Here is a 57671-nt window from a genome sequence, read left to right as displayed (position 1 = left end):
CGTCCAGCCCGCGCAGCCGTACGCCCGCCTTGACCAGGGCGACGGCGTATCCGCGGCCCTGGGCGCGCAGTTCGACGAACGGCCGGTAGAAGCCGTCCAGCAGGCGGTGCGCGGTGGCCTCGTCGCCCGTGCGGAGCGCCCGGTGGAAGGCGAGGGCGATCTCGGGCGCGAAGCAGAACACGGCGGACGAGTAGAGGGTGATGCCGAGGGCGCGGTAGGCGAGCTGGGTCTGCTCGGCGGTCGGCAGCCCGTTGAAGTAGAGGAAGTCGCCGCCGGGGACCTCCGTGCGGACGGCGCTGACGATGCGCTGCATCAGGTCGAGGTCGCCGAGCCCGTCCTTGAGGCCGATGACGCCGTCCGTGCGGGCCAGTCCGGCCACGCTGTCCGGGGTGAACACGGCGTTGTCCCGCTGGTAGACGATCACGGGCAGGGAGGTCGCGGCCGCCACCTCCCGGTAGTGCCGCAGCAGCCCCTCCTGCCCGGCGACGACCAGGTACGGCGGCATGGCGAGCAGTCCGTCGGCCCCGGCCTCCTCGGCGAGGCGGGCGTAGCGCACGGCGAGCGCGGTGCCGTAGCCCGCGCCGGCGACGACGGGCACCCGCCCGGCGCTCTCCTCCACGGCCGCCCGCACGCAGTCCTGGAACTCCTCGGGCGTGAGCGCGTGGAACTCCCCGGTGCCGCAGCAGGCGAACACGGCGGCGGCTCCGGCCCCGATGCCGCGGCGCACATGGGCGCGGTAGACGTCGAGGTCGACCTCGCCGCCGGGACCGTACGCCGTGACGGGGAAGAACAGCGGTCCGCTGGGGACGGTGAGCCGGGCGGCGAGAGGTGCTGAGGTCACGAACGCTCCCCATTCCATATCTATGATCGGCGTCTACATTTCTGAACACACCCACGCTAAGCCGCCGTCCGGAGGCCGGTCAAGCACACCCACGGGCGACGCACCAGCGGAGTCTTCCGTTCCACACCGCCCCGCCCCCATACTTGACGGGCCACACCTCCCCTCCTTAGCGTGTCCGCGTATATGAACGCCGTGCGCCCATGCGTACGGCGGCCGATTCGAGGAGACTCCAGGAGACCCCGAGGATGCCCGCTCCCCGCACCGTTCTGCTCACCGGCGCCGCCGGCGGCCTCGGCACCCTGATGCGGGACCTGCTCCCCGGCTACGGCTACGAGCTGCGCCTGCTCGACCTGCGCCCCGTCGAGGGCGAACCGGACGCGATCGTCGCCGACCTCGCCGACCGGGACGCCGTCCGCGAGGCGGTCCGGGGCGTCGACGCGATCATCCACCTCGCGGGCATCTCCCTGGAAGCCCCGTTCGAGAAGATCCTCAAGGCCAACATCGAGGGCACGTACCACCTGTACGAGGCCGCCCGCGAGGAGGGCGTCGGGCGCATCGTGTTCGCCTCCTCCAACCACGCCGTCGGCTACACCCCGCGCCCGCGGGGCGACGACCCCCTCATCCCGGTCGACACCCCGCGCCGCCCGGACACCTTCTACGGCCTGTCCAAGTGCTTCGGCGAGGACCTCGCCCAGCTCTACTGGGACAAGCACGGCCTGGAGACCGTCTCCGTCCGCATCGGCTCCTGCTTCCCCGAGCCGACCAGCGTGCGCATGCTCTCGGTGTGGATGAGCCCCGCCGACGGCGCCCGCCTCTTCCACGCCGCCCTCACCGCCGAGAACGTGGGCCACACCGTCGTCCACGGCTCCTCCGCCAACACCCGGCTGTGGTGGGACCTCACCTCCGCCCGGGCGCTCGGCTACGCACCGCAGGACGACTCCGAGCCGTACGCCGCCAAGCTCGTCGCCGAACAGGGAGACCTCGACCCGGAGAACCCCGCGCACGCGTGCCTCGGCGGCCACTTCGTGACCGATCCCCCGATCTGGCCGTACTGACCGGAACACGACGCCACGACGGGCGGGCGGGCACCGAACGGGCCCGCCCGCCCCCGTATGCGGGCGTCCGCGCTGCCCGTTCCCACCCCGTACACCACTGCCCCCCAGGTCCGCGACGGGCACCGGGTGCCCGAAGCGGGCACAAGCGGGCAGCATCGGGCCCGCAACAAGCCTGGTCAGTGCCGCGGAGCCGCTGTACAACTTCACCCAGGGCCACAGCGGGCCCGAACGGGCAAGGACGCGGCGACGAGGCGGCGAGGCGGGTGTTCGGCATGGGCGCGAGGACGGCGGAGGAACGGCAGCGCGAGATCGTGCGGGTCGCCCGCGCCACCGGCTCGGTCGACGTCGCCGCGCTCGCGGCCGAACTGGGCGTGGCCAAGGAGACCGTACGGCGTGACCTGCGCGCCCTGGAGGACCACGGCCTGGTGCGCCGCACCCACGGCGGCGCCTATCCCGTGGAGAGCGCCGGCTTCGAGACCACGCTCGCCTTCCGCGCCACCAGCCACGTCCCCGAGAAGCGCAGGATCGCCTCCGCCGCCGCCGACCTCCTCGGCGACGCCGAGACGGTCTTCGTCGACGAGGGCTTCACCCCGCAGCTCATCGCCGAGGCCCTCCCCCGGGACCGGCCGCTGACCGTCGTCACCGCGTCCCTGCCCGTCGCGGGCGCCCTGGCCGAGGCCGGCGACACCTCCGTCCTGCTGCTCGGCGGCCGGGTCCGCCCCGGCACGCTCGCCACCGTCGACCACTGGACGACGAAGATGCTCGCCGGCTTCGTCATCGACCTCGCCTACATCGGCGCCAACGGCATCTCCCGCGAGCACGGCCTGACCACGCCCGACCCGGCGGTCAGCGAGGTCAAGGCGCAGGCCGTCCGCGCCGCCCGCCGCACCGTGTTCGCCGGCACGCACACCAAGTTCGGCGCCGTCAGCTTCTGCCGCTTCGCGGAGATCGGCACGCTGGAGGCCATCGTCACCAGCACCCTCCTGCCCACGGCCGAGGCCCACCGCTACTCGCTGCTCGGACCGCAGGTCATCCGCGTCTGAGGACCCGGCCCGCGTCCCCCCGAGGGCACCCCCATGCCCGCCATCGCCCCATATGTCACCTATGTTCAGGAGCGATCCATGCGAACCCAGAGCCGACGGAGGCCGCGGGCCCTGCTCGCCACGGCCGCCGCAGGGACGCTGCTCGCCCCGCTGCTCTCCGGCTGCTGGGTCGGAGCGGGCGGAGCCGGGTCGGGCGGCGACTCCATCAACGTCCTGATGGTCAACAACCCGCAGATGACCGAGCTGCAGAAACTCACCGCCGCCCACTTCACGAAAGAGACCGGCGTCAAGGTGAACTTCACCGTCCTGCCGGAGAACGACGTCCGCGACAAGATCAGCCAGGACTTCGCCAACCAGGCCGGCCAGTACGACGTCGCCACCCTCTCCAACTACGAGATCCCCATCTACGCCCGCAACGAGTGGCTGCAGCCGATGGACTCCTACGTCGCGAAGGACCCGGCGTACGACGAGAAGGACATCCTCGGCCCGATGCGCGAGTCCCTCACCGGCGACGACCACAAGCTCTACGGCCAGCCCTTCTACGGCGAGTCGTCCTTCCTCATGTACCGCAAGGACCTCTTCGCCGCCAAGGGCCTGACGATGCCCGCCCACCCCACCTGGACCCAGGTGGCGGACCTCGCCGCCGAACTGGACGGCGCCGAGCCCGGCATGAAGGGCATCTGCCTGCGCGGACTGCCCGGCTGGGGCGAGCTGATGGCCCCGCTGACCACGGTCGTCAACACCTTCGGCGGCACCTGGTTCGACAAGGACTGGCGGGCCCGGCTCGACTCCCCCGAGTGGAAGAAGGCGACGAAGTTCTACGTCGGCCTGGTCCGCGAGCACGGCGAGTCCGGCGCCGCCCAGTCCGGCTTCGCCGAGTGCCTCAACAACCTCACCCAGGGCAAGGTCGCCATGTGGTACGACGCCACCTCGGCGGCGGGCTCCCTGGAATCGGCCAAGTCCCCGGTCAAGGGGAAGATCGGCTACGCGCCGGCGCCCGTCGAGAAGACCGGCTCCTCCGGCTGGCTCTACACCTGGGCCTGGGGCATCCAGAAGGCGTCCCGCAATCACGACAAGGCCTGGGAGTTCATCTCCTGGGCGTCGGGCAAGGAGTACGAGCGGCTCGTCGGCGAGGAGATCGGCTGGTCGAACGTCCCGGCCGGCAAGCGCGCCTCGACGTACGAGAACCCGGACTACGTCCAGGAGGCCGCCGCCTTCCAGGAGATGACCCGGGAGGCCATCGAGGGCGCGAAGCCGAACGACCCGGGCGTGCAGCCGCGCCCCGCGCCCGGCATCCAGTTCGTCGGCATCCCCGAGTTCACCGACCTCGGCACCAAGGTCTCCCAGGAGATCAGCGCGGCCATCGCCGGCCGCCAGTCCGTCGAGTCGGCCCTGAGGAAGTCCCAACAGCTCGCCGAGGAGATCGCAGAGGAGTACGAGGGCCGATGACCACCACCGCCTCGGCCCCCGCGGCCGCACCCGACCACGTCCGCACCACCGTCCGCCCGCCGTCCTCCCGGCTGAAGGCCTGGGCCACCCGGGCCCCGCTGCTCCCCGCCCTGATCTTCATGATCGCGGTCACCCAGCTGCCCTTCGTGGCCACCCTGGTGATCTCCCTCTTCGACTGGAACTCCCTCTACCCGGACGCCCGCCGCTTCACCGGTCTCGCCAACTACGGCGACGTCCTCACCGACCCGGACCTGCGCAAGTCGGTGTGGACGACGATCCTGCTCACCGTGGCGGTGGTCCTCGCCAGCCTGGTCCTCGGCCTGGCCCTCGCCCTGCTCCTCGACCGCCGCTTCAAGGGCCGGGGCGTGGTCCGCACCCTGCTGATCGCACCGTTCCTGGTCGTCCCCGTGGCGGCGGCCCTGCTGTGGAAACACGTCCTGTACAACCCCGAATACGGCCTGCTCAACGGTCTGTTGCACTACGTCGGCGGCCCGCAGCCGGACTGGATCTCGAACACCCCGCTGCTCGCCGTCGAGGCCTCGCTGGTGTGGCAGTGGACGCCGTTCATGATGCTCATCCTGCTGGCCGGACTGCAGAGCCGGGACCAGCAGCAGATCGAGGCCGCCCGGGTGGACGGCGCGGGCGACTGGCAGATCTTCGTCCACCTCACCCTCCCCCACCTGCGCCGCTACCTCGAACTGGGCGCCCTGCTCGGCTCGATCTACATCGTCCAGAACTTCGACGCGGTCTTCACCCTCACGTCCGGCGGCCTGGGCACGGCCAACCTGCCCTACACCGTCTACCAGAGCTTCTACCAGGCCCACGAGAACGGCCTCGCCTCGGCCGCGGGCGTCCTGGTCGTCATCGGCTCGATCGTCATCGCCACCTTCGCGCTGCGCGTGGTGTCGTCCCTGTTCCGCGAGGAGGTGTCCCGCGCATGAGCACCACCGCCGTACGACCCGCCGCCGTACGCACCCGGAAAGCGCCCGTCCGCCGCAGGGGCGGCGCCGGCCTGGGCCTGGCCGCCTGGCTGGCCGGGATCGTGTTCTTCCTGCCCCTCGCGTGGATGGCCCTGACCTCCTTCCACTCGGAGGAGGACGCGGCCACCAACCCGCCGTCCTTCGCCGCCTCGCTGACCTTGGACGGCTACCGCGAGTTCTTCGGCGCGGGCGGCGGCGCGAGTCCCTGGCCCGCCCTGATCAACTCGGCGGTGGCGTCGGTCGCGTCGACCCTGTTCGTCCTGGTCCTGGCCCTCCCCGCCGCCTACGCCCTCTCCATCCGCCCGGTGAGGAAGTGGACGGACGTCCTGTTCTTCTTCCTGTCCACCAAGATGCTGCCGGTCGTCGCGGGCCTGCTCCCTATCTACCTGTTCGCCAAGAACACCGGCATGCTGGACAACATCTGGCTGCTCGTCATCCTCCACACCTCCATGAACCTGCCGATCGCGGTGTGGATGATGCAGTCCTTCCTGGCCGAGGTCCCGGTCGCGATCATCGAGGCGGCCCGGGTGGACGGCGCGCGCCTGCCGACGATCCTGGCGCGCGTCGTCGCCCCCATCGCCCTGCCGGGCATCGCCGCGACGTCCCTCATCTGCTTCATCTTCAGCTGGAACGAACTGCTCTTCGCCCGGGTGCTGACGGGCGTGGTCGCCGAGACCGCCCCCGTCTTCCTGACCGGCTTCATCACCAGCCAGGGCCTGTTCCTGGCGAAGGTGTGCGCCGCGTCGCTCGTCATCTCCCTGCCGGTGCTCGCCGCGGGGTTCGCCGCCCAGGACAAACTGGTCCAGGGCCTGTCGTTGGGAGCCGTGAAATGAAGGCCGCCGTCATCGAGTCCGTGGGCCGCGCCGTCGTCAGCGAGGTCCCGGATCCTACGCCAGGGCCGCGCGAGGTCGTCGTCGAGGTCGCGGCCTGCGGCCTGTGCGGCACCGACCTGCACATCCTTCAGGGCGAGTTCGCGCCGAAGCTGCCGATCACTCCGGGCCACGAGTTCGCCGGCGCGGTGGTCGGCGTCGGCACCCGGGTCACCGAGGTGTCGGTCGGCGACCGGGTCGCGGTCGATCCGTCCCTGTACTGCTACGAGTGCCGCTACTGCCGCACCGGCCACAACAACCTCTGCGAACGCTGGGCGGCCATCGGCGTGACGACGGCGGGCGGGGCCGCCCGGTACGCGGTGGCACCCGTGGCGAACTGCGTGAAGCTCCCCGAGCACGTCCGCACCGAGGACGCGGCCCTGATCGAGCCCCTGTCCTGCGCGGTCCGCGGCTACGACGTCCTGCGGTCCCGCCTCGGCGCCCACGTCCTGATCTACGGCTCGGGCACGATGGGCCTGATGATGCTGGAGCTGGCCAAGCGGACCGGCGCGGCGAGCGTGGACGTGGTGGACCTCAACCCGGCCCGTCTGGAAACGGCCCGCGGCCTCGGCGTCTCGGCGTCGGCCGCGACGCCGGACGAGCTGGACCGCCCCCAGGGCTGGGACCTCGTCATCGACGCGACGGGCAACGCGGCCGCCATCCAGGACGGTCTGGAACGGGTCGCCAAGGCCGGCACGTTCCTCCAGTTCGGCGTGGCGGACTACGCGACGCGGGTGCAGATCGACCCGTACCGCATCTACAACCAGGAGATCACCATCACCGGCTCGATGGCCGTCCTGCACAGCTACGAGCGCGCGGCGGAGCTGTTCGCGAACGGCGTCCTCGATCCGGACGTCTTCATCAGCGACCGCATCCCGCTGGAGCGCTACCCGCAGGCACTGGAGCAGTTCGCGGCGGGGGTGGGGAGGAAGATCGTGGTGGTGCCCTGAGCCGCACGCCAGGTGTGTGCGGGCCGGGAGGCATTAATCACAGCGCGCATTGACCTGGTTGAGACGCCTTCCCCCTTTATGGCCGCCCTTCACGTTCTGGACAAGCCACTCACCTGATCTTTACCTTGCGGGCGCTGATCTTGTTCGCACCAGGTAGGGGTTGCCCATCATGAACACGAGGGCCGGTAGACGCCGCAGGCGCCCGGCATCACGCATACTCGGCGTCGCTCTGGCGGCCGCGGCGATGGGCGGCCTGCTGCCGCCGCTCGCGGGGACTCCCGCGCTCGCCGCGGACGGTGGAGGTGCCGAGAGGACCCGGCCGGCCGGTGGCGCGGCGGCCGACGGGGCGGCGAGGGGGCTGGACTTCTGGTCGGACGACCGGCAGCCGGCGAAGACCGCGGAGCAGACGGCGTCCGAGGAGGCCGCGAGGACGGGCCGGCGCGTCGAGGTCCCGCCACTCACCACGGAGACCAGTCAGGTCTTCGCCAACACCGACGGGACGTTCACGGCCGAGCTGTCCGCGGTGCCCCAGCGCGTCCTGCGGGACAAGCGCTGGACGGCGGTCGACACGACGCTGGAGCGGCGGCCCGACGGGCAGGTGAGGCCGAAGGCCGCACAGGACCTGACCCTCTCGGGCGGAGGCCGCGGCCGGCCGCTCGTCCGGTTCCTGCGGGACGGCCACACCTACGAGGTGTTCGCCCCGTGGGACCTGCCGGCGCCCGTGCTCGACGGCTCCCACGCGGTCTACAAGGACGTCCTGCCCGACGTCGACCTCGTCGTACAGGCACAACCGGACGGTTTCACCCAGAACCTCGTCGTGCACACGCCCAAGGCGGCGGCGAACCCGGCCCTGCGGTCCATCCGCTATCCCGTGCGAGCGCGTGGCCTGGGCGTGCGGACGGCCGGTCGCAGCGTGTCCTACGTCGACGGCGGCGGGCACGCGGTCTTCACGGGGAGCGCGCCGCTCATGTGGGACGCCGGCCCCGCCGCCGACGCCGCCCGCTCGAAGCCGTCGGCCACAGCCGCCCTCTCGCGTACCACCACGGCGGCCGAGGCCGCGGCCCCCGGCGCGGCCGGAGGGACGGATCCCGTCGACGCGGTCAGCCCGGAGGCGGGGTCGCGTACCGCGGTGGCCGAGGTGACGGCGACCGACGACGCGGTCACGGTGGTGCCGGACCGGTCCTTCCTGGACAACGGCAGGACCTCCTACCCGGTGGTCATCGACCCGCCGACGGTCCGGGGCTCCCTCGTGGGCTGGACGTCGCTGTGGTCGAACTCGCCGAGCACCTCGTTCTGGAACACCAGCCACGCCCTGGGCGTGGGGTACGACGCGTACGTCGACAACAAGAAGGTCCGGTCGCTCTTCCAGTTCGACACCCGTTCGGTGGCCGGCAAGAAGATCCTGCACGCGCAGTTCTCGGCCTACGAGATCTGGTCCGCGAACTGCACGAAGAAGAACGTCGAGCTGTGGCGTACCGGCAAGATCTACTCGTCGACCGACTGGGGTTCCCCGCCCGACTGGAAGGCGAAGGTCGACACGGTGTCCGCGGCCAACGGGTACTCCGACGCGTGCCGGGACGCCAACGTCGAGTTCGACGCCACCGCTGCGGTGGCCTACACGGCCAAGGCGAAGGACACCCACACGACACTCGGCCTGCGCGCGGACGAGGGCGACCCCATCGCCTGGAAGCAGTTCATGTCGCCCAAGGACGACGCCAGCACCAGCACGCGCAAGCCCACGCTGTCCATCACCTACGTGACGCCGCCCGGCACGAAACCGTCCACGGTGAAGATGTCGGACCCCAACGTGGCCTGCTCCTCCTCGTCGAGTCCTGCGTACATCCGCGACACCACGCCGACCCTGACGGCCACTCCGGTCTCGGCCGACGGCGGCAACGCCGTCCTGCGCCCCAACTTCGACCTCTACGCCGGCAGCAGCACCACCCCGACGACACTGAAGCCGTCCGCCTGGACCGCCAGCGGCACCGCGGGCACGGTGACGCCGACCCTGGTCAACGGGCAGACGTACCGCTTCTACGCCCGCACCGAGTACCGGTACACCTACGGCGGCAGCACCGGTTACCTGTACGGGCCCTGGTCGAGCGGCTGCTACTTCAAGGTGGACTCCTCGGGACCGCCCCAGCCGGGCGTGACGTCGGTGAACGGCGTGTATCCCGAGTGCGCCGCCACCACCTGCTCCGGCTCCCCGGAGAACGGCGGCGTGGGCCGTACCGGACAGTTCACGATCACGGCGAACGCCTCCGACGTCCGCCGCTACGTCACCTGGCTGAACGGCGTCCGGATCCAGGACAAGACCTACGCGGCGAACACGGCCACCCACACGGTCTCCGTCACCCCGGACAAGCGGGGTTCGAACACGCTGCGGGTGCAGACGTACGACGCCGCCGGCAACCCCGGAACCTCACGGGACTACCTCTTCAACGTCGCCAGGCCCGCGCCACCGGTCGCGGTGTGGAAGTTCGACGAGGCCGACGGCACCACGGCGGCCAACGCCCAGGGGCCCGCGCACCCGCTGGCGCTGAGTCCGGCGTCGTGGGACGCGGACGGCCGCAGCGGTGCCGCGTTCCGCAGCACCAGCTCCTCCGCCTCGGCCACGACCGGCGGCAAGGTCGTGGACACCACGGGGAGTTTCGCGGTCACGGCCTGGGTCCGGCTGTCCAGCAGGACCCAGGCCACGGTGGCGACGCAACGGGGCACCACCGTCGGGGGCTTCCAGCTGTACTACTCGTCGGGTTATGACCGCTGGATCTTCAACCGGTACGCCGCGGACGCGCTGGAGGCCGACACCACCATCGTGCGGGCGGTCGGCAGCCGGCCACCGGTCCTCGGCGCCTGGACCCATCTGACGGGCGTGTACGACCAGCAGGCGCAGAAGATCCGGCTCTACGTCAACGGCAAGCTGGAGGCGGAGACCGCCTTCACCACCCCGTGGGCCGCGAACGGCGCCTTCGAGATCGGCCGCTGGGGGCGCAACCAGTTCGACGGGGCCATCGACCAGGTGCAGGTCTACAACCGGGTGGTCTTCCCGGACGAACTGGCGCCGCTGACCAACATGGAGAACCCGGAGACGGGACAGCCGGAGGCGGAACTGCTGGCCCACTGGTCGATGGACGAGACCTCCGGCACGGTCGCCGCGGACGCCACGGGCCGGGGCAACCATCTCAGCCTCCAGCCCGGCGCCGCCCTCACCGCGACCGACGACCCCGCGCACGGCAACGTACTGCAGCTGGACGCGGAGCTGAACGGCCACGCGACGGCGCCGGCGATGCTGGACGCCTCCGGCAGCTACACGGTCGCCGGCTGGGTGAACCTGGCCACCGGCTCGAAGCTGGAGGACACGAGCATCGCCCACTCCCCCACCGTGTTCTCCTTCCCCGGCACCCAGGTCGACTCGCTGCGCCTGTGGTACCGGCAGGAGGCGGGCCAGGACATCGGTGACTGGAACTTCGGGGTGTTCGGCCAGGACGCGCTGACCACGGGCAAGAGCATCACGACGTCGGACGAGATGAACCCGCCCGGTGGCTGGATCCACGTCGTGGGCGTGTTCGACTCGGCGAACCAGTCGGCCCGCCTGTACGTCACCGGCCAGCGCGAGGGGGCCGAGGAGGGCGTGTTCGTGCCGAACACCTTCCAGCCGGCGGGTCCGATGATGGTCGGCCGCGGCCGCCGCCACGACAACGCCCAGTGGGGCAACCAGTTCCCCGGCCAGCTCGACGACCTGCGGGTCTACGCCGGCGTCCTGTCCGAACAGGAGATCACCCGCCTGGCCACCGTCGACGAGCCGCCGGTCGACATCGGCTGAGTGTCCGCGCAGGCGCTCCGTCCATGACGTCGAAGGGCGGTACCGTGCGGAGCGCGAAGTGAGCGACGGCCCCTGTCGCCCGGACCGAGTCCGGGCGACAGGGGCCGTCGTACGCCTCCGGGCAGAACTGCCAACACGTCGTGACTGCCACGCGCCGGGGGCTTTCCCGAAGCGGGCTAGGCCGTGGTCAGCTTCCGCACCTCGGCCACTGTCTCCGCCAGGTCCCTCTCGTCGTCGGGTCCCACGTCGTCCGGCGTGTTCCACGGTGAGGTCCGAAGGTCGTGGTGCCTTTCGAGCTCCGCCGCCAGTTCACAGGCCACCTCATAGGTCGCGCCCCTGCCGGATGTCGCGTCGGACACGAGGGCCAAGAGGGTCTCGGCCAGACGGTCCAGCCCGAGCCTCCCCTCTTCGTATTGCTCGACCGCTCCTTTCAGACGCATCTGCCAGTTGTCGTTCTCGTCTACCACGTGCTCTTCTCCGGTTCGCCTTCGGTGGGCAGCGCAGCCTACGGCTTGTTCGGGATACCGTTGATGGTTCCGTTCTTGACGAATCGCTGATGACTCACCACGAGGTGACCACTGCGCTCCTCGATGATCCATTCGAAGCGACCAGTCTTGCCGTTCATGCCGCCGGGAACCTGAACGATCGTGAAGGGGCGCTTGTCCCCGCCCACACGCTCGAACACGGTGCCCTTGGAGGCAACATCGTCGATCGCGAAGTCGGCTGCCCTGTGCACCGCGTCGCGCTTGTGTCCGGAACCCCATCTCGGGAGGTCCCTGAGCATGTCTGCAGCCTCGTCGGGACTCGTCGGCCTGACCGGCTTTCTGGGTGCCTCCGGCTTGCTGTCGGGCATGTCCGGGGCCTTCGTGCCGCCCTTGAGCGCCCGCTTGACGAGTGCTCTCAGGGCGCCGAAGCCACCGGCCAGGAAGGACACCGTCTCGGCCGCCTCGGCCGTGTCCTTGTACTCCTTGGAACCGACCTCGACACCGGCTTCCTTCGCCTTCTCGCGGTACGTCTCCTGCACTCCGCAGTCCGCGCCGAACCAGCACCACGGCTCGGTCGCGTACTCCAAGGCGTCGGCGCTGCCCGTGAGGAAGTCACCGATCCCTCCGGCCATGTCCTTGAGCGACTGACCGAGCGACTTGGGGTTCTCGGGTTCCTTGTTGTTGCAGATCCCGTAGTTGCGCTGGATCGCCGGGCAGTTGTCCCCACCGCCGGACGCGGAGGCGAAGCTCGCGCTTCCGGAGGCCGAGAGCCCGGTGCGTGACCCGCCCCGGGAGGCGCGGTGGCTCGAGCTCTGCCGGTACGTCGTGTGCACGGCCGCGGCGACGTACCTGATGATCGCCTTGATCAGCCGGATGAGCGCGAAGACGTACGACAGGAAGAACTTGCCGTCCGGGTCGGCGAAGGCGACCGGATTGTTGTTGCTGTAGGCGTATCCGTTGATCTGCTGCGGATCCTTCAGGTCCGCGACCGGGTCGGCGCTGATGAACCGGCCCGTCACCGGGTCGTAGTCGCGCGCGCCGAGATGGGTGAGGCCCGTGGGGTCCTGCGTGCCGCCGACGAAGCCCTTGTCACCGGCCCAACGCGCCGGCTGAGTACCGCGCGTCTCGCCGAAGGGCTCCGAGTACCGCCGGGTGACCACCTGGGTCGTCGCGTCGACCTGCACGTTCGACGTGCCGTTGTGGTCGGCGCTCGTCCAGGTCAGCGACTGGGGCGTGCGGACGGCGACCACTTGCCCGCCGTGCGAGTAGTACCGGGTGGCCTGGACCTTGTCGGTCGCCCTGTCGTACCGCAGCTCCGTCTCGCCGAGGTACAGCGTGGTGCCCGTGGCGTCCCTGCGGATGAGCCTGTTGCCGTTGGCGTCGTTGAGGAACGTCGTCTCCGCGCTGCCCGCCTCGGTCACCTTGACGAGGTTGTTCTCCGGCCCCCACTCGAAACTCTGGGTCCTGTCCCCGATCGCCCGTGTCGTGGTGTTGCCGGACTCGTCGTAGGTGTAGCTCGTCCGGGGGGCCCGCGGATCGGCGGGACTGGTCGTGGTGGATCCCAGCAGGTGCGGGCGGGGCGTCCCCTCGGCCGTGTTCTGGTCGTAGGCGTACGTCGTGGTCGCGGGACCGCCGGCGGCCAGGTGATCGGTGACGGTCTTGCGGTTGCCCGCGCTGTCGTAGGTGTACGACTTCCAGTACGGTGCGACGCCTGTGACGCCCGAGGCGGTGGGCGCGGTGGCGCAGTCGGTCCCGGCGGTCCACGCGCTCTTCAGACGCCGGTGCCCGTCGTAGGAGAAGCACTGCTTGTCGCCGGCGGCCGTGGAGCGGTCGTCGATCTCGACCGGGTTGCCGGCGAGGTCGTAGCGGTAGTACGTGTCCGCGTCCGTGCCGCTGTGGGACTCCGAGACGACGGTCTGCCGTGCCAGTCGCTTGGTGCCGTCCTCGTAGGAGCTGTTGATCTCCGTCCACCTGGCGGTGGAGGAGACCCCGAGGGTGACGCGGATGCGCTCTCCGGCCGGCAGGTAGTCCGTGCCCCGGACGATGCCGGTCAGGCCGTCCAGCGTGGTGGGCAGACGCTGCTCGTTGTAGCCGTAGGTGAGCACCTCCTGCCCGAGCCCGCCCATGGCGGGGATGGTCCGCTTCTGGAGCGTGCCGTCCAGGTTGTACGCGTTGGTGATCGAGTACGTCCCGGTTCCCGCCACCGCACCCTCACCGGTGCTGATGGTGTACTGCTCCTTCAGCACCCGGTAGAGCGGGTCGTAGGCGGCGTTGGTCGTCGCGTAGACCTTGCCGTTCTTACCGCCCTCGTACCGGATCGAGGACGTCGGCTGCCCGGCCGCGACGGTGTCGTACGACCAGCGCGCCAGGTACTTGGAGTCGTCGATCTGCGGTACGCCGCCCACCACCGGGATGCGGCCCGAGAGCCGGCCGGTCGGCCGCCCCAGCACGTCGTAGGTGTGGCTGAGGATGCTGCCCCGGGCGTCCTCGGTGACGCTGACCTGGTCGTACTGGTCGTACTCCCTGCGTGACGCCCCGGCGTCGGGGTCCTTGGCGCTCGTCTGACGACCGAGGAAGTCGTAGCCGTACTCCCACGCGTTGCCGTCGTCGTCCTGCACCTTGGTGAGCTGGTCGGCGCGGCCGTAGGAGTAGGTGAGGCGGGTGTAGGCGCCGGTGGCCCTGCTGCCCTCGTACTCCCGCTTCTCGGCGAGACGGCCCCGGCTGTCGACCGTCTCGCGCACCGCGGACGCGCCGGCCGGCGGTTCGACGGTGGTCGCGTTGCCGTCGTACGTCGTGGTGGTGCGGGAGTGCTCCTTGCCCAGCGCCAGGTTGATCTGGACCGTGGGCCGTCCGGCACCGTCGTACACGGTGCGGGTGCCGGCGGGCGAGGCCGTCAGCAGGTCGGCCAGCCGGCCGGAGGGGGCCGTGGTGTCGATGTAGTCGGCCGAGGACTCGACGGCCAGACCGCGCGTGTCGTACTTGGTCTCGGCGACGACGCGACCGCCGCCCACCGCCGCCGGCGTCTGCGTCTGGCGGGGCCGGAGCAGAGCGTCGTAGATCGCGTACGCCGTCTGGTAGGTGGTGCCGTCGTTGTTGAGCGTCTTGGTGGCCACCCAGGACGCGGAGCCCTTCTGGATCTTGTACTCGTACTTCCGGCTGGGCGACTGTCCCCCGGAGCGGTCCCGGTCGGCGAGCCAGACGTCGGTGAGCCGTCCGAGCCCGTCGTAGGCGCTCTCGGTGCGCCTGCCGTTCGGGTCCACGCTCACCGTGTTCGAACCCCAGTCGGGGGCGATCCGTGTCGTCACCGTGTGTCCGAGGGCGTTCACCTCCTTCTTCTCGGTGAGCGGCCCGCCGCCGGCCGGCGTGTACTCGATGTGGTCGGTGCGGTTCCCGCCGGTGTCCCACTGGTCGGTGAGCCGTCCCAGCGCGTCGTACTTCGCGGTCAGGACGGTCTGCGTCTGGGCGGTGGTGCCGCTGTAGCCGGTGACGCGCTGCTGGGCGGTGACGTCGCCCTTCGTGGGGGCCGTGCCGTAGGGCTGGCCGTCGTAGGACGTACGGACGTCGGAGACGACCTGGGTGGTCTTCGGGTCACCGGTGCGGCTGGGGGTGACCGCACAGCCGACGGAGACCTTCTCCGTGCGCTTGACGTAGGTGAGCAGCCAGTCGGTGGTGTTCTTGGCGTACTCGGTGCGGGTGCAGTCCTTCACCCCGCCGCCCTCGGTCTCCACCGTCAGCGGCTGGCCGCTCTGCGGGTCGTAGGTCGTGGTGACGGTCGAGGTGACGGCGCCGCCGCCGGACAGGGGCGTGCGCTTGACCTCCTTGCCCGTGCGCGTCATGTGGGCGCGGACGGTTCCGTAGGAGTGCGTGGCGGTGGCGGTGTTCTGCGACCACGGTGTGGTGATCGTGCCGGAGACCTCGCCTCCGGTCGTGCCGTCGTACGTGATCGCCTCGCGCACCTGCCCGGCGTACTGCTCCTCGTCGTCGACCGAGGTGCCCGTGGAGTCCGTGACCGTCTCGGTGCGCGTGCCGCCGTCGAGCTGCTTGTCGCCGTGCATGCCCCGGTAGAACAGGGAGGTCGTTCTGGAGCGGACGCCCGCCGCCTCGCCCGTGGTGGTGGTGACCTTCTGGTAGCCGCGCCAGGTGCCCCAGGTCCGGTACTTGGCCGGGGTGATGGGCGACTGGTCGTCGTACGCCCAGGCTCCGCCGCCGTGGTAGGTGTAGTCGGTCTGCTTCAGCGGTGCGCCGCCGGTCGGATCGGACTCGGTGACCTGGGTGACGACGTACTTGTGGAACCAGTCGGTGCGCGGCTGGGGGTCGGTCCCGGGGGTGGGGTTGGACGGCGGGATCCACTTCACCGGGTAGCAGCGCTTGGTGTTCTTGTCGAGGGCGGCCGGGATGCCGGTGTCGGCGACGCACTCCGGGTCGGAGTAGTTGACCGTGAGGACCGACCCGGTCTCCGAGGTGACCGTGCGGACACGCCACTTGATGAAGGGCGGGACGCTGTCACCGGTCTTGTCGACGCGGTTGTGGAGCTGGATGCCGGAGAAGGTGACGGCCGGCAGCGCGACCGGGGTGCCCGACTTGCCCGTGTGCTGGATGGACTTCAGCCACAGCCCGGCGTTCGAACCGTCGCCCGGGTCCGGGAAGGAGTGGTCCAGGGCCCAGTGGTTCACGTCCCGGTAGTCGGTGTCCGCGCCGGTGCCGGTGCCCTTGTACACCTGCGTGGTGACGCCGGTGAGGCGCTTGCGGGAGAAGAAGGACGGAGCCGCCTGGTCGGTGCAGACGGTGTCCTTCTTGCAGATCTGGTCGTAGGGAACGTCGGGCCAGGCGTTGCGGTTCCCCTCGGTCAGCGAGCCGCAGGTCTCCCCGCCGGTGACCGGGATGCACCGCTCGGCGACCGTGAACTTCACGCGGGCCGCGGCGGGCTGCGTGGTGGAGAAGACGGTGTCGGTGCGCTGGCCGTAGTCGATGCGCTCGAGGTGGCCGCCGCGGACGTACTCGGTGCCCTTGCCGGTGGTGCCGTTCTGGGCGTAGGAGTTCAGTTCCTTGTCGTACCAGTAGGTCATGACGTTGCCGTGCGGGTCCACGACGTAGTCGAGGTTCCAGCGCCACGCCTGGGTCTTGGCCCTCGCCGAGAAGCTGGTGCCGGCGTCGTAGCCGGGCTCGCCCGAGTCGTCGCCGAACACCGGGACGGTCCACACCGAGTTGGTCTCGGGCTTGCCGCTCGTCCAGCCCGGCAGGCGGTTCCTGCCGAAGACGTACTGGGTGCCGTCGGTGGTGGTGACGGTCCACTGCTCACCGTCGTCGTCGCCGTTGGACGCCCCGGTGGTGCGCACCACGCGCTCGCCGTCGTCGCCCTGGAGGCGCCAGGTGCCCTTGGCCTTGTCGAGCAGGACCAGGGTGCTGGACTTGCCGTTCAGGACGATGGAGGCGTTGTCCTCCTTCCAGCACTGGTCGTACTTCTTGTCCTGGCCGTCGTCGTCGCACGAGCCGTACGACCGCTCGATGTACGAGGTCGGCAGGTCGAAACCCTCGCCGACCCAGGACGGCTGGGCGCTGGTGGAGGAGGTACGGCCGTCGACGCTCTGGGCCGAGTAGCCGATGGACACCGACGGCACGGGCCCGGCGGGAGCCGGCACGACGTCCATGGGGTACGACCAGGTGAAGTCGCCGTTGGACCCGCCCCCCGTCCACGTCGCCGACGGCGACAGCGGGGTCGCCTCGTACGTGCCCTGGTCCGACGAGGTGCCGGCCGACGCCGCGAGGACCGTGAAGGCGCCGGCGCCGCGGGCCTGCGCGGTGGTCGCCTTCGGCGTGGTCACCTGGGCGGTGACGGTCTTCTCCGCCGTGTCGTTCGTGGACGGCACGGGAGTCGTGGTGCGGCAGGCCGGTTTCTCGGGCGTGGTCAGGGCGCACGAGGGGAGCTGGACGATCCGCAGCCGGGACGCCCAGTTGCCGCTGTAGGCGTGGGCGAAGCCGCTGTAGTCGAGGTCGACGGAGAGGCCCGCCGGGTCGGTCCCGCCGTCCGCGCGGCGCACGGTGAGGACCACGCCCTCGATGCCGAGCTTCGCCGTCCCGGCCCGGTCGAGGATGCGGACCTCCGCCTTCTCCGGAGCCGGTTCCGCCGCGGGCGCGGCGGCCCTGCCCGCCGCCGGGGACTTGGCCGACGGGGCGGTCGGCGGCCGGCCGAGGGCGACGGGCAGGTGGCCGGCCCTGGTCTCCGTGTCCGCCCGCGGCGGCACGACGACGCTCGCGGTGGCGGCCGAGGGCCACACGACCGGGCGGGTGCTCCGCTCTCTGGTCTTCTCCGCGGCCTGGCGGGTCGGGTCGGCGACGGTCCGGTGCTCGGCCCGGAACGACGTGGCTCTGCCGAAGTCGGGCTTCTCCAGGCGACCGGGGTCGCGTTCGAACGCCTGGACCGGGGCCGCCCCCAGCAGGGTGGTGACGATGGCCGTGGTCACGGGCAGAGCGACGGTCGCCAGACGACGACGGCCCGCTCGGCTCCATGACCACGACGGCACGCGATGTGTGCCGGACAAGGTGAGGTCTCGCATTCTGGGCAGCGGTGGGGGCCCGGGGTCGCCGGGCCCCCACCGCGAGTGGATGGAAAAAGGGAGGAAGAAGGAAGGAGGGAAAGGCCGTCAGCCGATGTCGACGGGCGGCTCGTACACGGTCGCCAGTTCGGTGATCTCCGCCTCGGGGAGGACACCGGCGTAGACCCGCAGGGCATCGTCCTGCCGGAACGCCTTGCCGCGCGCCGCTTCGTCGGCGGAAACGCCCGACGCCGTCTCCCGCGCCTCGGCGGCACCACCCGGCACGGTGGCTGCCCAGGTGTCGGAGAGGGCCGCGCCCCACACCCCGCCGGCTGCCGGCAGGGCGACCGCTGTCACCGCTGTCCCCCGCACCGCTCCCCCGCGGTGCCCGCGTCTCACCACTCCTGTGTACCTACAATCTGAGAATTTCGTGAAGATCCAGTAAGCGGAGTGACCCTACGCAGGGGTCGCCGGGCGGTCCAGACCCACATCTTCGAGCAAGTCGCCCATTCGCTCTCCGAGCGGGCAAAAAACGAAGTGATAGACGCCACTTCGCCTTTCGGCCGGGCGGAGGCACGGCCGGCGGGCGGCACGTCGTGACGGCCGCCGGGGCCGGCCCCGCCTTCCGGGCCCCGACCCGATCGGCCCCGGGTAAGGGAACGGTAAAACGGCCTCGCTCGTTCACCCGGCATGACAGCTATGACCCCCGGCTCGAACATCCCCCTCTCCGCCGCCCGCGTGACGGTGGACGTCGCCGCGCCCGTGCGGCTCGACGTATCGGGCCTGCTGCTCACCGCCGACGGCAAGGTGCGCTCAGACGACGACTTCATCTTCTACAACCAGCCCACCGGACCGGGCGTGACCTACCGCTCCGGCGGCGGCACCGCCCCGGACGCGATCACGGTCGACACCACCGCGGTCCCGCCGGGCATCGAGAAGATCGTCGTCACCGCCAGCCCGGACGCCGCCGGCCAGACCTTCCAGGGCATCGAACCGACCGCCACCATCCGCAACGCGGACGACGGCTCCGTCCTCGCCACCTTCACGCCCCCGCAGCTCGGCACCGAGACGGCACTGGTGATCGTGGAGGTCTACCTGCGCAACGGCGCCTGGAAGGCCCGCGCGGTCGGCCAGGGCTACGCCGACGGCCTCGCGGGCATCGCCACCGACTTCGGCGTCACGGTGGAGGAACCGGCGGCCCCCGCCCAGCCGCAGACGGTCACCCCGCCGCCGGCCCCGCCCGCCGCCGCGCCGACGATGCCCGCCGCTCCCCCGGCCCCGCCGGCCGCCCCGCCCGCGCCCGCCCCGGGCACCGGGAAGATCAACCTCGACAAGGGCCGGGTCAGCCTCCAGAAGAACCAGACCGTGTCCCTGGTCAAGAACGGCCGGCCGGTGCTCTCCCAGGTCCGGATGGGCCTGGGCTGGGAGCCCGCCTACCGCGGCAAGGACATCGACCTGGACGCGTCGGTCATCGCGTACGGCCCGCAGCGCAACCACATCGACAGCTGCTACTTCGGCAAGCTCCAGATCGTGAACGGCGCCATCCGGCACTCCGGCGACAACCTCACCGGTGAGGGAGGCGGCGACGACGAGGTGATCACCGTCGACCTCGGCCGGCTCCCGCAGGAGGTCAGCGGCCTGGTCTTCACGGTCAACTCGTTCTCCGGGCAGAAGTTCACGGAGGTCGCCAAGGCCTACTGCCGCCTCCTCGACGCCGCGACCGGCGAGGAGCTGGTCCGCTTCGACCTCACCAGCGCCGAACCGCAGACCGGCGTGATGATGGCCAAGCTGATCCGCCAGTTCTCCGGGGAGTGGGAGATGACCGCCATGGGCGACTTCGTCAAGTCCCGCACGGTGCGGGGCATGGTGAAGCCGGCGGCCCAGGCGCTGTAGGGAGACCGGGGCAGGGGCGCCGGCGTCCCCGGACGCCCCTGCCCGGCCCTCCGCGTTCCCGGGCTCTCTACGCCCGCGCCAGTCCCTCCATGAGCAGCGACAGATACCGCCGCACGGCCGTCCCGTCGACCTCGCCGACCGCCTCGGACGCCGTCACGACGCCGTGCAGCAGCCGCAGTACCTCGATCGGTTCGACGTCCGGCCGCAGGGCACCGGCTTCCTGTGCCGCCCGCACCAGCCGCGCCGCCGCGCCCCGCACACAGTCACCGCACGCCGTGCCCACCGCGGCCCCGCCGCCGGTGACGGCCGTGCCCAGCAGCGCCTTCAGTCCGCGCACCTGGAGCATCCCGACGGCCAGCTCGTCGAGCCACGCGACGAGCGCCTCGCCCGCCGGCCGACCGGCCGCGATCACGTCGGCACGGGCGGCGATGGCCTCGATCCGCTCCAGACAGGCGGCCTCCAGCAGTGCCCGGCGCGTCGGGAAATGCCGGTACAGCGTGCCGACGCCGACCCCCGCGCGCTTGGCGATGTCGTCCAGCGAGGCGCCCTCACCACGCTCGGCGAAGGCCTGAGCCGCCACCGCGAGCAACCGCTCACGGTTGCGCCGGGCATCCGCACGCATGGGTCTGACCTGCGCCATCCCACTACTCCCTGCCCGCCGGAAACCTCCCCGGCAGCCTACCGCGCGGAGTTCGCGCGGACCGGTGGGCGGACGAAGGCGCGGACAAGGGCGCGGCCCGCACCCGTCGTGCTGAGGGGTGCGGGCCGCGCGGTCCGGCGTCCTCAGGCCGCCGCCCAGGGCCAGTCGGCGTCCCGGGCCGCCTCGAGCAGTGGAACCATCCGGAAGGCCGCGTCCGAGAGGCCCCCGAAGACATGCTTGTTCGTCTTCCCCGACGGGCCGTGGCCCGCCCGGTACCCGGCGAGGTTCCAGGTATAGACCGGCACGTCCGCCGGGACCTGCTCGGTCGGACCGCCGTACCGGCTGTACGCGTACTGCTCGTCGGTGACGATCAGCACCCGGTCGTGCTTCCTGTAGTGCCGCCGGACCGCCTCGGTCGTGTCGGTGCCGCCCAGGTTCCCGAAGCGGCCCAGGACCTTCAGCACCGACTCGCCCCGGCGGAACGCCACGCGACTGCTCGAGGTTCCGAACTGAACGAGGTCCGCGTCCGCCGCCCGCAGTGCGAGCGCCGTGCCGAAGACCGCCGCCGCGTCGGCCCGGGTGAGCCGGGAGCGGTCCGAGATCCGGTCGTAGAACATCGAGCCCGAGCGGTCCACGAGGACCAGGGTCCGGCCGGGCAGCGCGGGCACGTTGGCCAGCGAGTGGCCGAGCGCCTGCTCCAGCGGGTACGACCAGCGCAGCGACGGCGCGTGCTGGTGGGCGGCGAGGTAGCGGAAGGGGAACTGCCGCGAGCGCGCCACCTGGTCCGGGTCGCTGATCCGTGCCGCGACCCGGGCGGCGACCTCGTCGGACACGCCGGCCTCGTCGAAGTTGCGCAGGTTGCGGAGCAGCGCCATCGCCCCCATGGACGGGATGACCGCTTCCCAGGCCGCCTTGTCCATCGGCCCCTGGAGCCAGCCGGCCAGCATCTCCCAGGTGATGCCCGCCGCCGCGAGCCGCTCGGCGCCGTCGGGCGCGGTGACGACCGCCCGCCGCCGCTCGACGGGCAGCGCCATCAGCTCGCGGTGCGCTACCAGGACGCGGCTCGAGGCGGGCGGTACCGCGGTGTCGGGGTGGTGGCGGCGGTCCAGCGCGTACTGGAACAGCTCGCCCTGCCACGGCTTGGCCGGGTCCGGCACCGCGTGCACCAGGTTGAGGATGTCGCCGAAGCGGTACCCCTTGGACGCGGTGTCGTACTTCAGCAGCGACGTCCCGTGGTAGAGCCGCCGTACGGCGTCGGCGACGCCCCGCTTGACCGGCTTGGGCACGGCCCGGCCGTACGTCGCCGTCCAGTACGCGAGCAGCTCGCCGGGCTCGTCGGGCCGCTGGAGCACGGAGGCGACGACCTGCCGGTTGGCGGGGCCGTCGGTGGAACCGGCGTCGAGGCGGGCCTTGACGTACTCGGCGGCGCCGACGATCGAGGCGGTGCGCAGGTTGCCCTCGCCGCGCAGCCAGCCGAGCAGGCCTGCCGTCCAGGCCGGGTCGGACACGGCGAGTTCGCGCACCAGCGCGACGAACCGGTCGTCTCGGTCGGCGCCGGACTCGTAGAAGGTCTGCTGGGACACGAAGTTGCCGACCGAGAGGAGGAAGAGTTCGGAGCGCGCGTCCCGCTCGCGGCCCCGGCCGCCCTGGTGGGTGCGGAGTACGCGGCCCGTCGACGTCACGCGCGAGGTGGGCTGCGCCTTCGCGGCCTTGGTGTTGAATCGCGCCATGGTGAATTCCCCCGAATTCGTTCGGAGGGAGGCGTGGCGAAGGAAGGGTGCCCGAGGTCGGAATCGACGACGGGACTATCCGAACGCTCTTCCCATTGAGCTACACCGACCCGGAGTCGGTGACGGGGATTCGAACCCCGCAGCATTCCGGTCAAGGAAGTATCCGCTGCCTGCGCACCGGGCACCCTGCCGTTCGCCGCGCCTCCCGAGATCAGGTCGGCCGCGGCATCGGTTCTTTTCAGAGAAGAAGTAGCCGTGGCCCGCGCACCGGGAGGTGCGTGAGGTTTTCGGTGTCCAGAGTTCAGGTCGGCGGAACCGACAAGGTGCTCTGTCCCCTGAGCTACACCGGCGCGTCGTGCCGGTGACGGGACTCGAACCCGTGGCCGCCCCATGATGAGTGGAAGTAGGTCCTGCCTTCGCACCTGGACGTTCATCACTCTAGGAGGGCGGCCGTCGGCCGGGCGAGCGAATTAATTGCCGCGCTTGTGCCGCTTCCACGGCCCGGTGATGGCGAGCATGATGCCGGGCGTCTGGATGTTGGCGTACAGGGTGCGGCCGTCGGGCGAGAAGGTGACGCCGGTGAACTCGCTGTACTCGGGCTCCTCCTCGGAACCGATGTTCAGCTCGTTGCGGGCGATGGGGTAGGTGCGGCCGCTGTCGGTGGCGCCGAACAGGTGCTGGACGCCGTCGCCGTCCTCGGCGATGACGAGGCCGCCGTAGGGGGAGACGGTGATGTTGTCGGGGCCGTCGAAGGCGCCGTCCGCGGAGGGGTCGGGGTTGACGCCGAGGAGGACCTTCAGGGTGAGGGTGCGCCGCTTGGGGTCGTAGAACCAGACCTGGCCGTCGTGCGGGCGGGGACTCTCGTCCCGGGCGAAGGAGGAGACGACGTAGGCGCCGCCGTCGGCCCACCACATGCCCTCCAGCTTGCGGGCGCGGGTGACCTGGCCGTCGGTGAACTGCTTGCGCACGGACGTGGTCCTGGCGTCACGGTCGGGGACCTCGACCCAGTCGACGCCGTAGACGGTGCCGGTCTTCGTGGCGCGGGAGAGGTCGTCGACGAACTTGCCGCCGGAGTCGAAGCACTTGAACGCCTCGAGGACGCCGGCGTCGTCGGCGAGGGTGCGCAGCCGGCCCCGGCCGTGCCGGAAGCCCTCCGGCGGGGTCCAGCGGTAGAACAGGCCGTTGGGGCCGGAGGCGTCCTCGGTGAGGTAGAGGTGGCCCCGCTTGGGGTCGACGACGACGGCCTCGTGGGCGTAACGGCCCAGCGCCTTGACCGGCTTGGGGTTCCGGTTGGCACGGCGGTCCTCGGGGTCGACCTCGAAGACGTAGCCGTGGTCCTTGGTCATGCCGTTCTTGCCGGCCTTGTCCTCGGTCTCCTCGCAGGTCAGCCAGGTGCCCCACGGGGTGCTGCCGCCCGCGCAGTTGGTGGCGGTGCCGGCGATGCCGACCCACTCGGCGACGTGGCCGCCGCGGCGGACCTCGACGACCGTGCAGCCGCCGGCGGCGGCGGGGTCGTAGACGAGGCCCTCGGTGAGCGGGACGGGGTGGTCCCACTTGGTGCGGGGGCCGGCGAGTTCGTGGTTGTTGACGAGGAGGGTGGTGCCGCGCGGGCCCTCGAAGGCGGCGGTGCCGTCGTGGTTGGAGGGGGTGTACTCGCCCGTCTCCAGCTTGGTCCGGCCGCAGTAGGTGACGATCTCGTACCGGAAGCCGGCGGGCAGGGCGAGGATGCCGTCCGGGTCGGGGACCAGCGGTCCGTAACCGACCCCGCCGTGGTGGTGGCCGTGACCGTGGCCCTGGCCGCGCGCCTCTTCCGCGCTCCCGGTGTCGGTGGACGCGAGGGCCTGCGGGGCGGTGGCGAGGGCGCCGACGCTGCCCGCCAGTACGACTCCGGCACCGGTGAGTGCGGATCGGCTGGCGAAGTCCCTGCGGGTGAGCGACATGGTGTCTCCTGTGACGATGAGCGTGCCGTCGAGGGTGGCGGACCTCGGTTCGGCGTCACGTTTCCGGCCATGTCTGAACAGAAGTTGAACCGAACACGACCAGCCTCTTCATAGCCGCGGGCGATCGTGCCGCCAAGGGCGGCACGGGTCGGCGCGGCGACACCCCGCGAACACCGGGCAGCACCCCGCAGCCATGCGTCACCGCGGCATGCGTGCCGCCAAGGGCGGCACGGGCGGGCGCGGCGGCGTCCGGCAAGCGCCGGGCCGCGTCACCCACCCGCCGGTCCGCCGGACCAAGGGCTCCGGGACACCCCGGCCACCCCGCGCACCGCTCAACCCCCCTGCTGCGACCTCGCCTTGAAGGCCGCCTTCCGCGCCTCCTTGGCGACCTTCTTGTCGGGGTGCAGCCGCCCCATCGCCTCCAGGACGTCCGCCGTGGCCGGGTGCTCGACCCGCCAGGCGGTGTCGAAGAATCCGCTGTGCTGCATGGCCAGCCCCTGTACCAGGGACCGCAGTTCCTCGGAGTTGCCCTCGGCGGCGAGCTGCGCGGCCACCGTGTCGACGGTGAGCCAGAAGACCATCTCCTGCGACGGCGCGGGCACGTCCCGGGCTCCGTGCTCGGTCAGCCAGACCCGGGCCAGACCCCCGAGTTCCGCGTCGTCGAGGACTTCCCGCAGCGCGGGCTCGGCCCCGGCGCCGACCAGGGACAGCGCCTGCTGGCAGCGCAGCCGGCGCAGGGGCGCGCCGGAGTCCGAGCCGCGGGCCGCGGCCAGCAGTTCGCGCGCCGCGGCGAGCGGTTCACGCCGGGCCAGCCACCGTTCGGTCTCGGCGTGGGCCGACGCCGGCGGGAAGGACGCCGTGCCGTCCAGGAGCGCGTCGGCGCCCTTGTCGACGAGGTCTCCGACGGCGGGTGCCTCGAAGCCGGCCTCCTGCAGCCTGGTGCGCAGTCCGTACAGTCCGAGCGGGGTGAGGCGGACCATGCCGTAGCGGGCGACGTCGGTCTCGTCGACGGGCGCCGCGGGCTCCTCGTCCGCGTCGGCCATCAGGGCCTCGTCCACGGGCTGGTACGTGACGAGGCCGATGGGCTCCAGCAGCCGGAACTGGTCGTCCAGGCGCATCATCGCGTCGGAGACCTGTTCCAGCACGTCGTTGGTGGGTTCGGCCATGTCGCCGGGGACGATGACGGACGCGGCCAGCGCGGGCAGCGGCACCGGGGTGTCGCCGGACCCGTCCTCGCCGACGGTGAGCAGGTACAGGTTGCCGAGCACGCCGTCGAGGAACTCGGTCTCGGACTCCGGGTCCCAGTCGAGGGAGGTCAGGTCGATCTCGCCGCCCTCGGCCATCGCGTCGACCAGGTCGTCCAGGTCGGGCACGCTCGCGTCGGCGAGCACGGTCTCCAGGGCGGTGAGCCACACGCCGAGAACGTCCTGCGGGGAACCGCCGGTGAGCAGGGCGAGGTCCTCGCCCGGCGTGACGGTGCCCTTCTCCTCGTCGGTGATCTCCACCAGCCCGGTGTCCACCGCGATCCGCCACGCCTCGCTCGCGTACGCCGCGGCGTCGTCCCCGGTCAGCCCGAGCACCTCGGCCGCCGCCGGGAGCTGCTCCTCGACGAGCCCGCCGCCGGCGTCGACGCGGGTGTCCGGCCCGGCCCAGCGGGCGAGCCGGGCGGCCCGGGAGAGCACCGGCGTGGACAGCGCGTCGCGGGCCAGTTCCGCTTCGGGTCGCAGCCGTGCGGGCGGCAGGGTGGAGCTGTCTGACATCGGCTGTTTCTCCTCGCGCGCCTCGACCGCCGTACGGCCGTCCTCGCCGCCGTACGGCTCAGCCGCTCAGCCTAGACGGGTTTCCACCGATGCCGCCCGGTTCATCTCCCCGTCGGGTGCCGTACATGGCCGAAACCTTGACAACCGGGCCGAGCAGGCAGGAGATTGACGCGCGTAGAAAGCGGGGGGACAAGTGTTCACCCAGGTCCGTACGGACCCTGTGGCCCCTCGCGTCCCACTCGTGTCCCACCCTCGTCCCGGCGCTCCGTCACGTCCCCGGAGGGATCCCGTTGGCCAGCAAGTCCTCCGCGCGCCTCGCCGCGCTCACCGTCGCCGCCGTCTGCTCGGCGGCGTCCACCGTCGTCCTCACCTCGCCCGCGCACGCCGACTCGGTGCGCATCCACGACGTCCAGGGCACGACCCGGCTGTCGCCGTACGCCGGCAGGCAGGTCGCGGACGTGGCCGGAATCGTCACCGGCGTCCGCGGCTACGGCTCCTCCAGGGGCTTCTGGATGCAGGACCCGCGCCCGGACGCGGATCCGGCCACCAGCGAGGGCGTCTTCGTCTTCACGAGCTCCACCCCGAAGGTCGCCGTCGGTGACGCGGTCACCGTCTCCGGCACGGTCACGGAGTTCGTCCCGGGCGGCACCTCGTCCGGCAACCAGTCGCTGACCGAGATCACCCGTCCGACGGTCACCGTCGTCTCCAGCGGCAACCCGGTCCCGGCCGCGACGACCGTCTCCGCCCGGTCCGTGCCGCGCGCCTACGCCCCCGAGGGCGACCCGGCCGCGAACGGCTCGGTCAACGCCCTGCCGCTGCGCCCGGCGGCGTACGCCCTGGACTACTACGAGTCCCTGGAGGGCATGAACGTCAAGGTCTCCGACGCCCGCGTGGTCGGCGCCTCCGACCCGCACACCGAGCTGTGGGTCACGGTGAAGCCGTGGGAGAACGCCAACCGGCGCGGCGGCACGGTCTACGGCTCCTACGACTCCCAGAACACCGGCCGGCTCCAGATCCAGTCCCTGGGCAAGCCGGCCGACTTCCCCGTCGCCACCGTGGGCGACACCCTCGCCGGCACGACCGCCGGCCCGCTGGACTACAACCAGTACGGCGGCTACACGCTGGTCGCGGGCGAGATCGGCGCCCTGGAGAGCGGCGGCACCGAGCGCGAGTCGACGCGCGCGCAGAGCGACCGCGAGCTGGCGGTGGCCACGTACAACGTCGAGAACCTCGACCCGTCCGACGCCACCTTCGCCGCGCACGCCGACGCGATCGTGCACCACCTGAAGTCGCCCGACATCGTGTCCCTGGAGGAGATCCAGGACAACAACGGCGTCAAGGACGACGGCACGGTGGCCGCCGACGCGACGGTCGGCAAGCTGATCGACGCGATCGTCGCGGCGGGTGGCCCGCGCTACGAGTGGCGCGGCATCGACCCGGTCGACGGCGAGGACGGCGGCCAGCCCGGCGGCAACATCCGCCAGGCGTTCCTGTTCAACCCTCAGCGGGTCTCCTTCACCGACCGCGCGGCGGGCGACGCGACCACCGCGACCGGGGTGACGAAGGTGCGCGGCAAGGCGGCGCTCACGCACTCCCCCGGCCGCGTCGACCCGGCGAACGCGGCCTGGGAGGACAGCCGCAAGCCGCTGGCCGGCGAGTTCGTCTTCCGCGGCCGGACGGTCTTCGTCATCGCCAACCACTTCAACTCCAAGGGCGGCGACCAGGGCCTGACCGCGCAGTACCAGCCGCCGGCGCGCGGCTCGGAGACCCAGCGCCACGCCCAGGCGACGGTCGTGAACACCTTCGTCAAGGAGATCCTGGCCGCCCAGAAGAACGCGGACGTCATCGCCCTCGGCGACATCAACGACTTCGAGTTCTCCGGGACGGCGAGGATCCTGGAGGACGGCGGCGCCCTGTGGTCGGCGGTCAAGTCGCTGCCGACGAGCGAGCGTTACTCGTACGTCTACCAGGGCAACAGCCAGGTCCTCGACCAGATCCTGGTCAGCCCGTCGATCCGGCGCGGCGGGCACCTGTCCTACGACAGCGTGCACATCAACGCCGAGTTCCCCGACCAGATCAGCGACCACGACCCGCAGGTGCTGCGGTTCCGTCCGTGACGGCAGGGGGCTTACCCGGGCACCAGGCCGAGGGCGTGGTCGTAGCGCTCGACCGTGCTGCTCTTCAGCCCCGGCCAGTTCCGCACCCGCTCCCACGCGGCCGTCGCCGAGCCGACGCCGTCGCCGGGCGCGGCGAGGGCGTCTATGTGGGCCTGGGCGCTCTCCCATTCGGCGTAGTTGAGGACCCGGGTGCCGTCGGTGCTGAGGTGGAAGTGGGCGGAGATGCCGCCGGGGGCGGGCTCCGGATCGCTTTCCAGTGCCTCGAGGACCGCGTCCACCCACGCGCGTTGCCGCTCGGGGTCGGGTCCGTCGAACTCGACGCCGACGATGACGACGCAGCCGGGAACGAGCGCCGCCCTGTCCTCCCGGGTGAGGCCGCGGTACCGCCGGTACCGGCCGAGCCCCAGCCGTTCGATGCCCGGCACGGCGGTGTCGATCTCGTCGACGCGCTCCTGCCGGTGCGTCTTGACGAAGGCCTCGTACGCCTGCTCGCTCGTCCACTGCGAGTGGTGCAGGAGCGTGCTGCCGTCGTGGCCGGTGTAGACGTGGTAGCTCAGCAGGTCGTCCGCGGGCCAGGGGCGGCGCTCCCAGGTGCGGGCGATGGCGTCGACGGTCTGCCGCTGCCGCTCGGGGGTGCCGACGCGCCAGGTGCTGAAGAAGGGGGCCCGCACATCGGGGCGGACGAGGTCGGGGTGTGCGTCGGTACGGCGGGTCATGCCGGCCTCCACTGATCGGTGGTCGTCGGGTGCACGCACCACCCTCCGACCTCGACCATGCTTGAGGTCAAGCGTCGGCCCGCGGACGCGGCAACGGCGCGACGAGGGACCCCGCGAACGGGGTCCCTCGTCGCGCCGCCCCGGAGTCAGCGGTCAGCAGTGCCCGTGCCGCCGACGCCGCAGCACGCCCGCCGCGACCACCGCGCCGGCCACCGCACCGGCGACGAGCACCGGACGCGGATGCCGCGTCCCGGCCCGGACCACGCCGCGCACACGCTCCGGCACGCGCTGCCGCGCCCCGTGCCGGCTGGTGTGACCGACCTGGCCCGCCTTGTCCTGCAGGGTGTGACCGGCGCGGTTCGCCTTGTGCTGCACGGTGTGACCGGCCTGCGCGGCGGAACTGCGCAACTGCACGGTCATGGCACCGGCCTTGTCCCTGAGATCGGCGGCCCGGGCCTTGGCGCGGCCCTTCACGTCCGCCTTCCCCGCCAGTTCCTCCACGGTCTCGCCGAGCTGGCTGCGGGTCTGTTCGATCTGCCGTCGCAGCTCGTCGGGCCCCTTGGCCCCGCCGGCCGGCTGCGCGGTGGAGCCGCTCCTCGCGCCGTCTCCGCTCGTCGCGTCGGTCATCGATGCGCCCTTTCCCTGATCTCGTCCACGTCGGCCCTGACGCTGCCGAGGGTCTGCTCGGGCGTGGGGGGTGCGGCACGGCGGAGCTGGGAGCGGCCGGACATGGCCAGGACGCCCGCGATCACGAAGAGCACCGCCGTCACGATGAGTGCCGCGGCCCAGACGGGCAGCGCCAGCGAGAGTGCGGCGACGGCCGTGCCGGCCAGGGCGAAGAGGCCGACGTAGGCGATGGCGCCCGCGGCACCGAGCATTCCGCCGCCCCGCCCGGCGCGCTTGCCCTTCTCGGCCAGCTCCATCTTGGCGAGGGCCACTTCCTGGCGCACGAGCCGGGAGAGCTGTTCGGTGGCCTGACCGACGAGCTCGCCCACGGAGTGGTGCTCGTCGTGCACCGGCCTGGTGTGCATGGTGGTCACAGCGTTCCGCCTCCTCTCGGTTCGGAGGGATCCGGGTACCCCTGCTCGACGACCGCTACCCCTTCCCCCACCTCTTAGCAACCCTTACCCATGCTTCGTAGAAAATTTAAGTAGAGCTACGTGATCCGTCCGCCGACACTGCTCCCATGACGACTGACGGCCACACCACCCTCCCGCCCCCTCTTCGCCCCTTCGGCCGCGCCCTGTGCGCCATGGTCACCCCCTTCACCGAGGCGGGTGCGCTCGACCTCGACGGCGCCCAACGGCTCGCGGACCGGCTGGTGTCACGGGGCTGCGACGGTCTGGTGCTGTCCGGTACGACGGGCGAGTCGCCGACCACCACGGACGCGGAGAAGGCGGCGCTGGTCACGGCGGTGCGGGAGGCGGTCGGGGAACGGGCGGCGCTGGTCGCCGGGGTGGGCACCGCCGACACCCGGCACACGGTGGAGCTGGCGCGGGCCGCCGAGCAGGCCGGCGCGGACGGCCTGCTGGTGGTCGCGCCGTACTACAGCAGACCCCCGCAGGACGCCTTGGAGTCCCACTTCCGGGAGGTGGCGGACGCGAGCGGGCTGCCGGTCATGCTCTACGACATCCCGGGCCGCACCGGAGTCCGCATCGAGCCCGACACCCTCGTCCGACTGGCGGAACACCCCCGCGTCGTAGCGGTCAAGGACTGCTCCTCCGACCTCCTCGGCACCCAGAAGGTGCTCGCCCGCACGGACCTGGCGTACTACGCGGGCTGCGACGAGCAGATCCTCGCCCTGTACGCGCTCGGCGCCGCCGGGTACGTCAGCACGGTCGCGAACGTCGCCCCGGAACCGTTCCGCGCCGTCCTGGACGCCTTCGACGCGGGCGACACCCGGGAGGCGGCCCGGCTCCAGCGGCGGACGATCCCCCTCACCGAGCTGATGATGGCGTCGGGCCTCCCCGGCACCGTCACGGCCAAGGCCCTCCTCAACGCCCTGCACCTGCCCGCGGGCCCGGTCCGCTCCCCACTGCGCCCCGCGGGCGCCGGGACGGTCGCCCGGCTGCTGTCGGCCCACGGCGACCTGGCCGCCGACGCCGCTCGGCTCCAGGTGTAGCCGTCGCCGGAGAGCGGGGTGCGCTCCCCCACGTCCTCCATCGGGTCATCGGCCTGCCCCCATGTCCGCCGGCCCACGGAGGGTCACACACAGGCGTCCCACGGGGGAACGCGCCCTTCCGGAAGGACCGTTCGCCCGACGGTGGCCGCTCCGGTCCCGGTCTCACCGTCGCGCGGGACACGCGCCGGGCGAGGCGACGAGGGGCCGGTGGTACCGGGTGTAGGTCCCGAAGACCTCGGCGACCTTGAAGCCGAGCCGGGTCAGCACGGCGACACTCCTGTCGTTCCCGTGGGTGACGCCCGCGAACACGTCGGTGGCGCCCAGCGCCGTGGCTCCGTACTCGATCAGCGCACGGCAGGCTGCCGTGGCGTACCCGTGTCCCGTCGCCTCGTGGTCGAGCCAGTATCCGAAGCCGTACTTGGGCGGGTTGGCGGCCACGAGGTCGACGCGGCCGATCAGGGCGCCGTGAAGGAAGATGCCGTAACGGAGGGACGGGGCGGGATCGTCGAGCAGCTCGGCATGTGCCGTCCTGTGGTCCGATGCGGCCAGCGCCCGGTAGTCGCCGTGCTGGGTGAGGTGCTCGCGGTTGCGGTCGATGAGCGCGTAATAGTCGTCGGCCTGCTCAGCGGTGAGCACACGCAACGTCAATCCGGCCACGTCGGTCCCCAGTTCGGGGAAGACGCGCTCGTCGCGACGACCACCGGTCATGCCGACCGACCCTACGACGGTGGCCGGCCCCCTGCCACGGCTTTTCGGTGGCGTGAAGCCCCTGCGTGGATGCGGACCCGGACGAGGCACGCCCCGGCCGGTCCCCGCACGCCGGCCGAGTGCGGGTCCCAGCCCATGCCGACCGTGCGTGTCCGATGAACGAGCGCCCTCCCGGGCCGTCCTCGGGACGTGGAAGGGCGCTCCGTGGTGACCGACGCCGACAGGCGGCGGCGGGACGGGGCGTTGACCGATGAGGCGGCCGCAGGTCACGGCCGCCGATGGTCAGTTGTGGCTGTTCTGGCTGCGCTCCAGGTCAGACGCCCGACCCGGGCCGTGGGCCGTATCGGGGCCGTCCTGGGGGTTGTCCGGGCCGCGAAGGACGCGATCGACGGCGGCCCGAGGTACGGACGCGCCTTGCTGATCGCGTTGTGCACTTCGCTGCCCGGCGCGTACCGCTCCAGGATCTCGTCAATGCGGCGATCGAAGTCGAAGGACTGCCCGGCCGGACCGGTCGTCATGTCCGCGTAGATCAGGGCATCCAGGACCGGCGAGTCTTCCCGCTCGTAGACGTCCAGCTCCGCAGTCAGTCCGCGCTGTTCGGCCTCATAGACAGCCCCGGAGTGGTGAGCGACCAGGCGCACGAGTCGTGCAGGCGCCCCGAGCGATTCGAGATGCCGCGCACCATCGATCGGATGGAACCCCGTGTCCCGAAGCTCAGGCGCATAGCCGAGGTCATGCAGCCAGGCCGCAGCCACGAGCAGATCGCGATCCTCCTCGGGCACAGCCGCGGATGCCTCCTGGGCACGAGCCGCGACGGCCTGAGTGTGCAGCCAGCGGTTCCCGAGCGGAGGCAACAGCGACTCGGCCAGTTCGGCAGCGCCTTGGGGCGTGTCCAATCCAGAGGGCATAGGTCGCACGGTAGCCGAGACGGGCACGTAGCCGACAGCCCGGGAGTGTCTGCTCCGGATCATGGACGCGGTAGAACTTTCCCTACTTCATCAAGGCCCGCGCACGGCGCGGGCGCGCGCCGCCTCTACGGCGCGGCCCGCCTCCTGTCTTCGCCCCGGCTGGCCGCGCCCGGCGGCGCGCTCGGCGGCTGCGGGCATGAAGTGGGAGACACCCTCTGTGGCTGAGGCGGTCGGCTCCACGGCTTTAGGCAGCCACTTTGGGGCGAGCCTCTAAGATCTTGGCCCCAACGTCGTGCTTTAAAGGGCAGGTCCACAGACTGCCCGACTCGCCATCAGCTTACGGGGCCAAGATCACTCGCCCCAAAGCAGCTCCAGCCCAAAGCCGCTCCACCGACCTGTTAGCGACAACTATCAGTTCAGGGCCTGAACCGCTCAGTCCCTACTACGGGAATTACACCTTCACCATCGAGAGTTTTGAGAGTTCCCATCAATTTGCCCTGTGCCCAGTTATTCCATGACTTGGCAATTAGATTGTAAGAGGTTCGCCGCCCCCCGCTGGTACCGAGCATCACGCGGTCCCTAAAGAACCTGTTTCGGAGCACTAGACGGGGGTCCTTGGAGTCCATATTCGCGCCAGAGATTAGCCCATTGGCCCAGTCCTCGATCTTGTGCGCATGCTCGGTTCGCGCCGCTTGAGCCAACACTACGAGGTGCGTGGGCTGATTGATGCCAGCCGCTCGATACGAAGCAGCAGCGATAGGAGCCATGCTTGTCAGCTCCGGCCAGGCAGCAACTGCTTTCAAGATGTCCGAGGTGGCGGCCTTCGTATCGTAAAATCCATCGAAGAGGGTGACAGGATCCCACATCTTATACATTTGCCCGATGATCCGAGCCGCCGCTGCCACGATCACCCTATGAGGAATTTTAAGCAGTTGCGCTGCTTGTCGACGATGCCCGGAGTCGAGCACATCGAATGTCTCGGCATCACAGTTCGGGATAACCAGCATCTCAACCGATACGCCGGAGATCTTGATACCCATCAGTCGATGTTGACCATCGAGAAGCATGCCGCCCTTATCGAAAGCAAGCCCTTGATGTGTTGTCCTCCAAGCCCCGGCCGTCATGGCCTTCGCGTAACGTTCGTAAACAGTGTCAGACAGCACTCGATTACTAGCCGGATTACAGTAGGTCAACCAGGTCTCCGCCATTTCCGGAGTGATGACCATATATTTCGGCCCGACCGGCAGAACCGGGAGATCAATCATAGCTCGCCTGCAATCCCTTCACACAGTAATACCGCAACCATGATTGCAGTCGCGCGAGCACGATTCGCGACTATCGAAACCATTGGGCACACATTGCCAACAAATCGTCATCAATTGACTACTTTAAGAACTCCTGCCTTCGTTCGCCTTCGATTCTGATCGAAGCCCGGAGATGGCGCTGATTGCTCACGCATAGAGCCATAGCGCCGATAGGGTGTGCCGTCAGACGGCGAAGGCAACGCACGAGCGCCCTCCCGGGCCGTCCTAGGGCCGTGGAAGGGCGCTCAGCGTTGACCAACGTCGACAGCTGCCGACAGCTCAGCAGCAGGTCAGGGCGTTGATCGATAAGGCGGCCGCAGGTCACGGCCGCCCGTGATCAGTTGTGGCTGTGCAGGACGTCGTTCAGGCCGCCCCAGACCGCGTTGTTCGGACGGGCCTCGACCGCGCCCGTGACCGAGTTGCGGCGGAAGAGGATGTTCGAGGCGCCGTTGAGTTCGCGGGCCTTGACGATCTGGCCGTCGGGCATGGTGACGCGAGTACCGGCGGTGACGTAGAGGCCGGCCTCGACCACGCACTCGTCGCCCAGCGCGATGCCGACGCCCGCCTCGGCGCCGACCAGGCAGCGCTCGCCGATGGAGATGATCACGTTGCCGCCGCCGGACAGCGTGCCCATGGTGGAGGCGCCGCCGCCGATGTCGGAGCCGTCGCCGATGACGACGCCCGCGGAGATGCGGCCCTCGACCATCGACGTACCGAGCGTGCCGGCGTTGAAGTTGACGAAGCCCTCGTGCATGACCGTGGTGCCCTCGGCCAGGTGCGCGCCGAGGCGGACGCGGTCGGCGTCGGCGATGCGGACGCCCTTGGGGGCGACGTAGTCCGTCATGCGCGGGAACTTGTCGATCGAGGTCACCTGGAGGTGCAGGCCCTCGGCACGGGCGTTGAGGCGGACCTTCTCGACGTCGTCGACGGCGACCGGGCCCAGCGAGGTCCAGGCGACGTTGGCGAGGTGGCCGAAGATGCCCTCGAGGTTCTGGCCGTGCGGCTTGACCAGACGGTGCGAGAGCAGGTGCAGGCGCAGGTAGACGTCGTGGGCGTCGATCGGCTTGTCGTCGAGCGAGGCGATGACCGTGCGGACCGCGACCACCTCGACGCCGCGGCGGGCGTCCGGACCGACGGCCGCGGTCGCGCCGCCGCCGAGCAGCTGGGCGGCCTGCTCGGCGGAGAGCCGCTCGGTACCGGCCGGGCCGGGCTCGGCGGACAGTTCGGGGGCGGGGAACCAGGTGTCGAGGACGGTGCCGTCGGCGGCGATCGTGGCGAGGCCGGCGGCCACGGCGCCGGTGGTGCGGGAAGCAGTCGTGTCGGTCATGAGGGCAACCTAACCGGCCGCCGCTCGTGGAAGCGAGCCGACCCCGCGGCCGTCTCGCGTGCCGGGCGCACGACGACGTCCGCGGGGGCCGTGACGGCGGGACGTCAGTGCGCCCCGCCCAGGTTCAGCACCACCACGCCGATGATGATCAGCGCGATCCCGGCTGCCTTGGTGAGGGTCATCCCCTCCCCCATGAACGCCACCCCGATCGTGGCGATGGCCGCGGTGCCCACGCCGGACCAGATGGCGTACGCCGTGCCGATGGAGAGGGTCTTCAGGGTCTGGGCCAGCAGCGTGAAGGAGATCAGGTAGCCGAGGACGGTCAGCACGGACGGTCCGAGACGGTTGAAGCCCTCGCTGTACTTCATGGCGGTGGTCCCGGCGACCTCGGCGGCGATGGCTCCGGCCAGGAGCAGATAACCCATGTGTACGAGCGTACATAGCGGAGCGGCGGCACCCGAGGGGTGCCGCCGCTCTCGTGAGCAGGGGGTCTCAGACGTTGAACCCGAGCGCCCTCAGCTGCTCGCGGCCGTCGTCCGTGATCTTGTCCGGGCCCCACGGCGGCATCCAGACCCAGTTGATGCGCAGCTCGTTGACGAGGCCGTCCGTGGCGGACTTGGCCTGGTCCTCGATCACGTCCGTCAGCGGACACGCCGCCGACGTCAGGGTCATGTCGACGGTCGCGATGTTCGCGTCGTCGACGTGGATGCCGTAGATCAGGCCCAGGTTGACGACGTCGATGCCCAGCTCGGGGTCGACGACGTCCATCAGGGCCTCGCGGAGCTCCTCCTCCGAGGCCGGCTTCATCTCCACGGTCTCGCTCATGCCGTCGTCTCCTTCTCGGCGTCGGCGTCCAGCGCCTGGGCCGTCGCGTCCTTCCAGGCCATCCAGCTCAGCAGGGCGCACTTGACCCGGGCCGGGTACTTCGACACCCCGGCGAACGCGACCGCGTCCTCCAGGACGTCCTCCATGGCGTCGTCCGGCTCGATCCTGCCCTTGGACTGCATCAGCTCCAGGAAGGTCTCCTGGATCTTCTGCGCCTGGGCGAGCTCCTTGCCGACCAGCAGATCGTTCAGTACGGAGGCGGAGGCCTGGCTGATCGAGCAGCCCTGCCCCTCGTACGAGACGTCGCTGATCGTCGTGCCGTCGTACTTCACGCGCAGCGTGATCTCGTCACCGCACGTCGGGTTCACGTGGTGCACCTCGGCGTCGCCATCCCTCAGACCACGCCCGTGCGGGTGCTTGTAGTGGTCCAGGATGACTTCCTGGTACATGGAGTCCAGCTTCATACGATTCGCTCGTCCCGTCAGCCGAAGAAGTTCCGTACGTGCTCCAGGCCGTCGACCAGCGCGTCGATCTCGGCCGGCGTGGAGTACAGATAGAACGACGCTCGCGTGGTCGCAGGAATTCCGTACCGCAGGCAGACCGGCCGCGCGCAGTGGTGGCCGACCCGGACCGCGATGCCCTGCTCGTCGAGGACCTGGCCCACGTCGTGCGGGTGGATGTCCCCCAGCGTGAAGGAGATCGCCGCGCCGCGCTCCTCGGCCGTGGTGGGGCCGATGATGCGCAGGTCCGGGACCTCCAGCAGCCGCTTGACCGCGTACTCGGTCAGCGCGTGCTCGTGGGCGAGGATCTTGTCCATGCCGATCGAGTCGAGGTAGTCGATCGCCGCGCCGAGACCGACCGCCTGCGCGACCGGCGGCGTGCCCGCCTCGAACTTGTGCGGTGCCGGGGCGTAGGTGGAGGAGTGCATCGAGACGGTCTCGATCATCTCGCCGCCGCCGAGGAACGGCGGGAGGTCCTCCAGCAGCTCCTGGCGGCCCCACAGGACGCCGATGCCGGTCGGGCCGCACATCTTGTGGCCGGTGAAGGCCACGAAGTCGGCCTGGAGGGCCTGCACGTCCAGCGGCATGTGCGGCGCGGCCTGGGAGGCGTCGACGCACACGAGGGCGCCGACCTCCTGGGCGCGGCGCACGATCGCCTCGACCGGGTTCTGGGTGCCCAGGATGTTGGAGACCAGCACGAAGGAGACGATCTTCGTCTTCTCGGTGATGACCTCCTCGATGTTCGTCAGGTCCAGCCGGCCGTCGTCCGTGAGACCGAACCAGCGGAGCTTCGCGCCCGTGCGCTGCGCGAGCAGCTGCCACGGCACGATGTTGGAGTGGTGCTCCATCTCCGTGATGACGATCTCGGTCTCGTGGTCCACGCGGTAGGGCTCGTCGGCCCAGCCGAGCATGTTCGCCACGAGGTTGAGGGACTCCGAGGCGTTCTTGGTGAAGATCACCTCGTCGCGCGACGGTGCGTTGATGAACTCCGCGACCTTGTCCCGCGCGCCCTCGTACAGCGCCGTGGCCTCCTCGGCGAGGACGTGCACGCCACGGTGGACGTTGGCGTTGTAGCGCTCGTAGTACTCGCTGAGGGCGTCGAGCACCTGGCGCGGCTTCTGCGAGGTCGCCGCGTTGTCCAGGTAGACGAGCTTCTTTCCGTCGTGGACCTGGCGGTCCAGGATCGGGAAGTCCTTGCGGATCGCCTCGGTGTCGAGGAGGCCCGGCAGCTGTGTCACTCGGATGCGCCACCCTTCGTGTAAGCCTCGTAGCCCTCTTCCTCCAGCTTGTCGGCGAGTTCGGCGCCGCCGGACTCGACGATGCGGCCGGCCGAGAAGACGTGGACGTGGTCGGGCTTGATGTAGCGCAGGATGCGCGTGTAGTGCGTGATCAGCAGGGTGCCGACCTCACCGGTCTCGCGGACGCGGTTGACGCCCTCGGAGACGACGCGCAGGGCGTCGACGTCCAGGCCGGAGTCGGTCTCGTCGAGGATCGCGACCTTCGGCTTGAGCAGCTCCAGCTGGAGGATCTCGTGGCGCTTCTTCTCACCGCCGGAGAAGCCCTCGTTGACGTTGCGCTCGGCGAAGGCGGGGTCCATGTTGAGGCGCTGCATGGCCTCCTTGACCTCCTTCACCCAGGTGCGCAGCTTGGGGGCCTCGCCGCGGACGGCGGTCGCGGAGGTGCGCAGGAAGTTGGAGACCGAGACGCCGGGGACCTCGACCGGGTACTGCATGGCGAGGAACAGGCCGGCGCGGGCGCGCTCGTCGACGGACATCTCCAGGACGTCCTCGCCGTCGAGGGTGACGGTGCCGCCGGTGATCGTGTACTTGGGGTGACCCGCGAGCGAGTAGGCGAGGGTCGACTTGCCGGAGCCGTTGGGGCCCATGATGGCGTGCGTCTCGCCCTGCTTCACGGTGAGGTCGACGCCCTTGAGGATCTCCTTCGTGGCGTTGTCGGCCTCGACGGTGACGTGCAGGTCTCGGATTTCAAGCGTTGCCATGGGTGCCTCAGGACTCCTGGGTGAGGGAGACGAGCACGTCGTCCCCTTCGATCTTTACGGGGTATACGGGGACGGGGCGCGTCGCCGGAAGACTGTCGGGCTTGCCCGAGCGGAGGTCGAAGCGCGAGCCGTGCAGCCAGCACTCGATGTGGCAGTCGTCGACCTCGCCCTCGGACAGCGAGACGTTCGCGTGCGAGCAGATGTCGTGGATCGCGAAGACCTCGCCCTCGGTCCGCACGACGGAGATCGGCGTGCCGTCGAGCTCCACCCGTTTCGGGGTGTCCTCCTCCAGCTCGTCCGCTCCACAGACGCGTACGAAGGTCATGCGACCGACGCCTCCAGCTCCTCTTCGATCTTGGTGAGGAGGCGCTCCTCGATGTCCGGGACACCGATCTGCTGGACCAGCTCGGCGAAGAAGCCGCGGACCACCAGGCGGCGGGCGTCGATCTCGGGGATGCCGCGCGCCATCAGGTAGAAGAGCTGCTCGTCGTCGAAGCGGCCGGTCGCGGAGGCGTGGCCGGCGCCGACGATCTCGCCGGTCTCGATCTCCAGGTTCGGCACCGAGTCGACCCGCGCGCCGTCCGTGAGGACGAGGTTGCGGTTCATCTCGTAGGTGTCGGTGCCCTCGGCCCTGGCCTCGATGAGCACGTCGCCGATCCACACCGCGTGCGCGTCGTCGCCCTGGAGCGCGCCCTTGTAGACGACGTTCGACTTGCAGTGCGGAACGTTGTGGTCGACCAGGAGACGGTGCTCCTGGTGCTGGCCGGCGTCGGTGAAGTAGAGGCCGAACAGCTCGGCCTCGCCGCCGGGGCCCGCGTACCGCACGTTCGGGTGCAGGCGGACGAGGTCGCCGCCGAAGGTGACGACGACCGACTTGAAGGAGGCGTCGCGGCCGACCAGCGCGCTGTGCTGGCCGACGTGCACGGCCTTGGCGTCCCAGTCCTGTACGGACACGACGGTCAGCTTGGCGCCGTCGCCGAGCACGAACTCGACGTTGGCGGCGAGCACCGCGTCACCGGTGTGGTCGATGACCACGACGGCCTCGGCGAAGGCGCCGAGCTCGACGACCTGGTGGCCGTAGGCGACCCCGCCCTCGCCGTGCACGGCGATGCGGATCGGCTCGGTGAGGACCGTCTCCTTGGGGACCGTGATCACGCCGGCCTGCTCGAAGGCGGAGTACGCCTGGGCGGCGACGCGGTCCACCGGGGTGCCCGCCCTGCCGAGCCGCGCGTCGTCGCGGCCGACGGTCTCGACGACGACGCCCTCGGGTGCCTCGACGGCGACCTTGACGCCCTCGCCGGTGACGGTGGCCGTGCCGTCGTGCAGGCCGCGCAGCCGCTCCAGCGGGGTGAACCGCCATTCCTCCTCGCGGCCGTGCGGGACCGGGAAGTCCGCCACGTCGAAGGACGGGGGCGCGCTCATGCGCGTGGCGACGGTCGAGTCGGCCTCGGCGGCCACCGCGATCGCACCGGCGGTCGTCGAACCGACCGGGATGTTCTGAGCCTCAGCCATGGCTGTCGTAGTGCTCGCTTTCCGTTGCGTAAGGGGCTTGCGGGACGGTGCGGGGGTCAGCCGACCGCACCTTCCATCTGCAGCTCGATCAGCCGGTTGAGCTCGAGGGCGTACTCCATCGGCAGCTCCTTGGCGATCGGCTCGACGAAGCCGCGCACGATCATCGCCATCGCCTCGAACTCGCTCAGCCCGCGGCTCATCAGGTAGAAGAGCTGGTCCTCGGAGACCTTGGAGACGGTCGCCTCGTGGCCCATGGACACGTCGTCCTCGCGGACGTCCACGTAGGGGTACGTGTCGGAGCGGGAGATCGTGTCGACGAGCAGCGCGTCGCACAGCACGTTCGACTTCGAGCCGTGGGCTCCCTCGCCGATCTCGACCAGACCGCGGTAGGAGGTGCGGCCGCCGCCGCGGGCGACGGACTTCGACACGATGTTGGACGAGGTGTTCGGCGCCATGTGGACCATCTTGGAACCGGCGTCCTGGTGCTGGCCCTCGCCCGCGAAGGCGATGGACAGGGTCTCGCCCTTGGCGTGCTCGCCCATCAGGTAGACGGCCGGGTACTTCATCGTCACCTTGGAGCCGATGTTGCCGTCGATCCACTCCATGGTCGCGCCCTCGTACGCCACGGCGCGCTTGGTGACCAGGTTGTAGACGTTGTTCGACCAGTTCTGGATGGTCGTGTAGCGGCAGCGGGCGTTCTTCTTGACGATGATCTCGACGACCGCGGAGTGCAGGGAGTCCGACTTGTAGATCGGGGCGGTGCAGCCCTCGACGTAGTGCACGTAGGCACCCTCGTCGACGATGATCAGGGTCCGCTCGAACTGGCCCATGTTCTCCGTGTTGATGCGGAAGTAGGCCTGCAGCGGGATCTCGACGTGCACGCCCGGCGGGACGTAGATGAAGGAGCCGCCGGACCACACCGCGCTGTTCAGCGACGCGAACTTGTTGTCACCGACCGGGATGACCGTGCCGAAGTACTCCTTGAAGAGCTCCGGGTGCTCCTTCAGCGCGGTGTCGGTGTCCAGGAAGATGACGCCCTGCTCCTCCAGGTCCTCGCGGATCTGGTGGTAGACGACCTCGGACTCGTACTGGGCCGCGACACCGGCGACGAGGCGCTGCTTCTCCGCCTCGGGGATGCCGAGCTTGTCGTACGTGTTCTTGATGTCCTCGGGCAGGTCCTCCCAGGACTCCGCCTGCTTCTCCGTGGAGCGCACGAAGTACTTGATGTTGTCGAAGTCGATGCCCGACAGGTCCGAGCCCCAGTTCGGCATGGGCTTCTTCTCGAAGAGGCGCAGGCCCTTGAGGCGGAGCTTGGTCATCCACTCCGGCTCGTTCTTCTTGGCGGAGATGTCCCGGACGACGTCCTCGTCGATGCCGCGCCTGGCGGAGGCGCCGGCCGTGTCGGAGTCGGCCCAGCCGTACTCGTACTTGCCCAGGCCCTCGAGCTCAGGGTGAGCAGTCTCCGTGGGGAGAGTCATGCGGGGTTCCTCCCGGCCGTGCTTGTGGATGCGTTGTCGGTGGTCTTGGAAGTCTTGGGGACGTACGTGGTGCAGACGCCGTCACCGTGCGCGATGGTCGCGAGCCGCTGCACATGCGTACCGAGCAGCTCGGCGAAGAATTCCGTCTCCGCCTCGCACAGCTGCGGGAACTGCTCGGCGACGTGGGCGACCGGGCAGTGGTGCTGGCAGAGCTGCTCGCCCTGCTGGGGCCGGGGCGCGCTGCGCGCGGTAGCAGCGTACCCGTCCGCGCTCAGGGCCTTGGCCAGGGCTTGCGTCCGCTGCTCGGGGGCGACGCCCTCGAGCGCCTTGCGGTACGCGCCCGCCTGGGCGGCGATCCGGGCGCGGGCGAAGGCGGCGATCGCCTGCTCCCCGCCCTCCTGCTCGGCGATCCAGCGCAGAGCGTCCGCGGCGAGCTTGTCGTACGACTGGTCGAAGGCGTCGCGGCCGCAGTCGGTGAGCGCGAAGACCTTGGCCGGGCGCCCGCGCGTGCGCGTACCGTAGACCCGCTGTTCACGGGCTTCGACCACGTCGTCGGCGACCAGGGCGTCGAGGTGGCGCCGGACGGCGGCCTGGGTCAGGCCCAGGCGCCCGGCGAGCTCGGCGACGGTCGACGGCCCGTGGTCCAGGATGGAGCGCGCGACACGGTTACGGGTGGACCGCTCACCGGTCGCGAGTTCCTCCTGCGGAGCCTCGCCAACGTTTTTCACAACGCCATTGTTGCGTAATTCCTCAAGGGTGGGCAAGCCGCGTCCGGACGGCCGGAAGGTGCCCTGCGTCACTTAGGTATACCTAATGTGACCTGCGAAAACGATCTTTGATCGATCAAAACGGTGGCGCCCGGGGCGAGCTTCGGCAAGACTCGCCCGCATGCCCGCACCCGCTCCGACCGGCCCGCTCGTCACCCGCGGCACCATCGCCGCCGGACTGCGCGAGCTGGGCGTACGGACCGACGACGTCCTCCTCGTGCACTCCTCCCTCAGCTCGCTCGGCTGGGTCTGCGGAGGGCCCGTCGCGGTCGTCCAGGGACTCCTCGACGCCCTCGGCCCGGACGGCACCCTGGTCGTCCCCACCCAGACCGGAGACCTCTCCGACCCGGCCCTGTGGGGCAACCCGCCGGTGCCCGAGGAGTGGTGGGACACCGTCCGCGCCGCGATGCCCGCCTACGACCCGCTGATCACGCCCTCGCGCGGGGTCGGCGTGATCCCCGAGACCGTGCGCACCTGGCCGGGCGCCGTGCGCAGCGCGCACCCGCAGACGTCCTTCGCGGCCCTCGGCCCGCGCGCCGCCGAGGTGGTCGCAGGACACGCCACCGACTGCCGGCTGGGCGAGCGCAGCCCCCTGGCGACCCTGGAGCGGCTGGGCGCGCGGACGCTCCTGCTGGGGGCGGGCTACGGCGCCTGCACCGCCTTCCACCTCGCCGAGTACCGGATCCCCTCCCCGCTGGTCGAGGTGGGCCGGCCGGGACCGGTGGGCTGGGAGCGCGTGACCGAGGTCTCGATCACCTCGGACCGGTTCGACGAGCTGGGCCACGACTTCGAACGGGACCGGCCCGTCGTCCGCGGCAAGGTCGGCGCGGCCGACGTACGGCTGTTCCCGCTGGCGGACGCGGTCGCCTACGCCGAGCGGTGGCTGCCGCTGCACCGTCCCCGTGCGGAGGACATCGAGCACCCCCGCGCCTGAGCCCCCGCCGGCGTACCTAGACTCGTGACCCATGCGAAGCGAGCCCGTGGTCCAGGTCCAGGCCCTGGTGAAGCGGTACGGCACGAAGACCGCGGTGGACGGCCTCGACCTGGTGGCCCGGGCGGGTGTCACCGCCGTACTCGGCCCCAACGGGGCCGGCAAGACGACCACCGTCGAGACCTGTGAGGGATACCGCAGGCCGGACTCCGGCACCGTGCGTGTCCTGGGCCTGGACCCGGTGCGCCAGGGCCCCGAGCTGCGTCCCCGGATCGGCGTGATGCTCCAGTCCGGCGGCGTCTACTCCGGCGCCCGCGCGGACGAGATGCTGCGCCACGTCGCCCGGCTGCACGCCCACCCCCTGGACGTCGACGCCCTGATCGAGCGGCTGGGGCTGGACTCGTGCGGGCGGACGCCGTACCGCAGGCTCTCCGGAGGCCAGCAGCAGCGGCTCGCCCTCGCGATGGCCGTGGTCGGCCGCCCCGAGCTGGTGTTCCTGGACGAGCCGACCGCGGGCCTGGACCCGCAGGCCCGCCGCGCCACCTGGGACCTCGTACGGGATCTGCGCGGCGACGGCGTCTCCGTGATCCTCACCACGCACTACATGGACGAGGCCGAGCAGCTGGCCGACGACGTCGCGATCATCGACGCCGGCCGGGTCGTCGCCCAGGGCTCGCCCGAGGAGCTGTGCCGCGGCGGCGCCGAGAACACGCTGCGCTTCACCGGCCGGCCCGGGCTCGACGTGGCCTCGCTGCTCAAGGCCCTCCCCGCGGACTCCTCGGCCGCCGAGCTGACACCGGGCTCCTACCGCGTCACGGGCAAGGTCGACCCGCAGCTGCTGGCCACGGTGACCTCCTGGTGCGCCCAGCACGGGGTGATGCCGGACCGCGTCTCGGTGGAACGGCACACCCTGGAGGACGTCTTTCTGGAGCTCACGGGCAAGGAGTTGCGCGCATGATCCGTACCAGGACAGAGGATGGCCGGGGGTCCGGGGGTCGCCCCCCGGGAAGGCACAGCCTGGAGCTCACGGGCAAGGAACTGCGCGCATGACGACAACCACCGGCACCTACACCCCCCGGCCCGGCGCCGCGCCGCTCGGCCGCATGATCGCGACGCAGGCCGCACTCGAGACGAAGATGCTGCTGCGCAACGGCGAACAGCTGCTGCTGACGGTGATCATCCCGACGCTGCTGCTGGTGCTGTTCAGCTCGGTCGACATCGTCGACACCGGCGAGGGCGAGGCCGTGGACTTCCTCGCCCCCGGCGTCCTGGCGCTGGCCGTGCTGTCGACGGCGTTCACCGGGCAGGCCATCGCCACCGGCTTCGAGCGCCGCTACGGGGTGCTGAAGCGGCTCGCCGCCTCGCCGCTGCCGCGCTGGGCCCTGATGACCGCCAAGACGGTGTCCGTGCTGGTCACCGAGGTGCTCCAGGTGGTCCTGCTGACCGCGATCGCCTTCGCGCTGGGCTGGTCGCCGCACGGCAACCCGTTCTCCGTGCTGCTCCTCATGGTGCTCGGCACGGCGGCCTTCTCCGGGCTCGGACTGCTCATGGCGGGCACGCTCAAGGCGGAGGCGACGCTCGCCGCCGCCAACCTGGTCTTCCTGCTGCTGCTGGTGGGCGGCGGGGTGATCGTGCCGCTGGACAAGTTCCCGGACGCGGCGCGGGACGTGCTCGGCCTGCTGCCGGTCTCCGCCCTGTCCGACGGGCTGCGGGACGTGCTGCAGCACGGGGCCGGGATGCCGTGGGGCGACCTCGCGATCCTCGCCGTGTGGGCGGTCGTGGGGCTCGCGGCCGCCGGGAGGTTCTTCCGGTGGGAGTAGCCGCGAGGAGGACGCGCGATGAGCGACCCTCGTGAACGCGTGCACAAGCGGCCGCCTACGATGGACGGCGTGCCAAACGTGACCCGCGCCGACGCCGCAGCCGCGGTGCGCAACCCGCTCGCCTTCATCGCCGCGCGCTGGACCCCGGAACCCCGGACGGTCCGGCTGGCGGCCCTCGCACCCGTCGTCATGTCGGTGATCATCGTGATCACCGGTGGTGCCGTCCGGCTCACCGGGTCGGGACTGGGCTGCCCGACCTGGCCCAAGTGCACCGACGACTCGCTGACCACCACGAGCGAGATGGGCTTCCACGGCGTCATCGAGTTCGGCAACCGCATGCTGACGTACGTACTGTGCGCCGCGGTCGGCTGGGCGATCATCGCCGCGCGGTCGCAGAAGCCGTACCGGCGCAGCCTCACCCGGCTGGGATGGGCGCAGTTCTGGGTCGTGATGAGCAACGCCGTCCTCGGCGGGATCGTCGTGCTCGTCGGTCTCAACCCGTACACCGTCGCGGCCCACTTCGTCGCCACGACAGCACTGATCACCCTGGCCACGGTGATGTGGCAGCGCACCCGGGAGGGCGACGCGGCACCGCGCCCCCTGGTCGGCAAGGCCGTCCAGCAGTTGGTGTGGGTGCTGATCGCCGTTTCGGGGCTGCTCGTCCTGGTCGGCACGGTGGTCACCGGTGCCGGTCCGCACGCGGGCGACTCCAGCGACGTCCCGCGGATGCCGGTCGACTGGGAGACGGTCACCAAGGGGCACGCCGTGCTGGCGTGGATCGTGGTGACGCTGACGTTCGCGCTGTGGTTCGTGCTGAAGGCGGTCGACGCGCCCAAGGGGCCGCTGGCCCGCACCCGCGACCTGTTCCTGATCCTGCTCGCCCAGGGCGTCATCGGCTACGTGCAGTACTTCACCGACCTCCCCGAGGTCCTGGTCGCCCTGCACATGTTCGGCTCGTGCCTGGTGTGGATCGGGGTGCTGCGGGTGCTGCTGTCGCTGCGGGAGCGGCCCGAGGAGACGGCGGCCGAGCCGCCCGTTCAGGTGTACGACGCCACCAGCGTGTCGATGGCCGGCCCCAAGTAGTCCCGGGTCAGCTCGCCGCGGCGGGCGGTCCACTCCCCGGTGGGCGGCGCGGGAGTCCCGTAACGTCGCCGCGCGATGTCCTCGACGACCTCGCCGGGCGCGCCGAGGCCGGGCAGTTCCGCCAGGGCCTGCCGCTTGGTGATCAGACGGCCGTCCCGCAGGGTGACGGTGGCGCGGGCGTGGGTGAGCAGGCCCAGGTCGACCCAGACGTCCTGCCGCCACAGCTCCGCCTTGCGCAGGGCCGGCCGCCAGAAGTCCCGCTGGTCCCGGACGACGTACGCGGCCAGTTCCGCGTCCGGCACCGGCGGCAGCAGGCGGCCCGGCGGCTCGCCGTGCAGGACGCGCCCGAAGCCGTGCAGTTCCCGCCGGGTGACCGGAGTGACGGTCCGTTTGAAGAGCTGCCGGTGGGCCCAGGTCAGATGCCGTCGTCCGGGGTCGGCGGCCGTGTCGGGCGTCAGGTAGGTGCAGTGCAGCTGCCCGGCGAGGGGTTCGGCGCGCAGGCGGGCGTGGAGCAGTCCCAGCCGCCAGGTCGTCCGGGGCGTCACCGGGCCGTCCAGCACCGCGATCAGGTCGAGGTCGCTGCGGCCCTCCTGGTAGTCGCCGCCCGCCAGTGAGCCGTGGGCCCACACGGCGACGGGGGCGAGGGGTGTCAGGCCGGTGAGGAAGCGGTCGAGCAGGGCGTCGGTCGGCATCGGCCCAGTCTCTCCGGTTCAGTCCAGGCCGTACACCCGGCGCGCGTTGCCCGACGCGATCATGCCCGCCACCCGCTGCGCGTCCGCCCGCGCCCACGCCCCCTCGGCCACCCAGGTGCCGAGCACCCGGTCGAGGGCCTCGCGGAACAGACGGGCGCCCACGACGTGCAGCTCGGGCAGTCCCCGGGCGCCGCTGGAGAACAGGATCTTGCCGAAGGGAGCCAGCTCCAGGACCTCCGCGAGCACGGTCGCGGCGCGGGCGCCGGTGCGCACCAGGGCGGCGCCCGAGTCGGCGTAGACGTGCGGGAAGACGCCGGCGAGGTGGGCGGCGTGGCGGTGGTACGGGTAGCCGTGCAGCAGGACCAGGTCGGTGCCGAGGCCGGCGGTGGCCCGCACGAAGCCGGTCAGCGGCGCGGGGTCGGTGCGGTCGACGCGCGGGCCCGGTCCGCCGAGCCCCGCGTGCAGCTGGAGCGGCAGCCCGGAGGCGACGGCGGTCCACAGCAGGTGACGCAGCAGGACGGGGTCGCTCAGCTCACCGCCGACCTCGCGCCCGGCCAGCCAGCGGGCGGCGGCGCCGCGCACCTCTCCGGGCCCCGGCGGCCGAGGGGCGAACGCCAGCGCGTGCCGCACACCGGCGACGGAGGTGAAGGCGACCGCGTGCGCGGCGGCGCCGTGCACGGCCTCGGCGAGGTTGGCGAGGAAGGACGCGACGGTGCCGGAGGTGTCGGCGACCTGCTCGGCCAGCAGCTCCAGCCGCACGATCTCGTGGGCGTCGGCGTCCGCCGCGCCGGCCATCTCGGCCGGGCCGGTCAGATCGCCGGGCAGTCCGGCGTCGACCAGGTAGGTGGTGATGCCGCTGCCGCGCAGCAGCCTGCGGTCCGCCTCCAGGACGCCGAGTTCGCGGCGCCGGGCGAGGTAGCGGGCGGGTGCGCAGTGGGGTTCCAGGCCGAGCAGGGGCGGGCACCAGCGGCGCACCGCGAAGCCGGTCTGGGTGTCGAAGAGGGTGGTGCCCGGTGCGGGCGGTCCCTCGGTGCGGACCAGCTGGGCCTCGAAGGTGCCGAGGCCCAGCTCCGTTCTCAGCACGCCGTGGCAGTACTGGTCCACCAGGGACGGCGTTTCGATCATCCGGACTCCCCGCGTCGGGACCGTGCGCCTCACGGCTTCCTACGGGTCCTAACGGGGGAACCGGCGTCAGGTGTTGCTCGGCCCGCCCACCTGGATGCCCGCCATGCGCGACCACTCGTACGGGCCGGTCGTGACCTTGGCCGCGAACTCGCCGTCGAAGTCCTCGTGGACGGTGATCCCGGACTTCTCCACGGCCTTCTTCGCGATCTCGTAGGAGGGGGCGACCAGGTCGCCCCAGCCGCCGTCCTCGCCGACGAGGACGATGCGGGCGCCGCGCTCGCCGATGTAGGCCACCTGGCCCTCGGCTCCGCCGTGCGCCTGGGAGAAGGAGCCGATCCGCCGGGCCAGCCGGGTCACCTGGCGCTCGGCCTTCGCGTCAACCTGCTGCGTGTCTGCCATGCCCAGGATGCTACCGACGGGTAGATCAAACGGCGACGGGCGGGGTGCGTGGCCTTGACCACGCACCCCGCCCGTCGGACGGCCGTCGGCTCAGGAAGCCCGACTCGAAAAGCTCAGCGCAGGAAGGGGTCCACCGCGATGGCCAGGAACAGCACCGACACGTAGGTGATGGACCAGTGGAACAGCCGCATCTCCTTGAGCTTGACGCCCGTGACCTCGGCCTTGGCCCGGTTCTGCAGCCCGTGGGCCTCCCACAGCCACATGCCGCCGGCCGCGACGGCGACCGCCGTGTAGAACCAGCCGGTGTAGCCCAGCGGCGTCAGCAGCAACGACACCGCGACCATCACCCAGCTGTAGATCACGATCTGCCGGGCGACGACCTTGTTGGAGGCGATGACCGGGAGCATCGGCACGCCCACGCGCGCGTAGTCCTCCTTGACCTTCATGGACAGCGGCCAGTAGTGCGGCGGCGTCCAGAAGAACATCACCCCGAAGAGGATGATCGGCGCCCAGGACATCGAGTTGGTCACGGCGGACCAGCCGATCAGCACCGGCAGACAGCCGGCGATGCCGCCCCAGACGATGTTCTGCGAGGTGCGGCGCTTGAGGATCATCGTGTAGACGACGACGTAGAAGAGGAGCGCGCCCAGCGACAGCCACGCCGACAGCCAGTTGACGGTGAGACCGAACAGCAGCGTCGAGACCACCGCGAGGGTGATGCCGAAGGCGAGGCACTCGCGCGGACTGACCATGCCGGTGACCAGCGGGCGCTGCGAGGTGCGGTCCATCAGCGCGTCGATGTCGCGGTCGATGTACATGTTCAGCGCGTTGGCGCCGCCCGCGGACAGGTAACCGCCGACGCAGGTGAGCAGCACCAGCCGCAGGTTCGGCACACCCTGCTCGGCCAGGAACATCACCGGCACGGTGGTGATCAGCAGAAGCTCGATGATCCGCGGCTTGGTCAGTGCCACGAACGCCTTGACACGGGCCCCGAACGGCCGGTGACTCGGGCCCTGGCTCGTCCCGATTACCCCCGCAGGACGGGATTCAACGGCCGTCACGCACACCCCTGACAGAGACTCCCAGCGAGCCTGTCCCGTGAAGTGGCGGTAAAGGCTCGCGCGTACCACGCCACTTTAGACGTTGCCCGGACTCCGGCATTCGCGGGGGTCCGTTCGTGTTGCGGAGGGCGCTCCGACGTGCATACGGAGAGTCGTTCGAGCGGTCAGATGAGCGGCCGCGCATTCACTTGCCGAATGCGGTTTCGCCCAGTCGACAGGCGGATCCGCGAGACTCCCGGCAGTCTGGTTTCCAGCGGAAAAACGCACGTACTTACGGGGGTAGGCTCGACAATGGCCGGCCGACGCACGAATGCGCCGGCAGCCGGTGGGCGCCACGTGCACCGGCATCCGACATGTGGAGAGGAGCCCTGACTCAGGGTGAGCACCAAGCCGACCACCACAGACCTCGAGTGGACCGAACTGGACCAGCGGGCCGTGGACACCGCCCGCGTCCTGGCCGCCGACGCCGTACAGAAGGTTGGCAACGGCCATCCGGGTACGGCGATGAGCCTGGCGCCCGCCGCCTACACCCTCTTCCAGAAGGTGATGCGGCACGACCCGGCCGACGCGAACTGGGTCGGACGCGACCGTTTCGTGCTGTCCGCGGGCCACTCGTCCCTGACCCTCTACACCCAGCTGTACCTGGCCGGCTTCGGCCTGGAGCTGGACGACCTGAAGTCCTTCCGGACGTGGGGATCCAAGACCCCGGGTCACCCCGAGTACGGCCACACCACGGGCGTGGAGACGACGACCGGTCCGCTGGGCCAGGGTGTCGCCAACGCGGTGGGCATGGCCATGGCCGCCCGCTACGAGCGCGGCCTGTTCGACCCGGAGGCCGCCGCGGGCGAGTCCCCGTTCGACCACTTCGTCTACTGCATCGCCGGTGACGGCTGCCTCCAGGAGGGCATCTCCGCCGAGGCGTCCTCCCTCGCGGGCCACCAGAAGCTCGGCAACCTGATCCTGCTGTGGGACGACAACCACATCTCGATCGAGGGCGACACCGAGACGGCCGTCTCCGAGGACACCGTCAAGCGCTACGAGGCCTACGGCTGGCACGTGCAGCGCGTCGACCCGAAGTCCGACGGCGACCTGGACCCGAACGCCCTCTACGAGGCGATCGAGGCGGCGAAGAAGGTCACCGACCGGCCGTCCTTCATCGCGATGCGCTCGATCATCGCCTGGCCCGCGCCGAACGCGCAGAACACCGAGGCCGCGCACGGCTCGGCGCTCGGCGACGACGAGGTCGCGGCCACCAAGCGCGTCCTGGGCTTCGACCCGGAGAAGACCTTCGAGGTCTCCGACGAGGTCATCGGCCACACCCGCAAGGCCCTGGAGCGCGGCGAGGCCGCCCGCGCGGTGTGGGAGAAGTCCTACCAGCAGTGGCGGGACAACAACCCCGAGCGCGCCGCCGAGTACGACCGTATCGCCAAGGGCGAGCTTCCCAAGGGCTGGGAGGAGAAGATCCCGGTCTTCGAGACCGGCAAGGGTGTGGCCACACGTGCCGCGTCCGGCAAGGTCCTCCAGGCGCTCGGTGCGGTGATCCCCGAGCTGTGGGGCGGCTCCGCCGACCTGGCCGGCTCGAACAACACCACGATCGACAAGACGTCGTCCTTCCTGCCGGCGGGCAACCCGCTGCCCGAGGCGGACCCGTACGGCCGAACGATCCACTTCGGCATCCGCGAGCACGCGATGGCCGCGGAGATGAACGGCATCGCGCTGCACGGCAACACCCGCATCTACGGCGGCACCTTCCTGGTGTTCTCCGACTACATGCGCAACGCCGTGCGCCTGTCCGCGCTGATGCACCTGCCGGTGACCTACGTGTGGACGCACGACTCCATCGGCCTGGGCGAGGACGGCCCGACCCACCAGCCCGTCGAGCACCTGGCCGCGCTGCGCGCCATCCCGGGCCTGAACATCGTGCGCCCGGCCGACGCCAACGAGACCGCCATCGCCTGGCGCGAGATCCTGCGCCGCTGGACGAAGGAGTTCGGCAAGGGCCAGCCGCACGGTCTGGCGCTCACCCGCCAGGGCGTGCCGACGTACGAGGCCAACGACGACGCGGCCAAGGGCGGCTACGTGCTGTTCGAGGCGGACGGCGGCGAGCCCGAGGTCATCCTGATCGCCACCGGCTCCGAGGTGCACGTGGCGGTGGAGGCCCGTGAGGCGCTCCAGGCCGACGGTGTGCCGACCCGCGTGGTGTCGATGCCGTCCGTCGAGTGGTTCGAGCAGCAGGACCAGGGGTACCGGGACAGCGTCCTGCCCCCGTCCGTGAAGGCCCGTGTCGCGGTCGAGGCCGGGATCGGTCTCACCTGGCACAAGTACGTCGGGGACGCCGGCCGCATCGTTTCCCTGGAGCACTTCGGTGCTTCGGCCGACGGCAAGCTGCTCTTCCAGGAGTTCGGCTTCACTGCCGAGAACGTGGCCGCCAAGGCGAGGGAATCGATCGCCGCCGCCCAGCGCTGACGCTCGTATACGACACGTAGGAGATGCATTTTCCATGACAGACGCACTCAAGCGCCTCTCCGATGAAGGCGTCGCGATCTGGCTGGACGACCTGTCGCGCAAGCGGATCACGTCCGGCAACCTCGCCGAGCTGATCGACCAGCAGCACGTCGTGGGCGTCACCACCAACCCGTCGATCTTCCAGAAGGCGATCTCCGAGGGCCACGGCTACGACCAGCAGCTCTCCGACCTCGCCGCCCGCCGGGTGACCGTCGAAGAGGCCATCCGCATGATCACCACGGCGGACGTCCGCGACGCCGCCGACATCCTGCGCCCCGTCTTCGACGCCACCGGCGGCAAGGACGGCCGGGTCTCCATCGAGGTCGACCCGCGCCTCGCGCACAACACCAAGGCGACGGTCGCCGAGGCCAAGCAGCTCGCCTGGCTGGTGGACCGGCCCAACACGCTGATCAAGATCCCGGCGACCGAGGCCGGCATCCCGGCGATCGCCGAGACCATCGGCCTGGGCATCAGCGTCAACGTCACGCTGATCTTCTCGCTGGAGCGCTACCGCAAGGTCATGGACGCCTTCCTGACCGGCCTGGAGAAGGCCAAGGAGCGCGGCCTGGACCTGTCGCAGATCCACTCCGTGGCGTCCTTCTTCGTGTCCCGCGTGGACACCGAGATCGACAAGCGGATCGACGCGCTGGGCACCGACGAGGCCAAGGCGCTGCGCGGCAAGGCCGCCGTCGCCAACGCCCGTCTGGCCTACCAGGCGTACGAGGAGGTCTTCTCCTCCGACCGCTGGAACGCCCTGGAGAAGGCCGGCGCCAACAAGCAGCGTCCGCTGTGGGCGTCGACCGGCGTCAAGGACAAGGCGTACGACGACACCATGTACGTCACCGACCTGGTCGCGCCCAACACGGTGAACACCATGCCGGAGGCGACGCTCTTCGCCACCGAGGACCACGGCGAGATCACCGGCAACACCGTCGCCGGCACCTACGAGCAGGCCCGTGCCGACCTCGACGCGGTCGAGAAGCTCGGGATCTCCTACGACGAGGTGGTCCAGCTCCTGGAGGACGAGGGCGTCGAGAAGTTCGAGGCGGCCTGGAACGACCTGCTGAAGTCGACGGAGGCGGAGCTCAAGCGCCTCGCTCCCTCGGAGGGCTAGGAATTGTCAAGCAGCAACCCGCTGCGTGACCCCGCAGACCGACGGCTCCCGCGTATCGCGGGGCCGTCGGGTCTGGTCATTTTCGGCGTCACCGGTGATCTGTCCCGCAAGAAGCTGATGCCGGCCGTGTACGACCTCGCCAACCGGGGTCTGCTGCCGCCGGGCTTCTCGCTCGTCGGGTTCGCCCGCCGCGACTGGGAGCACGAGGACTTCGCCCAGGTCGTGCACGACGCCGTCAAGGAGCACTCCCGCACCCCGTTCCGCGAGGAGGTCTGGCAGCAGCTCATCCAGGGGATGCGCTTCGTCCAGGGCACCTTCGACGACGACGAGGCGTTCGAGCGGCTGCGCGCCACCATCGAGGAGCTGGACAAGGCGCAGGGCACGGGCGGCAACTTCGCCTTCTACCTCTCGGTGCCGCCGAAGTCCTTCCCGGTGGTCATCCAGCAGCTGAAGAAGCACCGGCTGGCCGACCAGACGGGCGGCTCCTGGCGCCGCGCGGTCATCGAGAAGCCCTTCGGGCACGACCTGAGGTCGGCCGAGGAGCTCAACGCGATCGTCCACGAGGTCTTCGCCCCGGACCAGGTCTTCCGCATCGACCACTACCTGGGCAAGGAGACCGTCCAGAACATCCTGGCGCTGCGCTTCGCCAACACGATGTTCGAGCCGATCTGGAACCGGTCCTACGTCGACCACGTGCAGATCACCATGGCCGAGGACATCGGGATCGGCGGCCGGGCCGGCTACTACGACGGCATCGGCGCCGCCCGCGACGTCATCCAGAACCACCTGCTCCAGCTGCTCGCCCTGACCGCGATGGAGGAGCCCGCCTCCTTCGACGCGGACGCGCTGGCGGCGGAGAAGACCAAGGTGCTCGGCGCGGTCCGCCTCCCCAGGGACCTGGGCCGGGACACCGTGCGCGGCCAGTACGCGGCCGGCTGGCAGGGCGGGGCGAAGGCCGTCGGCTATCTGGAGGAAGAGGGCATCGACCCCGCGTCGAAGACCGACACCTACGCCGCGATCAAGGTCGGGATCGACAACCGCCGCTGGGCGGGCGTCCCCTTCTACCTGCGCACCGGCAAGCGCCTGGGGCGCCGGGTCACCGAGATCGCCGTGGTCTTCCAGCGGGCCCCGCACTCCCCCTTCGACACGACGGCCACCGAGGAGCTGGGCCAGAACGCGATCGTCATCCGCGTCCAGCCCGACGAGGGCGTCACCGTCCGCTTCGGCTCCAAGGTGCCGGGCACGTCGATGGAGATCCGGGACGTGTCCATGGACTTCGCCTACGGCGAGTCCTTCACGGAGTCCAGCCCGGAGGCGTACGAACGCCTGATCCTGGACGTGCTGCTGGGCGATGCCAACCTCTTCCCGCGCACGGAGGAGGTCGAGCTGTCCTGGAAGATCCTCGACCCGATCGAGCAGTACTGGGACCAGCACGGCACGCCCGCGCAGTACCCGTCCGGTACGTGGGGGCCCGTCGAGGCGGACGAGATGCTGGAGCGAGACGGACGGAGCTGGCGCCGGCCATGAAGACAGACCTCACGGACACCACGTCCAGCAAGATCAACAAGGCGTTGGTGCTGGGCCGCCGTGCGATCGGCACACCGGCCGTCGGCATGGTGCTCACGCTGGTCATCGTCACCGACGAGGAGAACGCCTACGACGCGCTGAAGGCCGCGAGCGACGCCGCGCACGAGCACCCCTCGCGCACGCTCGTCGTCATCAAGCGCGTCTCGCGTTCGCCCCGGGACCGCACCCGGTCCCGGCTGGACGCCGAGGTCCGCCTCGGCGCCGACGCGGGCACCGGCGAGACGGTGGTGCTGCGGCTGTACGGCGACGTCGCCGACCACGCCCAGTCGGTCGTCCTGCCGCTGCTGCTGCCGGACGCGCCGGTCGTGGTGTGGTGGCCGGTGAACGCGCCGCTGGACCCGGCCGGGGACCCGCTGGGCGCGCTGGCCCAGCGCCGGGTCACCGACACCTACGCCTGCGAGGCCCCGGTACGGGAGCTGGCGGCCCGCGCCGACGCCTACCGCCCGGGCGACACCGACCTGTCCTGGACCCGCATCACCCCGTGGCGGTCGATGCTCGCGGCGGCCCTGGACCAGGTCGACTGCCGGGTGCAGGGCGTCGAGGTGGAGGGCGAGGGGGACAACCCGAGCTGCGAGCTGCTGGCGATGTGGCTCGCGGACCGGCTGCACGTCCCGGTGCGGCGCACCACGTCGGGCGGTCCGGGCCTGACCGCGGTCCGGATGGACACCGACTGCGGTCCGGTCGTCCTGGACCGGGCCGACGGCTCGCTCGCGACGTTGTCGATCCCGGGGCAGCCGGCCCGTGCGGTGGCGCTCAAGCGCCGCGAGACGGCCGAACTGATCGCGGAGGAGCTGCGGCGCCTCGACCCGGACGACACGTACGCCTCGGCGCTGCGCTTCGGCGTGGACCGGCTGAACGCGACGGCCCCGTCCGACGGGAAAGCGGGCGAAGGGCCCGTCGCGGTCCCCGCTCCCGTCGAGACGGCCGCGAAAGCACCCGCGAAGGACGCGGCGCGGGAGAAGACACCGGTCAGGAAGGCGGCGGCGAAGTGACTGACACCCCCCAGCTGGTGGTGCACCGGGACAAGGAGCTGATGGCCGAGGCCGCGGCGGCCCGGCTGATCACGAAGATCGTGGACGCCCAGTCCTCCCGGGGTTCGGCGTCCGTGGTGCTGACCGGCGGCCGCAACGGCAACGGCCTGCTGGCCGCGCTGGCGGCGTCCCCGGCCCGGGACGCGATCGACTGGTCGCGTCTCGACCTGTGGTGGGGCGACGAGCGCTTCCTGCCGGAGGGCGACCCGGAGCGCAACGTCACGCAGGCCCGCGAGGCCCTGCTGGACGCGGTGCCGCTGGATCCGGAGCGGGTGCACGCGATGCCGGCCTCGGACGGCCCGTACGGCACCGACGTGGAGGCCGCCGCGGCGGCGTACGCGCAGGAGCTGGCGAAGGCCGCCGCGCCGGAGAACCACGCGGCGGTGCCGTCCTTCGACGTCCTGCTGCTCGGCGTCGGCCCGGACACGCACGTGGCCTCGCTGTTCCCGGAGCATCCGGGAGTGCGGGAGACGGAGCGCACGGTGATCGGCGTCCACGGCTCCCCGAAGCCGCCGCCCATCCGTGTGTCCCTGACCCTGCCCGCGATCCGCACCGCCCGTGAGGTGTGGCTGCTCGCGGCGGGCGAGGACAAGGCGAACGCCGTGGCGATGGCCCTGTCGGGCGCCGGTGAGATCCAGGCCCCGGCGGCCGGGGCGCGGGGACGTGCCCGCACCCTGTGGCTGCTGGACTCGGCGGCGGCCTCGCAGCTGCCGCGGACGATGTACCCGCCGGCCTCGGCGTAGCCGCTCCTCGCACACCGGAACGCCGGGTCCCGCATCGATGGGACCCGGCGTTCTCGTGTGCGGTGGTTGTCGTTCCCGCGGCAGGTCCCGACGCGGCGTCAGGACCCGTACGGGCCCGGGGAGTAGGGGTTGCCGTTCGGGTGCGGCGCGTACGGCGGCTGTGGCGGCGGCGCGTAGGGGTTCGGCGGTCCGGGGGCGTAGGGCCGGCCGGCTCCCGGAGACGGGTACGGAGGCGCGAAGGGGTTCCCCTGCGGCGGTACGTGCGGCAGCCCGGTCCGCGGGAGGTGTCCGGGGACCGGCGGGAGAGTCGCCGGGTGGGCCTTCAGCCGGATGCCGTAACGCCGCTTGAGCCGGCCCGTCTCCAGCAGTGCGATCGCGGTGACCGTCACGGGCGCGCCGAGGATGAAGACGATGCCCAGGGTGAGGCTGAGCCCGTGCAGGTCGCCGGTGACGAGGTCCGGGATGGCCATCAGCCAGCTCGTCACGGTGGCCAGCAGCGCCGGGAGGCAGCGGTGGACGGCGGCGGTGCCGAAGAAGTTCCCGGAGACCCTGATGGCTCCCCAGATCACGAAACCGGTCATCCACAGCATCGTCATGCCGCCGACGATGATCACCAACGGGTTGGCCGAGACATTGATCATGGTGACGAGCGTGACCAGGGCGGCGACACAGCCCACGAACAGCAGCAGCAGCTTGAGCGCGTCGAACAGCGGCCCCCGCAACTGCCCGACGGTGCCGGTGCGCCGCCAGACGAAGAGCATCACGCCGACCGTCAGCGGGGTGATGAACAGCAGGACGACGGAGGCCGTCAACGCGTTCTCCAGCAGCTGAGTGACGCTGAAGCCGCCCTCGAACATGGTGTAGACGCCGAGCGAGGCGACCGCGCCCGCGATGACCCGGAAGCGTTTGAGCTGCTCGATCGAGGGATCGACCGAGGGCGGGATCCACGCGGGGTGGAACACGGCGGTCGCCGCCTGCTTGGGATTGAGGAGGGACCGGGGTGTGAGTCTGCCACCCGTCCAACTTCCGCGCGTCCGTGCCATCTTGCTCCCCCGAGCACTCGCCGTGATGATCGCCGGGGGATTCTACGGCAAGCGGACGGGGTGCCGCCGCCCGCTTGTCCGCTCCGGACTCACCGCCGGCCGCGCAGCTCCCGGTAGGCGCCGACCAGCGCCTTGGTGGAGGCGTCCAGGCCGGGGACCTCGGCACCGTCGGTGAGGGCGGGTTCGACGCGCTTGGCGAGGACCTTGCCGAGCTCGACGCCCCACTGGTCGAAGGAGTCGATGTCCCACACCGCGCCCTGCAC

The 57671-nt window shown here is 70.9% G+C and carries 48 protein-coding genes and 1 pseudogene (1 of these 49 running past the window's edge); 19 read left to right on the top strand and 30 right to left on the bottom strand.

Annotated features, from left to right (window positions below):
* A protein-coding gene (locus tag ACIRFH_RS16075; protein ID WP_403520891.1) for a 5-dehydro-4-deoxyglucarate dehydratase crosses the window boundary here: on the bottom strand, window positions 1-841 show its 5' portion. The gene continues 137 nt to the left of window position 1, outside the view; the window shows 841 of its 978 coding nt (coding positions 1-841); it begins with the start codon at window positions 839-841; the stop codon falls past the left edge of the window.
* Between the two features lie 245 nt (window positions 842-1086).
* On the opposite strand from ACIRFH_RS16075, the gene ACIRFH_RS16070 reads away from it, so the two are divergent.
* The 7 genes from ACIRFH_RS16070 to ACIRFH_RS16040 all read left to right on the top strand — a co-directional run bounded on the left by ACIRFH_RS16070 (window position 1087) and on the right by ACIRFH_RS16040 (window position 11010).
* Window positions 1087-1896 (top strand): NAD-dependent epimerase/dehydratase family protein, encoded by an 810-nt coding sequence (locus ACIRFH_RS16070; protein WP_403520889.1) that lies wholly within the window; start codon window positions 1087-1089, stop codon window positions 1894-1896.
* Window positions 1897-2168: 272 nt separating this feature from the next.
* Window positions 2169-2939, top strand: coding sequence for a DeoR/GlpR family DNA-binding transcription regulator (locus ACIRFH_RS16065; protein ID WP_403520887.1), 771 nt, complete (start codon window positions 2169-2171; stop codon window positions 2937-2939).
* 78 nt (window positions 2940-3017) lie between these two features.
* Window positions 3018-4388 (top strand): ABC transporter substrate-binding protein, encoded by a 1371-nt coding sequence (locus ACIRFH_RS16060; protein WP_403520885.1) that lies wholly within the window; start codon window positions 3018-3020, stop codon window positions 4386-4388.
* Window positions 4385-5329, top strand: coding sequence for a carbohydrate ABC transporter permease (locus ACIRFH_RS16055; protein WP_403520883.1), 945 nt, complete (start codon window positions 4385-4387; stop codon window positions 5327-5329). The genes ACIRFH_RS16060 and ACIRFH_RS16055 overlap by 4 nt, the downstream gene beginning before the upstream one ends.
* Complete coding sequence (locus ACIRFH_RS16050) at window positions 5326-6201, top strand: carbohydrate ABC transporter permease (protein WP_403520881.1); 876 nt, start codon at window positions 5326-5328, stop codon at window positions 6199-6201. The genes ACIRFH_RS16055 and ACIRFH_RS16050 overlap by 4 nt, the downstream gene beginning before the upstream one ends.
* Entirely contained in the window at window positions 6198-7187 is a 990-nt protein-coding gene (locus tag ACIRFH_RS16045; protein WP_403520879.1) for a zinc-dependent alcohol dehydrogenase family protein, read from the top strand. Before ACIRFH_RS16050 ends, ACIRFH_RS16045 begins: the two co-directional genes overlap by 4 nt.
* Window positions 7188-7431: 244 nt before the next feature.
* Window positions 7432-11010, top strand: coding sequence for a LamG domain-containing protein (locus ACIRFH_RS16040; protein WP_403520876.1), 3579 nt, complete (start codon window positions 7432-7434; stop codon window positions 11008-11010).
* A gap of 176 nt (window positions 11011-11186) precedes the next feature.
* Here ACIRFH_RS16040 and ACIRFH_RS16035 read toward each other — a convergent pair whose 3' ends face one another.
* From ACIRFH_RS16035 to ACIRFH_RS16025, 3 genes are all read right to left on the bottom strand, one after another.
* Window positions 11187-11477 carry a hypothetical protein gene (locus ACIRFH_RS16035; RefSeq protein ID WP_403520874.1) on the bottom strand — a complete coding sequence of 97 codons (291 nt, stop codon included), beginning with the start codon at window positions 11475-11477 and terminating at the stop codon, window positions 11187-11189.
* A gap of 38 nt (window positions 11478-11515) precedes the next feature.
* Window positions 11516-17956: an RHS repeat-associated core domain-containing protein gene (locus ACIRFH_RS16030; RefSeq protein WP_403520872.1), complete on the bottom strand. Its 6441-nt coding sequence runs from the start codon at window positions 17954-17956 to the stop codon at window positions 11516-11518.
* A 180-nt stretch (window positions 17957-18136) separates the two neighbouring features.
* Window positions 18137-18385 carry a hypothetical protein gene (locus ACIRFH_RS16025; RefSeq protein WP_403520870.1) on the bottom strand — a complete coding sequence of 83 codons (249 nt, stop codon included), beginning with the start codon at window positions 18383-18385 and terminating at the stop codon, window positions 18137-18139.
* A gap of 342 nt (window positions 18386-18727) precedes the next feature.
* Between ACIRFH_RS16025 and ACIRFH_RS16020 the strand changes: the two genes are divergently transcribed.
* Window positions 18728-19921 carry a TerD family protein gene (locus ACIRFH_RS16020; protein ID WP_403521108.1) on the top strand — a complete coding sequence of 398 codons (1194 nt, stop codon included), beginning with the start codon at window positions 18728-18730 and terminating at the stop codon, window positions 19919-19921.
* 67 nt (window positions 19922-19988) lie between these two features.
* On the opposite strand, the gene ACIRFH_RS16015 is transcribed toward ACIRFH_RS16020, so the two are convergent.
* The 4 genes from ACIRFH_RS16015 to ACIRFH_RS16000 form a co-directional block, all read right to left on the bottom strand.
* Window positions 19989-20561: a TetR/AcrR family transcriptional regulator gene (locus ACIRFH_RS16015; protein ID WP_403520868.1), complete on the bottom strand. Its 573-nt coding sequence runs from the start codon at window positions 20559-20561 to the stop codon at window positions 19989-19991.
* 143 nt (window positions 20562-20704) lie between these two features.
* Complete coding sequence (locus tag ACIRFH_RS16010; RefSeq protein ID WP_403520866.1) at window positions 20705-22291, bottom strand: TROVE domain-containing protein; 1587 nt, start codon at window positions 22289-22291, stop codon at window positions 20705-20707.
* A gap of 470 nt (window positions 22292-22761) precedes the next feature.
* Complete coding sequence (locus ACIRFH_RS16005; protein ID WP_403520864.1) at window positions 22762-24231, bottom strand: alkaline phosphatase PhoX; 1470 nt, start codon at window positions 24229-24231, stop codon at window positions 22762-22764.
* Window positions 24232-24563: 332 nt separating this feature from the next.
* Window positions 24564-25991, bottom strand: a complete 1428-nt coding sequence (locus ACIRFH_RS16000) for a hypothetical protein (protein ID WP_403520862.1) — start codon at window positions 25989-25991, stop codon at window positions 24564-24566.
* Between the two features lie 290 nt (window positions 25992-26281).
* Here ACIRFH_RS16000 and ACIRFH_RS15995 point away from each other — a divergent pair, with 290 nt between their 5' ends.
* Entirely contained in the window at window positions 26282-28108 is a 1827-nt protein-coding gene (locus tag ACIRFH_RS15995; protein WP_403520860.1) for an endonuclease/exonuclease/phosphatase family protein, read from the top strand.
* 11 nt (window positions 28109-28119) lie between these two features.
* On the opposite strand, the gene ACIRFH_RS15990 is transcribed toward ACIRFH_RS15995, so the two are convergent.
* From ACIRFH_RS15990 to ACIRFH_RS15980, 3 genes are all read right to left on the bottom strand, one after another.
* Window positions 28120-28824, bottom strand: a complete 705-nt coding sequence (locus tag ACIRFH_RS15990) for an antibiotic biosynthesis monooxygenase (protein ID WP_403520858.1) — start codon at window positions 28822-28824, stop codon at window positions 28120-28122.
* Window positions 28825-28977: 153 nt separating this feature from the next.
* Complete coding sequence (locus ACIRFH_RS15985; protein WP_403520856.1) at window positions 28978-29451, bottom strand: DUF3618 domain-containing protein; 474 nt, start codon at window positions 29449-29451, stop codon at window positions 28978-28980.
* Entirely contained in the window at window positions 29448-29855 is a 408-nt protein-coding gene (locus tag ACIRFH_RS15980; protein ID WP_403521106.1) for a phage holin family protein, read from the bottom strand. The genes ACIRFH_RS15985 and ACIRFH_RS15980 overlap by 4 nt, the downstream gene beginning before the upstream one ends.
* A gap of 155 nt (window positions 29856-30010) precedes the next feature.
* Between ACIRFH_RS15980 and dapA the strand changes: the two genes are divergently transcribed.
* Window positions 30011-30946, top strand: a complete 936-nt coding sequence (gene dapA / locus ACIRFH_RS15975; RefSeq protein WP_403520854.1) for a 4-hydroxy-tetrahydrodipicolinate synthase — start codon at window positions 30011-30013, stop codon at window positions 30944-30946.
* 162 nt (window positions 30947-31108) lie between these two features.
* Here the strand turns inward: dapA and ACIRFH_RS15970 are convergent, their stop codons facing one another.
* From ACIRFH_RS15970 to ACIRFH_RS15910, 13 genes are all read right to left on the bottom strand, one after another.
* Complete coding sequence (locus tag ACIRFH_RS15970) at window positions 31109-31654, bottom strand: GNAT family N-acetyltransferase (protein ID WP_403520852.1); 546 nt, start codon at window positions 31652-31654, stop codon at window positions 31109-31111.
* A gap of 266 nt (window positions 31655-31920) precedes the next feature.
* Window positions 31921-32562: an HD domain-containing protein gene (locus ACIRFH_RS15965; protein ID WP_403520850.1), complete on the bottom strand. Its 642-nt coding sequence runs from the start codon at window positions 32560-32562 to the stop codon at window positions 31921-31923.
* 416 nt (window positions 32563-32978) lie between these two features.
* Window positions 32979-33827 carry a hypothetical protein gene (locus ACIRFH_RS15960; protein ID WP_403520848.1) on the bottom strand — a complete coding sequence of 283 codons (849 nt, stop codon included), beginning with the start codon at window positions 33825-33827 and terminating at the stop codon, window positions 32979-32981.
* Between the two features lie 376 nt (window positions 33828-34203).
* Window positions 34204-35193: a 2,3,4,5-tetrahydropyridine-2,6-dicarboxylate N-succinyltransferase gene (dapD, locus tag ACIRFH_RS15955; RefSeq protein WP_403520847.1), complete on the bottom strand. Its 990-nt coding sequence runs from the start codon at window positions 35191-35193 to the stop codon at window positions 34204-34206.
* A 104-nt stretch (window positions 35194-35297) separates the two neighbouring features.
* Window positions 35298-35618 carry a DMT family transporter gene (locus tag ACIRFH_RS15950; protein ID WP_403520845.1) on the bottom strand — a complete coding sequence of 107 codons (321 nt, stop codon included), beginning with the start codon at window positions 35616-35618 and terminating at the stop codon, window positions 35298-35300.
* 67 nt (window positions 35619-35685) lie between these two features.
* Window positions 35686-36018: a metal-sulfur cluster assembly factor gene (locus tag ACIRFH_RS15945; protein ID WP_009187969.1), complete on the bottom strand. Its 333-nt coding sequence runs from the start codon at window positions 36016-36018 to the stop codon at window positions 35686-35688.
* Window positions 36015-36482 (bottom strand): Fe-S cluster assembly sulfur transfer protein SufU, encoded by a 468-nt coding sequence (gene sufU / locus ACIRFH_RS15940; RefSeq protein WP_403520843.1) that lies wholly within the window; start codon window positions 36480-36482, stop codon window positions 36015-36017. The genes ACIRFH_RS15945 and sufU overlap by 4 nt, the downstream gene beginning before the upstream one ends.
* A 17-nt stretch (window positions 36483-36499) precedes the next feature.
* Entirely contained in the window at window positions 36500-37756 is a 1257-nt protein-coding gene (locus ACIRFH_RS15935; protein ID WP_403520841.1) for a cysteine desulfurase, read from the bottom strand.
* A complete protein-coding gene (sufC, locus tag ACIRFH_RS15930) occupies window positions 37753-38517 on the bottom strand; it encodes a Fe-S cluster assembly ATPase SufC (protein ID WP_403520839.1) in 765 nt (254 codons plus the stop codon). Before sufC ends, ACIRFH_RS15935 begins: the two co-directional genes overlap by 4 nt.
* 7 nt (window positions 38518-38524) lie before the next feature.
* Complete coding sequence (locus ACIRFH_RS15925; protein WP_351140629.1) at window positions 38525-38842, bottom strand: non-heme iron oxygenase ferredoxin subunit; 318 nt, start codon at window positions 38840-38842, stop codon at window positions 38525-38527.
* Entirely contained in the window at window positions 38839-40029 is a 1191-nt protein-coding gene (gene sufD / locus ACIRFH_RS15920) for a Fe-S cluster assembly protein SufD (RefSeq protein WP_403520837.1), read from the bottom strand. The genes ACIRFH_RS15925 and sufD overlap by 4 nt, the downstream gene beginning before the upstream one ends.
* Window positions 40030-40085: 56 nt before the next feature.
* Complete coding sequence (gene sufB, locus ACIRFH_RS15915) at window positions 40086-41507, bottom strand: Fe-S cluster assembly protein SufB (RefSeq protein ID WP_226030380.1); 1422 nt, start codon at window positions 41505-41507, stop codon at window positions 40086-40088.
* A complete protein-coding gene (locus ACIRFH_RS15910) occupies window positions 41504-42235 on the bottom strand; it encodes a helix-turn-helix transcriptional regulator (protein ID WP_403520835.1) in 732 nt (243 codons plus the stop codon). The genes sufB and ACIRFH_RS15910 overlap by 4 nt, the downstream gene beginning before the upstream one ends.
* Before the next feature lie 160 nt (window positions 42236-42395).
* On the opposite strand from ACIRFH_RS15910, the gene ACIRFH_RS15905 reads away from it, so the two are divergent.
* The 4 genes from ACIRFH_RS15905 (at window position 42396) to ACIRFH_RS15890 (ending at window position 46108) form a co-directional block, all read left to right on the top strand.
* Window positions 42396-43208 (top strand): aminoglycoside N(3)-acetyltransferase, encoded by an 813-nt coding sequence (locus tag ACIRFH_RS15905; protein ID WP_403520833.1) that lies wholly within the window; start codon window positions 42396-42398, stop codon window positions 43206-43208.
* A gap of 31 nt (window positions 43209-43239) precedes the next feature.
* The gene (locus tag ACIRFH_RS15900; protein WP_403520831.1) at window positions 43240-44163 is read left to right on the top strand and encodes an ABC transporter ATP-binding protein; all 924 of its coding nucleotides are present in this window, start codon (window positions 43240-43242) and stop codon (window positions 44161-44163) included.
* An 88-nt stretch (window positions 44164-44251) separates the two neighbouring features.
* Window positions 44252-45025, top strand: a complete 774-nt coding sequence (locus ACIRFH_RS15895) for an ABC transporter permease (RefSeq protein ID WP_403520829.1) — start codon at window positions 44252-44254, stop codon at window positions 45023-45025.
* Between the two features lie 60 nt (window positions 45026-45085).
* Window positions 45086-46108, top strand: coding sequence for a heme A synthase (locus ACIRFH_RS15890; RefSeq protein WP_403521104.1), 1023 nt, complete (start codon window positions 45086-45088; stop codon window positions 46106-46108).
* Here the strand turns inward: ACIRFH_RS15890 and ACIRFH_RS15885 are convergent.
* From ACIRFH_RS15885 to ACIRFH_RS15870, 4 genes are all read right to left on the bottom strand, one after another.
* Window positions 46063-46800, bottom strand: coding sequence for a nucleotidyltransferase (locus tag ACIRFH_RS15885; RefSeq protein ID WP_403520827.1), 738 nt, complete (start codon window positions 46798-46800; stop codon window positions 46063-46065). The two genes, ACIRFH_RS15890 and ACIRFH_RS15885, sit on opposite strands and share 46 nt — an antisense overlap.
* An 18-nt stretch (window positions 46801-46818) precedes the next feature.
* Complete coding sequence (locus tag ACIRFH_RS15880) at window positions 46819-47925, bottom strand: amidohydrolase family protein (protein WP_403520825.1); 1107 nt, start codon at window positions 47923-47925, stop codon at window positions 46819-46821.
* 66 nt (window positions 47926-47991) lie between these two features.
* Window positions 47992-48324, bottom strand: coding sequence for a hypothetical protein (locus tag ACIRFH_RS15875; RefSeq protein ID WP_403520823.1), 333 nt, complete (start codon window positions 48322-48324; stop codon window positions 47992-47994).
* A gap of 113 nt (window positions 48325-48437) precedes the next feature.
* On the bottom strand, window positions 48438-49391 hold the full coding sequence (locus ACIRFH_RS15870) for a heme o synthase (RefSeq protein WP_403520821.1): 954 nt from the start codon (window positions 49389-49391) through the stop codon (window positions 48438-48440).
* Window positions 49392-49763: 372 nt separating this feature from the next.
* On the opposite strand from ACIRFH_RS15870, the gene tkt reads away from it, so the two are divergent.
* Genes tkt through pgl form a run of 5 tightly spaced genes read left to right on the top strand, consistent with a single transcriptional unit; the run spans window position 49764 to window position 56365 of the window.
* On the top strand, window positions 49764-51851 hold the full coding sequence (gene tkt, locus ACIRFH_RS15865) for a transketolase (protein WP_403520819.1): 2088 nt from the start codon (window positions 49764-49766) through the stop codon (window positions 51849-51851).
* Between the two features lie 34 nt (window positions 51852-51885).
* Complete coding sequence (tal, locus tag ACIRFH_RS15860) at window positions 51886-53004, top strand: transaldolase (RefSeq protein WP_403520817.1); 1119 nt, start codon at window positions 51886-51888, stop codon at window positions 53002-53004.
* A gap of 3 nt (window positions 53005-53007) precedes the next feature.
* Window positions 53008-54531 (top strand): glucose-6-phosphate dehydrogenase, encoded by a 1524-nt coding sequence (zwf, locus tag ACIRFH_RS15855; RefSeq protein WP_403520815.1) that lies wholly within the window; start codon window positions 53008-53010, stop codon window positions 54529-54531.
* Complete coding sequence (gene opcA, locus ACIRFH_RS15850) at window positions 54528-55583, top strand: glucose-6-phosphate dehydrogenase assembly protein OpcA (RefSeq protein ID WP_403520813.1); 1056 nt, start codon at window positions 54528-54530, stop codon at window positions 55581-55583. Before zwf ends, opcA begins: the two co-directional genes overlap by 4 nt.
* A complete protein-coding gene (gene pgl / locus ACIRFH_RS15845; RefSeq protein WP_403520811.1) occupies window positions 55580-56365 on the top strand; it encodes a 6-phosphogluconolactonase in 786 nt (261 codons plus the stop codon). The genes opcA and pgl overlap by 4 nt, the downstream gene beginning before the upstream one ends.
* A gap of 98 nt (window positions 56366-56463) precedes the next feature.
* Here pgl and ACIRFH_RS15840 read toward each other — a convergent pair whose 3' ends face one another.
* Window positions 56464-57408 (bottom strand): hypothetical protein, encoded by a 945-nt coding sequence (locus tag ACIRFH_RS15840; RefSeq protein ID WP_403520809.1) that lies wholly within the window; start codon window positions 57406-57408, stop codon window positions 56464-56466.
* Between the two features lie 89 nt (window positions 57409-57497).
* Window positions 57498-57671: pseudogene (locus ACIRFH_RS15835) on the bottom strand (glucose-6-phosphate isomerase); the annotation flags it as partial.

The sequence above is a fragment of the Streptomyces sp. NPDC093586 genome (assembly GCF_044764905.1).
Taxonomy (GTDB): Bacteria; Actinomycetota; Actinomycetes; order Streptomycetales; family Streptomycetaceae; genus Streptomyces.
Note: the sequence above shows the minus strand (reverse complement) of the source record. Positions and strands in the feature narration are given on the sequence as shown.

Coding starts and splice junctions, on each gene's coding strand:
- ACIRFH_RS16000 (WP_403520862.1), bottom strand. CDS start 25,991: ATGTCAGACAGCTCCACCCTGCCGCCCGCACGGCTGCGACCCGAAGCG.
- ACIRFH_RS15880 (WP_403520825.1), bottom strand. CDS start 47,925: ATGATCGAAACGCCGTCCCTGGTGGACCAGTACTGCCACGGCGTGCTG.
- opcA (WP_403520813.1), top strand. CDS start 54,528: ATGAAGACAGACCTCACGGACACCACGTCCAGCAAGATCAACAAGGCG.
- ACIRFH_RS15900 (WP_403520831.1), top strand. CDS start 43,240: ATGCGAAGCGAGCCCGTGGTCCAGGTCCAGGCCCTGGTGAAGCGGTAC.
- sufD (WP_403520837.1), bottom strand. CDS start 40,029: ATGGCTGAGGCTCAGAACATCCCGGTCGGTTCGACGACCGCCGGTGCG.
- sufB (WP_226030380.1), bottom strand. CDS start 41,507: ATGACTCTCCCCACGGAGACTGCTCACCCTGAGCTCGAGGGCCTGGGC.
- ACIRFH_RS16065 (WP_403520887.1), top strand. CDS start 2,169: ATGGGCGCGAGGACGGCGGAGGAACGGCAGCGCGAGATCGTGCGGGTC.
- ACIRFH_RS15925 (WP_351140629.1), bottom strand. CDS start 38,842: ATGACCTTCGTACGCGTCTGTGGAGCGGACGAGCTGGAGGAGGACACC.
- ACIRFH_RS16005 (WP_403520864.1), bottom strand. CDS start 24,231: ATGTCGCTCACCCGCAGGGACTTCGCCAGCCGATCCGCACTCACCGGT.
- sufC (WP_403520839.1), bottom strand. CDS start 38,517: ATGGCAACGCTTGAAATCCGAGACCTGCACGTCACCGTCGAGGCCGAC.
- ACIRFH_RS15945 (WP_009187969.1), bottom strand. CDS start 36,018: ATGAGCGAGACCGTGGAGATGAAGCCGGCCTCGGAGGAGGAGCTCCGC.
- ACIRFH_RS15965 (WP_403520850.1), bottom strand. CDS start 32,562: ATGCCCTCTGGATTGGACACGCCCCAAGGCGCTGCCGAACTGGCCGAG.
- ACIRFH_RS15895 (WP_403520829.1), top strand. CDS start 44,252: ATGACGACAACCACCGGCACCTACACCCCCCGGCCCGGCGCCGCGCCG.
- dapD (WP_403520847.1), bottom strand. CDS start 35,193: ATGACCGACACGACTGCTTCCCGCACCACCGGCGCCGTGGCCGCCGGC.
- ACIRFH_RS16050 (WP_403520881.1), top strand. CDS start 5,326: ATGAGCACCACCGCCGTACGACCCGCCGCCGTACGCACCCGGAAAGCG.
- ACIRFH_RS16010 (WP_403520866.1), bottom strand. CDS start 22,291: ATGGCGCGATTCAACACCAAGGCCGCGAAGGCGCAGCCCACCTCGCGC.
- ACIRFH_RS15890 (WP_403521104.1), top strand. CDS start 45,086: ATGGACGGCGTGCCAAACGTGACCCGCGCCGACGCCGCAGCCGCGGTG.
- sufU (WP_403520843.1), bottom strand. CDS start 36,482: ATGAAGCTGGACTCCATGTACCAGGAAGTCATCCTGGACCACTACAAG.
- ACIRFH_RS16045 (WP_403520879.1), top strand. CDS start 6,198: ATGAAGGCCGCCGTCATCGAGTCCGTGGGCCGCGCCGTCGTCAGCGAG.
- ACIRFH_RS16060 (WP_403520885.1), top strand. CDS start 3,018: ATGCGAACCCAGAGCCGACGGAGGCCGCGGGCCCTGCTCGCCACGGCC.
- ACIRFH_RS15840 (WP_403520809.1), bottom strand. CDS start 57,408: ATGGCACGGACGCGCGGAAGTTGGACGGGTGGCAGACTCACACCCCGG.
- dapA (WP_403520854.1), top strand. CDS start 30,011: ATGACGACTGACGGCCACACCACCCTCCCGCCCCCTCTTCGCCCCTTC.
- ACIRFH_RS16015 (WP_403520868.1), bottom strand. CDS start 20,561: ATGGCGCAGGTCAGACCCATGCGTGCGGATGCCCGGCGCAACCGTGAG.
- ACIRFH_RS15970 (WP_403520852.1), bottom strand. CDS start 31,654: ATGACCGGTGGTCGTCGCGACGAGCGCGTCTTCCCCGAACTGGGGACC.
- ACIRFH_RS15985 (WP_403520856.1), bottom strand. CDS start 29,451: ATGACCGACGCGACGAGCGGAGACGGCGCGAGGAGCGGCTCCACCGCG.
- tal (WP_403520817.1), top strand. CDS start 51,886: ATGACAGACGCACTCAAGCGCCTCTCCGATGAAGGCGTCGCGATCTGG.
- ACIRFH_RS16040 (WP_403520876.1), top strand. CDS start 7,432: ATGGGCGGCCTGCTGCCGCCGCTCGCGGGGACTCCCGCGCTCGCCGCG.
- ACIRFH_RS15885 (WP_403520827.1), bottom strand. CDS start 46,800: ATGCCGACCGACGCCCTGCTCGACCGCTTCCTCACCGGCCTGACACCC.
- ACIRFH_RS15950 (WP_403520845.1), bottom strand. CDS start 35,618: ATGGGTTATCTGCTCCTGGCCGGAGCCATCGCCGCCGAGGTCGCCGGG.
- ACIRFH_RS15905 (WP_403520833.1), top strand. CDS start 42,396: ATGCCCGCACCCGCTCCGACCGGCCCGCTCGTCACCCGCGGCACCATC.
- ACIRFH_RS15990 (WP_403520858.1), bottom strand. CDS start 28,824: ATGACCCGCCGTACCGACGCACACCCCGACCTCGTCCGCCCCGATGTG.
- ACIRFH_RS16070 (WP_403520889.1), top strand. CDS start 1,087: ATGCCCGCTCCCCGCACCGTTCTGCTCACCGGCGCCGCCGGCGGCCTC.
- ACIRFH_RS16055 (WP_403520883.1), top strand. CDS start 4,385: ATGACCACCACCGCCTCGGCCCCCGCGGCCGCACCCGACCACGTCCGC.
- ACIRFH_RS15960 (WP_403520848.1), bottom strand. CDS start 33,827: ATGATTGATCTCCCGGTTCTGCCGGTCGGGCCGAAATATATGGTCATC.
- ACIRFH_RS15980 (WP_403521106.1), bottom strand. CDS start 29,855: ATGCACACCAGGCCGGTGCACGACGAGCACCACTCCGTGGGCGAGCTC.
- ACIRFH_RS16020 (WP_403521108.1), top strand. CDS start 18,728: ATGACCCCCGGCTCGAACATCCCCCTCTCCGCCGCCCGCGTGACGGTG.
- ACIRFH_RS15875 (WP_403520823.1), bottom strand. CDS start 48,324: ATGGCAGACACGCAGCAGGTTGACGCGAAGGCCGAGCGCCAGGTGACC.